The organism is Alistipes sp. i18-0019-D1, from assembly GCF_042852885.1.
In the GTDB taxonomy this organism is placed as follows: domain Bacteria; phylum Bacteroidota; class Bacteroidia; order Bacteroidales; family Rikenellaceae; genus Alistipes.
Map to the genome: position 1 here is coordinate 2,358,153 of NZ_AP031424.1, position 57,671 is coordinate 2,415,823.

47 protein-coding genes, 2 tRNA genes and 1 riboswitch (1 of these 50 only partly in view) are annotated in these 57,671 nt (G+C 60.6%); of the genes, 31 read left to right on the forward strand and 18 right to left on the reverse strand.

All coding sequences use genetic code 11. From position 1 onward, the window contains the following. Positions 1-919: 919 nt before the first annotated feature. Positions 920-994 (forward strand) — tRNA-Val (locus ACGHP5_RS09825). Between the two features lie 38 nt (positions 995-1,032). Beyond that, positions 1,033-1,107: transfer RNA gene (locus tag ACGHP5_RS09830), tRNA-Val, on the forward strand. 120 nt (positions 1,108-1,227) lie between these two features. Here the strand turns inward: ACGHP5_RS09830 and ACGHP5_RS09835 are convergent. From ACGHP5_RS09835 to ACGHP5_RS09860, 6 genes are all read right to left on the reverse strand, one after another. Further along, positions 1,228-2,847, reverse strand: a complete 1,620-nt coding sequence (locus ACGHP5_RS09835; RefSeq protein ID WP_390566421.1) for a putative Ig domain-containing protein — start codon at positions 2,845-2,847, stop codon at positions 1,228-1,230. Between the two features lie 26 nt (positions 2,848-2,873). Then, on the reverse strand, positions 2,874-4,196 hold the full coding sequence (locus tag ACGHP5_RS09840) for a BT_3987 domain-containing protein (RefSeq protein WP_390566423.1): 1,323 nt from the start codon (positions 4,194-4,196) through the stop codon (positions 2,874-2,876). Positions 4,197-4,217: 21 nt separating this feature from the next. Continuing rightward, positions 4,218-6,086 carry a RagB/SusD family nutrient uptake outer membrane protein gene (locus ACGHP5_RS09845; RefSeq protein WP_290533172.1) on the reverse strand — a complete coding sequence of 623 codons (1,869 nt, stop codon included), beginning with the start codon at positions 6,084-6,086 and terminating at the stop codon, positions 4,218-4,220. A 19-nt stretch (positions 6,087-6,105) separates the two neighbouring features. Then, positions 6,106-9,321, reverse strand: coding sequence for a SusC/RagA family TonB-linked outer membrane protein (locus ACGHP5_RS09850; protein WP_390566425.1), 3,216 nt, complete (start codon positions 9,319-9,321; stop codon positions 6,106-6,108). Positions 9,322-9,475: 154 nt separating this feature from the next. Then, positions 9,476-10,441: a FecR domain-containing protein gene (locus tag ACGHP5_RS09855; protein ID WP_337756699.1), complete on the reverse strand. Its 966-nt coding sequence runs from the start codon at positions 10,439-10,441 to the stop codon at positions 9,476-9,478. A gap of 114 nt (positions 10,442-10,555) precedes the next feature. Continuing rightward, positions 10,556-11,152: an RNA polymerase sigma-70 factor gene (locus ACGHP5_RS09860; RefSeq protein ID WP_290533169.1), complete on the reverse strand. Its 597-nt coding sequence runs from the start codon at positions 11,150-11,152 to the stop codon at positions 10,556-10,558. 151 nt (positions 11,153-11,303) lie between these two features. Between ACGHP5_RS09860 and ACGHP5_RS09865 the strand changes: the two genes are divergently transcribed. Continuing rightward, a complete protein-coding gene (locus tag ACGHP5_RS09865; RefSeq protein WP_295905371.1) occupies positions 11,304-12,182 on the forward strand; it encodes a bile acid:sodium symporter family protein in 879 nt (292 codons plus the stop codon). A gap of 17 nt (positions 12,183-12,199) precedes the next feature. Beyond that, positions 12,200-14,581 (forward strand): TonB-dependent receptor domain-containing protein, encoded by a 2,382-nt coding sequence (locus ACGHP5_RS09870; RefSeq protein WP_390566428.1) that lies wholly within the window; start codon positions 12,200-12,202, stop codon positions 14,579-14,581. On the opposite strand, the gene ACGHP5_RS09875 is transcribed toward ACGHP5_RS09870, so the two are convergent. After that, positions 14,578-16,035 (reverse strand): amino acid permease, encoded by a 1,458-nt coding sequence (locus ACGHP5_RS09875; protein WP_337756697.1) that lies wholly within the window; start codon positions 16,033-16,035, stop codon positions 14,578-14,580. The genes ACGHP5_RS09870 and ACGHP5_RS09875 overlap by 4 nt on opposite strands. Positions 16,036-16,527: 492 nt before the next feature. Between ACGHP5_RS09875 and ACGHP5_RS09880 the strand changes: the two genes are divergently transcribed. The 9 genes from ACGHP5_RS09880 (at position 16,528) to ACGHP5_RS09920 (ending at position 33,593) form a co-directional block, all read left to right on the forward strand. Then, positions 16,528-17,058 (forward strand): RNA polymerase sigma-70 factor, encoded by a 531-nt coding sequence (locus ACGHP5_RS09880; RefSeq protein WP_290533165.1) that lies wholly within the window; start codon positions 16,528-16,530, stop codon positions 17,056-17,058. A gap of 127 nt (positions 17,059-17,185) precedes the next feature. Then, positions 17,186-18,184 (forward strand): FecR family protein, encoded by a 999-nt coding sequence (locus ACGHP5_RS09885; protein WP_337756696.1) that lies wholly within the window; start codon positions 17,186-17,188, stop codon positions 18,182-18,184. 336 nt (positions 18,185-18,520) lie between these two features. Further along, positions 18,521-22,021 carry a SusC/RagA family TonB-linked outer membrane protein gene (locus tag ACGHP5_RS09890; protein ID WP_390566431.1) on the forward strand — a complete coding sequence of 1,167 codons (3,501 nt, stop codon included), beginning with the start codon at positions 18,521-18,523 and terminating at the stop codon, positions 22,019-22,021. A 13-nt stretch (positions 22,022-22,034) separates the two neighbouring features. Continuing rightward, entirely contained in the window at positions 22,035-23,540 is a 1,506-nt protein-coding gene (locus ACGHP5_RS09895; RefSeq protein WP_390566433.1) for a SusD/RagB family nutrient-binding outer membrane lipoprotein, read from the forward strand. Positions 23,541-23,558: 18 nt separating this feature from the next. Continuing rightward, a complete protein-coding gene (locus ACGHP5_RS09900; RefSeq protein ID WP_337756692.1) occupies positions 23,559-25,691 on the forward strand; it encodes a DUF5689 domain-containing protein in 2,133 nt (710 codons plus the stop codon). A gap of 19 nt (positions 25,692-25,710) precedes the next feature. Continuing rightward, positions 25,711-27,666 carry a calcineurin-like phosphoesterase family protein gene (locus ACGHP5_RS09905; RefSeq protein ID WP_290533160.1) on the forward strand — a complete coding sequence of 652 codons (1,956 nt, stop codon included), beginning with the start codon at positions 25,711-25,713 and terminating at the stop codon, positions 27,664-27,666. A gap of 17 nt (positions 27,667-27,683) precedes the next feature. Beyond that, positions 27,684-30,443, forward strand: a complete 2,760-nt coding sequence (locus ACGHP5_RS09910; RefSeq protein ID WP_337772067.1) for a BACON domain-containing protein — start codon at positions 27,684-27,686, stop codon at positions 30,441-30,443. Positions 30,444-30,455: 12 nt separating this feature from the next. Beyond that, on the forward strand, positions 30,456-31,217 hold the full coding sequence (locus ACGHP5_RS09915) for a S1/P1 nuclease (RefSeq protein WP_337772069.1): 762 nt from the start codon (positions 30,456-30,458) through the stop codon (positions 31,215-31,217). Between the two features lie 284 nt (positions 31,218-31,501). Then, positions 31,502-31,703: riboswitch (cobalamin riboswitch) on the forward strand. A 252-nt stretch (positions 31,704-31,955) separates the two neighbouring features. Beyond that, positions 31,956-33,593: a PL29 family lyase N-terminal domain-containing protein gene (locus ACGHP5_RS09920; protein ID WP_337772070.1), complete on the forward strand. Its 1,638-nt coding sequence runs from the start codon at positions 31,956-31,958 to the stop codon at positions 33,591-33,593. Positions 33,594-33,663: 70 nt separating this feature from the next. On the opposite strand, the gene purB is transcribed toward ACGHP5_RS09920, so the two are convergent. Further along, entirely contained in the window at positions 33,664-35,010 is a 1,347-nt protein-coding gene (gene purB, locus ACGHP5_RS09925) for an adenylosuccinate lyase (RefSeq protein ID WP_337772072.1), read from the reverse strand. 105 nt (positions 35,011-35,115) lie between these two features. Here purB and ACGHP5_RS09930 point away from each other — a divergent pair, with 105 nt between their 5' ends. From ACGHP5_RS09930 to gap, 4 genes are all read left to right on the forward strand, one after another. Next, positions 35,116-35,526: a DUF4834 family protein gene (locus tag ACGHP5_RS09930; RefSeq protein ID WP_295905391.1), complete on the forward strand. Its 411-nt coding sequence runs from the start codon at positions 35,116-35,118 to the stop codon at positions 35,524-35,526. A 1-nt stretch (position 35,527) separates the two neighbouring features. Further along, on the forward strand, positions 35,528-36,271 hold the full coding sequence (locus ACGHP5_RS09935; protein ID WP_295905392.1) for an ABC transporter permease: 744 nt from the start codon (positions 35,528-35,530) through the stop codon (positions 36,269-36,271). Beyond that, positions 36,268-37,023, forward strand: a complete 756-nt coding sequence (locus tag ACGHP5_RS09940) for an ABC transporter ATP-binding protein (RefSeq protein ID WP_290533153.1) — start codon at positions 36,268-36,270, stop codon at positions 37,021-37,023. The genes ACGHP5_RS09935 and ACGHP5_RS09940 overlap by 4 nt, the downstream gene beginning before the upstream one ends. 187 nt (positions 37,024-37,210) lie before the next feature. Next, positions 37,211-38,227, forward strand: coding sequence for a type I glyceraldehyde-3-phosphate dehydrogenase (gap, locus tag ACGHP5_RS09945; RefSeq protein WP_195285486.1), 1,017 nt, complete (start codon positions 37,211-37,213; stop codon positions 38,225-38,227). Between the two features lie 82 nt (positions 38,228-38,309). Here the strand turns inward: gap and ACGHP5_RS09950 are convergent, their stop codons facing one another. Then, positions 38,310-38,714 (reverse strand): hypothetical protein, encoded by a 405-nt coding sequence (locus ACGHP5_RS09950; RefSeq protein ID WP_337757535.1) that lies wholly within the window; start codon positions 38,712-38,714, stop codon positions 38,310-38,312. 201 nt (positions 38,715-38,915) lie between these two features. On the opposite strand from ACGHP5_RS09950, the gene ACGHP5_RS09955 reads away from it, so the two are divergent. From ACGHP5_RS09955 to ACGHP5_RS10000, 10 genes are all read left to right on the forward strand, one after another. Continuing rightward, entirely contained in the window at positions 38,916-39,512 is a 597-nt protein-coding gene (locus ACGHP5_RS09955; RefSeq protein ID WP_290533151.1) for a DUF177 domain-containing protein, read from the forward strand. A gap of 42 nt (positions 39,513-39,554) precedes the next feature. Further along, positions 39,555-39,740: a 50S ribosomal protein L32 gene (gene rpmF / locus ACGHP5_RS09960; RefSeq protein ID WP_010264557.1), complete on the forward strand. Its 186-nt coding sequence runs from the start codon at positions 39,555-39,557 to the stop codon at positions 39,738-39,740. Between the two features lie 150 nt (positions 39,741-39,890). After that, the gene (gene plsX, locus ACGHP5_RS09965; RefSeq protein ID WP_337656867.1) at positions 39,891-40,838 is read left to right on the forward strand and encodes a phosphate acyltransferase PlsX; all 948 of its coding nucleotides are present in this window, start codon (positions 39,891-39,893) and stop codon (positions 40,836-40,838) included. A gap of 24 nt (positions 40,839-40,862) precedes the next feature. Beyond that, positions 40,863-41,867, forward strand: coding sequence for a beta-ketoacyl-ACP synthase III (locus ACGHP5_RS09970; protein WP_337656869.1), 1,005 nt, complete (start codon positions 40,863-40,865; stop codon positions 41,865-41,867). Positions 41,868-42,054: 187 nt separating this feature from the next. Beyond that, positions 42,055-43,035 carry a glycosyl transferase family 90 gene (locus tag ACGHP5_RS09975; RefSeq protein ID WP_390566439.1) on the forward strand — a complete coding sequence of 327 codons (981 nt, stop codon included), beginning with the start codon at positions 42,055-42,057 and terminating at the stop codon, positions 43,033-43,035. A 135-nt stretch (positions 43,036-43,170) separates the two neighbouring features. Then, complete coding sequence (locus ACGHP5_RS09980) at positions 43,171-43,848, forward strand: response regulator transcription factor (protein WP_295903098.1); 678 nt, start codon at positions 43,171-43,173, stop codon at positions 43,846-43,848. Continuing rightward, positions 43,845-45,125, forward strand: a complete 1,281-nt coding sequence (locus ACGHP5_RS09985; RefSeq protein ID WP_337757532.1) for a HAMP domain-containing sensor histidine kinase — start codon at positions 43,845-43,847, stop codon at positions 45,123-45,125. The genes ACGHP5_RS09980 and ACGHP5_RS09985 overlap by 4 nt, the downstream gene beginning before the upstream one ends. An 89-nt stretch (positions 45,126-45,214) precedes the next feature. Continuing rightward, entirely contained in the window at positions 45,215-45,658 is a 444-nt protein-coding gene (locus ACGHP5_RS09990) for a PepSY-like domain-containing protein (RefSeq protein ID WP_290533145.1), read from the forward strand. A gap of 191 nt (positions 45,659-45,849) precedes the next feature. Continuing rightward, a complete protein-coding gene (locus ACGHP5_RS09995; protein WP_290533144.1) occupies positions 45,850-46,374 on the forward strand; it encodes a ferritin in 525 nt (174 codons plus the stop codon). Between the two features lie 92 nt (positions 46,375-46,466). After that, positions 46,467-46,805 (forward strand): TIGR04076 family protein, encoded by a 339-nt coding sequence (locus tag ACGHP5_RS10000; RefSeq protein ID WP_390566442.1) that lies wholly within the window; start codon positions 46,467-46,469, stop codon positions 46,803-46,805. On the opposite strand, the gene ACGHP5_RS10005 is transcribed toward ACGHP5_RS10000, so the two are convergent. Genes ACGHP5_RS10005 through ACGHP5_RS10020 form a run of 4 tightly spaced genes read right to left on the reverse strand, consistent with a single transcriptional unit; the run spans position 46,802 to position 48,751 of the window. Then, on the reverse strand, positions 46,802-47,524 hold the full coding sequence (locus ACGHP5_RS10005) for a DUF5131 family protein (RefSeq protein WP_390566444.1): 723 nt from the start codon (positions 47,522-47,524) through the stop codon (positions 46,802-46,804). The two genes, ACGHP5_RS10000 and ACGHP5_RS10005, sit on opposite strands and share 4 nt — an antisense overlap. Positions 47,525-47,526: 2 nt before the next feature. Continuing rightward, entirely contained in the window at positions 47,527-47,973 is a 447-nt protein-coding gene (locus tag ACGHP5_RS10010; protein ID WP_278433140.1) for an N-acetyltransferase, read from the reverse strand. A 1-nt stretch (position 47,974) separates the two neighbouring features. Beyond that, the gene (locus tag ACGHP5_RS10015) at positions 47,975-48,433 is read right to left on the reverse strand and encodes a DedA family protein (RefSeq protein WP_337772085.1); all 459 of its coding nucleotides are present in this window, start codon (positions 48,431-48,433) and stop codon (positions 47,975-47,977) included. 60 nt (positions 48,434-48,493) lie between these two features. Continuing rightward, positions 48,494-48,751 carry a DUF6582 domain-containing protein gene (locus ACGHP5_RS10020; RefSeq protein ID WP_290533139.1) on the reverse strand — a complete coding sequence of 86 codons (258 nt, stop codon included), beginning with the start codon at positions 48,749-48,751 and terminating at the stop codon, positions 48,494-48,496. 311 nt (positions 48,752-49,062) lie between these two features. On the opposite strand from ACGHP5_RS10020, the gene ACGHP5_RS10025 reads away from it, so the two are divergent. After that, a complete protein-coding gene (locus ACGHP5_RS10025; protein ID WP_337772087.1) occupies positions 49,063-50,385 on the forward strand; it encodes a DUF4842 domain-containing protein in 1,323 nt (440 codons plus the stop codon). Between the two features lie 76 nt (positions 50,386-50,461). Here ACGHP5_RS10025 and ACGHP5_RS10030 read toward each other — a convergent pair whose 3' ends face one another. Both ACGHP5_RS10030 and ACGHP5_RS10035 read right to left on the reverse strand, forming a co-directional pair. Beyond that, a complete protein-coding gene (locus ACGHP5_RS10030; protein ID WP_337772088.1) occupies positions 50,462-50,872 on the reverse strand; it encodes a secondary thiamine-phosphate synthase enzyme YjbQ in 411 nt (136 codons plus the stop codon). A gap of 10 nt (positions 50,873-50,882) precedes the next feature. After that, the gene (locus tag ACGHP5_RS10035; protein ID WP_337772090.1) at positions 50,883-51,314 is read right to left on the reverse strand and encodes a DoxX family protein; all 432 of its coding nucleotides are present in this window, start codon (positions 51,312-51,314) and stop codon (positions 50,883-50,885) included. Positions 51,315-51,396: 82 nt separating this feature from the next. Between ACGHP5_RS10035 and ACGHP5_RS10040 the strand changes: the two genes are divergently transcribed. From ACGHP5_RS10040 to ACGHP5_RS10050, 3 genes are read left to right on the forward strand one after another with little or no spacing between them, the layout of a single operon-like run. Continuing rightward, entirely contained in the window at positions 51,397-51,957 is a 561-nt protein-coding gene (locus ACGHP5_RS10040; protein ID WP_290533135.1) for a Crp/Fnr family transcriptional regulator, read from the forward strand. Positions 51,958-52,010: 53 nt separating this feature from the next. Further along, a complete protein-coding gene (locus ACGHP5_RS10045; RefSeq protein ID WP_390566449.1) occupies positions 52,011-52,730 on the forward strand; it encodes an SDR family NAD(P)-dependent oxidoreductase in 720 nt (239 codons plus the stop codon). Between the two features lie 2 nt (positions 52,731-52,732). After that, positions 52,733-53,128, forward strand: a complete 396-nt coding sequence (locus ACGHP5_RS10050; protein ID WP_290533133.1) for a hypothetical protein — start codon at positions 52,733-52,735, stop codon at positions 53,126-53,128. A gap of 2 nt (positions 53,129-53,130) precedes the next feature. Here ACGHP5_RS10050 and ACGHP5_RS10055 read toward each other — a convergent pair whose 3' ends face one another. From ACGHP5_RS10055 to ACGHP5_RS10065, 3 genes are all read right to left on the reverse strand, one after another. After that, positions 53,131-54,171 carry a nucleoid-associated protein gene (locus tag ACGHP5_RS10055; RefSeq protein WP_295903065.1) on the reverse strand — a complete coding sequence of 347 codons (1,041 nt, stop codon included), beginning with the start codon at positions 54,169-54,171 and terminating at the stop codon, positions 53,131-53,133. Positions 54,172-54,291: 120 nt separating this feature from the next. Continuing rightward, entirely contained in the window at positions 54,292-57,399 is a 3,108-nt protein-coding gene (locus tag ACGHP5_RS10060; protein WP_390566452.1) for a glycoside hydrolase family 2 TIM barrel-domain containing protein, read from the reverse strand. 254 nt (positions 57,400-57,653) lie between these two features. Beyond that, on the reverse strand, positions 57,654-57,671 hold the final stretch of the coding sequence (locus tag ACGHP5_RS10065; protein ID WP_390566454.1) for a metallophosphoesterase. 1,170 nt of this gene lie beyond the right edge of the window; the window shows 18 of its 1,188 coding nt (coding positions 1,171-1,188); its start codon lies beyond the right edge, outside the window; the stop codon is at positions 57,654-57,656.

Consider the following 57,671-nt stretch of genomic DNA (forward strand, 5'->3'; position numbering starts at 1 on the left):
TTAGTAAGTTTGTCCTTTCTTTTTTACTTGCACAAGTCACAGATTTTTCGTATATTTATATCATAATCAGAGATTTATTTAACAACATAAATTTTAGCTAAAATGAACAAAACACCAAAAACAGAATGAAAAATTGGCAAGCAGAAACAGGATGATTTACAAATATCCTACATTGCCAAATCCGTAGCCTATAATGATTATGACGGAGTTTGCCTATTTGTCGGGAGAAAAGAAGATGAAACCGTCCCGTTTACCTTTTACTATTTCTTTGCATTGGACATCGACCAGCAGCAACCCGTAAAAATGACATTTCAAAGACGAGGGAAGCCGATAGTTTCAATGTCTTGTCCGTTAGAAGATATAAAAGGAGATATAACGCTAATCATGCCTAACGTTATTGAGTTTTCAAATTCCGCAGAGAGCGTAAACCTGTTTGCCGTTCACAACAAGAGCGACGCCGTTAGCTTTACATATACAGCAACAGACGGAACACTGAAAGATTTCAAATTCCCGTTAGCGGGGTTCAATGAAAAGTATTTAGAGCAATTTATATAAAGATAATCCTCGGCCATGCGGTCGGGGATTTTTTATTTATAGAAATCAAAGCTACTGAAAATTGCTGAAAACGGGAAAGCGGCGTGAGGGGAAAATTTTGCGCCGATTTTCTATTAGCAGAGCAAGGACAGACTTTGCGAAAGGGGTATATTTATAGTCCCCTTTGCAAAGTTTGTCCTCGCTTATTCAAATATAAGATTATCAACTAATTCACTATTGTTTAACCAGCATTGAGTTTATGTAAATGTGTCAACCAATGTGTCAACCGAACGAACAGCCAGCGAAAAAAGATTCCCTAAAAAGAATTGAAGACTTGCAGGAATGATTTATTTATCATACATTTGCACTCGCAATTCAGCGAAAGGGGAGCTTAGCTCAGTTGGTTCAGAGCGTCTGCCTTACAAGCAGAGGGTCGGGGGTTCGAATCCCTCAGCTCCCACGACCGAAACCATCCAGGACAGGATGGTTTTTTATACCGGGAGCATAGCTCAGTTGGTTTAGAGCGCCTGCTCGACAAGCAGGAGGTCAGCGGTTCAAATCCGCTTGTTCCCACAAGCGGAAAAGCCTTTCGGATTCGTTCCGGAAGGCTTTTCTGTCGGATTGCGGCAATGCCGCTCAAGGAAAAGACGGATACCTGCGTATCCGTCTTTTGTTATGGGAACAGGGCATTTACTATTTGCCGGTCGCCTGTTCGCGGCTGTTGCCCGGGCAGACCTTCACCAGAACGACGCCGTGGGGTGCAACGGCGGTCTCGAACTTGTCGGTGCACTCCGTGAGGTCTTTCTGCCGCCACAGGTCGCGCACGGTCTGTTTGCCGCGCAGTCCCAGCATGCGGAGCGTGAAATTCATCTTCACGGTCTGCCAGCCCCGGTTGAAAAGCCCGACGGCCATCGAACCGTCTTCGAGGTGTTTGACGTAGATCACCTGGTCGCCTTGCTGCCAGACGGCTACGGCCTGAAGGCCCAGCGGGTCCTGGTTGACGTCGATCACCTCGTCGTTGGTCAGTAGGCTCCGTGTGAAGTCGTCCATCTGCGCCATGTCGCAGCCGATCAGCAGTGGCGCCGCCAGCAGCGACCAGAGGCTGATGTGGGTATACTGCTCGTCGGCCGTGAGCTGCGTGTAGTGGAGTTTCGGACCCCAGCCCACCATGCCCACGACCAGCATGTCGGGGTCGGCCCAATGGCCCGGGCGGTTGAAGGGCAGCCAGCGGTCCTGGCTGAACCCGATGCTGCTGATGCTCTCCCACGTGTCGCGGATGTCGCCCGTCGTGCGCCAGCAGTTGGAGTACTGCATCCACTGGGGTGCGTCGCCGTAGGGTGCGCTGTTCGAGAGGCTGTAAACGACGTCGCGGTCGAGGGTCCGAAGGGCGTCGTGCATCTCCTTGACATGGTAGTAGTCGAGCGGATTCCAGTCGTACTTGAGGTAGTCGATGCCCCATTCACCCCATTGCTTCACGTCGGCTTCCACGAAGGAGTAAGGGCCGAGGTGCCAGACTTCGGTCCGGTCCTTCCAGTAGTTACCGCCCTCTTTCTGATAGCGGTAATGTTCGTTGTGCCGGCCTTTTTTGATCCACTCGTTGACGCCGTCGGGGTTGTCCGAGTAGCTGCCGATGTGCGCGGCATAGGTCCCGATCCACGGCGTGGAGTAGATGCCCACCCGAAGGCCCAAGTCATGAATGGCGCGCGTGAGGCCCTTCATGTCGGGGAATTTCGCGTTCGGCTGGATCGCGTTGTCCTTGCCGCCGCGTTTGCCCTGCCAGCCGTCGTCGATGTTGATGTAGGACCAGCCGTGGTCGGCGAGTCCGCTTTCGACCATCGCGCGTGCCGACGAGAGCACCTGTTCCTGCGTGACGTCGCGCGCCCAGCAGTTCCAGCTGTTCCAGCCCATCGGCGGGGTGAGTGCGATTTCGCTCCCCACGACGATCTTCAGGCTGCGCTCGCTGCTGCCCAGTGCATTCGTGGCTTTCAGGTGCACGGTATATTCGCCCGGAGCGGTTACGCGTCCCGTGATCCGTCCGGTCTTGGGGTCGAGTTTCAGCCCTTTGGGAAGCCCTTCGGCCGAGAAGGTCATCGGACGGATGCCCGTCGCGGCGATCGTGTAGAGGAATTCCGAACCCGGACGGACGCCGAAGACGCGCGCGCCGTTGATGCGCGGGGTGTCGGCGGGTTTCGGGGTCAGGATGTATTTCGACATGTCGGGCGCACTCTGCGCCGTGGCCTGCCCGGCCGCCGCCCCGCCGCAGAGTGCGGCCAGGGCGAGGGTCGTCAGGTAAAGCAGAATCGGTTTTTTCATCGGGGCGAAAAAGTTGGGGGTTGAGTTCATTCCGTCTTTTCTGCCAGTACCGGAATGAATTCCGATACGGAGTACAGTTTGTTGCGGTTGCTCGCGTTTACGGCCAGCCGTACGTAGCGGCCCGAAACGGTCCACTGCTCGGCGGCGTAGGTTCCGGTCGTCGACGTATTGGTCTTGTCGCCGAAATCGAAGTCCTGGGCTTTCGTCCAGTTCTCGCCGTCGTCCGAAAGTTCGACGTAGCCGGCACGGAGGTCGGTCACGTAGGAGTCGCTGCGGCGGACGAGCGTCATGCCGCACCAGTAGTATGTCTTGCCCATATCCCATACGGTCGATGCCTCGTCGGGGTTGATGTCGCCCTCTCCGATGGTGTTGTAACGGCTTTCCCAGCGGGTGACCAGATCGCCGTCGATCATCAGCTCGGGTCCGCGGCCGGTGTAGTAGGAGCTGCACGAAACGAGACTCCATTTATTGCGGCTGTCGTAGATCGGGAGCAGCGAGATGTGGTAAAGCACCGTGTTCTTCTCGCCGATCTTGAATTTCGAATTGTCCTTGAGTCTTACGGCCAGCGTGTAGTAGCGGTCTGCCGTCAGGTTCGATTTGTCGACTTTGATGGTCGAAACCGCTTTGTTCGAGCCGGCTTCCAGGTTGGCCGCCGTGAAGGCGTAGGCGCTTTCGGGCAGCGGGATGTATTGCGTGCCGTGCTCGGCGTTATAAGCCGCGAGCACCGCATCGCCGTGTTCGTATTCCATCTCGGAATCCCACTTGTTGTCGAATTCGGTGTAGGCCGTGAATTCGAGTGTGTTGGCGTCGGCGGCGCTCAGGTCGCTTTCTACGACACCGGCGTTCTCGGCCAGCACCTCGGTCTCCTGCATCCGGGGATTGATCAGGATGGTGTTCAGCTCCTCGTTGACCTCGGTTCCCGCGGCCGTGAGCCGCAGCGGAAGGACGTAGTCGTTCATGTAGGGCAGCGCCATGATCTCCTTGCAGTCGAGGCGGATGGAGAGGGTTGCGCGCCGGCCTTCGGCCGAGATCGAACCTGTGCTTTTGACGATCTGATAGTACTCCTCGCCGAGCAGCGTGTAGGAGGAGCCGTTCGCAGCGTTGAAGGTCTCGACGGCATCGGGATCGAGGACGACCTTCACCTCCGACGGCTGTCCGAAGTAGCCGCTGCTGTAAGCGTAAATGTCGTAGTCGAGCGTCTCCTCGACGTCGTAGTAGGTGGCGGTCTGCACCCCGTTGTTGACGATGTAGACGCGCGGGTCCACCAGGTTGTCGTTGCGGTGGTCCTTTTCGCAGGCGGTCAGCAGCAGCACGCCGGCGAAGGGTATCAATATGTTTTTCAGTTTCATAATTATCCGGATTAGTGGGGTTTACCAGCCGTAGTTCTGCGTGCATTTTACACGGTCGAGTTCTTCCTGGGAAATCGGGAAAAGATAGCAGCGTTTGGTGAAAACGCGGTTGCCGTCGCGTCCGCCGTCGTGGGCGCAGAGCGTCCGCTGCCAGAATTGACCGGTCGTCTTGTGGTCTTTCGCGTCGATGTTCATGCCGTAGACGGGCATGTTGTTCTCCGTTTCGGCGGTCATCCAGGTGCGTGTGTCGAAATAGCGCAGGTTCTCGAAGCACAGCTCGACCTGACGTTCGCGGCGGATCAGTTCGCGCATCCTGGTCTGGTCGCCGACGGCGTCGGGATAGGCCTCCTCGATGTCGGGGACGCCGGCGCGCTTGCGGATCATGTTCAGGTAGAGCGTGATGTCCGCATTCGACGGATCGTACTCGTTAAGCGCCTCGACGTAGTTGAGCAGAATTTCCGCATAGCGGAATACGGGGAAATCCAGGTAGCCCCAGTTGCCGGTGGAGGTGTCGATCGACGGGTTGGTGAACTTATGCGCCAGGTAACCCGTCGGCGGATAGTTGTGCGATTTGCCCGGACCCGAGTTGCCGTTGAAATAGAACTGGACATTGGCTGTTTTCTTGTTGGCGCCGTGCCAGGTCATGCCGCTCCAGAACACGTTGACGTAGAAGCGCGGTTCGCGGTTCTGGTACATTTTGAACGTCTCCAGTTCGTCGCCGTAGATCGGGTGCTTGAACTTCGAGAATCCGCTTTCGCTGTAACCTGCGTCGGGATCGATGATCGGCCGCGTCTGGTCGCCGTCGGTGTAGCCCGTGATGGGGTAGCGGCCGTTGGCCATGGCGAACGCGTCGACCTGTTTCTGGGTTACGCCGTAGCCGCCGTAGGCCGTTCCGCCGACACTCGGAGGCGTGGTGACCACACGCCACTGGTAGCCGCTGGCGATGCGCGTGTAGATTTTCTCCGTAGCGCCGGTCCCGGAACCTACCGACGTGAAGAGCGTGTTGAAGCTGGCGTAGGGGTCCGTGCCGTCGGCGCCGACCAGCGAGTAGAGGTTCAGGTTCATGACGTCTTTGGCGGCCTGGGCTGCCAGCTCCCATTTCTTTTCGTCGTACTGGGTCGGGAACAGGTGGTCGCCGTTTCTGTTGACGATACCCTTGTAGAGGTCGTTGCCGTTGAAGAGCTTGCGGGCCGAGTAGAGCAGCAGACGTGCGCGGGCGGCCAGGGCGGCGCCTTTCGTGGCACGGCCGTAGTAGATGTCGGGCCAGCTGTCGGGCAGCCCTTTCGACGCCTCCCACAGCTCGTTCGCTACGTAATCGACGCACTCGTTCCAGGTGTTGCGCTCGCGTTGGTCGAGTGTGCCCTGCGTGAAATCCACCGGATCGTCGCCGATGAGGAAGACGGGACCGTAGACGGGCAGCATCATGGCGTAGAAATGCGCGCGCAGGAAGCGGGCCTCGTTGTAGTAGTAGCCTTTGTCGACATCGTTCAGTTCCTCCGGAGGACACTTGTGGACGTTCTGCATGAAGTAGTTGGCTTCGCGGATGCCCTTGTAGAGCGTGTTGTACGTGTCGTCGCGGTAGTTGGGGAGCGACGGGTTCCACGAGTTGTAATTGATCTGGGTGTAGGCCCGGTCCAGATAGGAGAACGAGGTCTCGTCCGAGCAGGCCTCCCAGGGGATGTCGTTGTAGCTCGACACGCAGGCGGGAGCTTCGTAATCCGGCTGGTAGGAGTAGATGTTGGTCAGGTATTGGAGCGTGGTCTTCTGTTTTTTGAAGATGTTGTCCGAAGTCAGCGGCTCGTCGGGCTGGCGGTCGAGGTAGGAGTCGCAGGAAGCGAGCATGGCTCCGGCCGTCAGGGACAGGGCGAATATTTTAATAGTGTTTTTCATGGTTGTTGCCGGTTAGGGGTTAGAAACCGATCGTGAGACCGATGTTGATGATCCGGTTGTTCGGGTAGTTGGTGGCTCCGGTTTGCAGGTCGGGGTCCCACAGCTTGAAGGGGCTGAAGGTGAATAGGTTCACCCCCGAGAGGTAGACGCGCAGGTTCTGCATGGCGATCTTGTTGGCGATGCGCTTGGGCAGCGTGTAGCCGAGTTCGAGGTTCTTCAGGCGCAGGTAACGTCCGTCGGCCATCCAGAAGGTCGACAACTGGTTGTTGTTGTCGACGGCGCCGGTCGTCATGCGCGGGTATTTGGCGCCGGGGTTCTCCGGTGTCCAGGTGTTGCCGTAGAGGTCGGCGAATACGCTCGACTCCTTGAGGTTGCGGCCGACGAACGCCTGCGTCTGGTCGGTGAGGGTCGAGAAGTTGACATGTGCCACGCCCTGGAAGAATGCCGACAGGTCGAATGCCTTCCATTGCAGCGAGAAGCCGAATCCGTAAACGATCTCGGGAATGTCCGAGTAGCCGATGGGCTTCGTGTCGTAGCTGTCGACGATGCCGTCGCCGTTGAGGTCGAGGTATTTGATGTCGCCCGGTTTCACCTCCCCGAAACTCTGCTTGGTCCACGAGTCGATGTCTTCCTGATCCTGGAAGAGTCCGACGGCCACCAGACCGAATTTCTGGTACTGCATCTGGCCGCTGCGGTTCATGTAGGTATAGGCGTAATCAGGCTCGTCCTGGTCCATGATCCGGTTGCGTGCGTAGGTGAAATTGCCGCGCACGGTGAGGTGGAAGTCCTTGCCGAGCGGTTGGTGGTATTCGAGCGAGGCGTCGATGCCGCTGTTGCGCATCTTGCCGATGTTCACCCAGGGTTTGGTGCTCAGACCCACGTACATGGGGATGGATTTGCGCTGGAGGAAGATGCCCTCGCGGTTTTCCTTGAAATAATCTACCGATATGTTCAACTGGTTGAAGAACGAGAGGTCGGCGCCGAGATTGAGCTTCTTGGCCTTTTCCCAGCCTACGTTGGGGTTCGGGAATTCGCCGAGGCGGACCGAGGTGTACTGGCTGGGCGTCGTGCCGAAATAGTATTTGCCGCCGCTGACCACGGTTTCGTTGTAGATGAAACGGCGGTCGCCGCCGATCTGGTCGTTGCCCACCAGACCGTAGGAGGCCTTGAGCTTGACCATGCTGACCACGTCGCGGATCGGCTCGAAGAATTTTTCGTTCGAGACGACATAACCCACGGCGATCGACGGGAAGAACCCGAAGCGGTGGTTGGGCGAGAAGTTCTCCGAGCCGTTGTAGCCGAAGTTGCCCTCGACGAAGTAGCGGTTGTCGTAGTTGTAGGTGATACGGCCCGCAATGCCCTGATGGCGGTAGGGCAGCGCTTTTTCCGAGTTGTTGGCGTTTTCGCCCACGTAGTTCTTCTGCGACTGCTGGAAGAGGAACATGGCCGAGAGGTCGTGCTTGCCGAAGGTGCGTGCCCAGTTGGCCACGGCTTCGAAGTAGACCGAACGATAACCCTTGTTGGTCTGCTTGTAGGTGAGGTTTTCCTCGCCGATCTTCGTCTGGTTGAATTCGAGTTCGCCCGCCTCGTTGCGGCCGGTGGCCAGCCATTGGGGCGAGGTTTTCGTGCGGCCCAGGTTGTTCTCGTTCTGGGCGTCGAACGAACCCTTGATAGAAACGGTAAGGCCCTTGGTCACCCAGTCGCCCAGATCCTGCGTCAGCACGAACAGCGACTGCGCCGTGTTGTAGAATATTTCGCGGTATCCGGTCTGCGTCAGCAGCGCATAGGGGTTCTCGCCCTGTCCCGATGCCGGGCCGGCCAGGTAGCCGTTCGAATAGACGTCCGGGAAGGCGTTGGCTGCGGTCTTGAGCGCATAGCCCCAGATGCCGTTGGCGCCGGTGGCGCTCGACCCCGGTTCGTTCTTGCGTTCGAACGTGGTGGCCAGGTTGACGTTGAGTTTGGTGTATTTGTGGAGCTGGACCTCGACGTTCGACCGGAAGTTGAACCGGCGGTAGAAGACCGACGTGTTGTACTCCTTCATGTTGTCGGCCTTGAACAGGCCGTCCTCGTTGTAAAAGCCGCCCGAGATGTAGTATTTGGCCGTCGAGCCGCCGCCCGAGATGTTGACGTTGACGCGCTGGTTGAACGAGTAGTCCTTGTAGAGCCGCTTCACCCAGTCGATGTTCGGGTGAAGGTCGGGGTCCGAGCCGTCGCGGAACATCTGGATGTCCTTCCTCGAGTAGAAGTCGTATCCGGCCGCCGCGTTGTACATCTCGGCGAACTGGACGGCGTCGATCATGTCGGGAATCTTGGTCGGCTGTACCATGCCGGCCTCGAACTTGATGTTGATCTGCGGCTTGCCGATGGTTCCCTCGCGGGTCGTGATCAGTACGACGCCGTTGGCGCCGCGCACACCGTAGACGGCGGTCGCCGCGGCGTCCTTGAGGATCGAGAACTCCTTGATGTCCTCGATGTCCACCAGGTCGAGGTCGCGCTCGATGCCGTCGACGAGTATCAGCGGCGTTTTGTTGGAGCCGAAGGTGCTGATACCGCGGATCCAGAAGGTCGACGAGGCGCCCGGTTCGCCCGAACGCTGCACGGAGATGACGCCCGCGAGCTGTCCGGCCAGGTTGTTCGAGATCTTGCCCGTGGGCATCTTGATGTCGTTGACCGGAACGGAGGCTATCGAACCGATGACGCTGGCCTTCTTCTGGGCGCCGTAACCGACGACGACGACCTCTTCGAGGTTGTTGTCCGGCGAAAGGGAGATCACTTTGGGAATGCGGTCGATGGGGAACTCCTGCGTCTGATAACCGACGTAGGAAATGGTCACGAAGCCGAAGTTGCCGGTGAACGAATAGTCGAACGAACCGTCCGATGCGGTGCTTGTGCCGAGTGCCGAATCTTTGATCCAGACCGTGCCACCGATGATCGGCTGCCGCGTCGCGGCGTCGAGCACCTGTCCCGCGATGTGGTGTTTCTGCGGGGCGGCCGGAGCCGTGGCCGGGGCTGCGGGCGCGGGGTTTTGTGCCGCCGTGCGGGTCAGGATGATGTTGTTCTGACGGATGATGTAGGTGATGCCGGTTCCGCGCAGGGCTTCGTCGAGCAGCTGGGAAACCGATTTCGTCGATTTGGCGATTTTCACGGGGACGTTGTCCGCCAGGTTGCCCTGGTAGGAGATCCGGTAGGAGGTCTGCGATTCGATCTCCTGGATCAGCCCTTTCAGGCTGGTCACGTTTTCAACGCGGACCGAAGTCTGCTGGGGCGACGGTGCCGCCTGCGTTTCCCCCCCCCCACGGAATAAGGAGTGTCAGGCATGCTGCCAGAAGGTACCGGGCACGCCGCATACGGAGTAGCTTTTGTTTCATAGAGGTTTGGTTAAGATTGGATTATTTGTGAATGGTGATTTTTTCGCCGTTGCGGTTGAAACGGGTGTTCGTCGAAAGCGTCAGCACTTCGAGGATATGGTCGATCGGCATGTTGAAATCGAGCGTTCCGGTGAACTGGATGCTTTTGAGCGCGTCGTTGCGGAAAGCGATGCCGATGCCGTAGAAATCCTCGATCACCCCGGCGATCTGCTCCAGGTCGACGTGGCGGAACGTGCGCAGCCGGGCGGCCAGTTCCGCCTCCACGTTGACCGTTTGCAGCGTCAGATCGTTGTCCGTGGGATTGTAGGAGACTTTCTGTCCCGGGTGCAGGGCCACGACATGTTCGGCGGCGCGGAAATCGACGGCTCCCTCGACCAGTACGGTTTCGACGTCGGAACTGTCGTCGTAGGCTTTCAGGTTGAATTTGGTTCCGCGGACCACGACCTCGGCGTCGTGGACCGTGGTGACGGTGAACGGCGCGCCGTTGCGCTTGCTGACCTCGAAAAAGGCTTCGCCGGTAAGGTGCACCGTGCGGTTCCCGTCGTCGAACGAGACCGGATAGTTCAGTTGCGAGCTGCGGGTGAGCCGGATGACGGAGCCGTCGGGCAGCGTCACCGAGCAGTCGCTGTGCTCGGCGCTGACCGTGCAGATGCGGTCGTCCGGACGGTTCTGGTAGAGATACATGCCCGCGACGATCACGCCGGCGACGAGTATGGCGGCGTAACGCGAGACGATCTGCCGCCATTGGGGCCGTGTCTTTGTGCGGCGCAGTTCGATGCGCCGTTGCAGGGATCGGAATGCCTGGTCGGTGTTGACCGACGCGGCGGCCCGGAGCCGGTCTCCGGCGAAGAGCACGAAATAGAGCGTTTCGAGCCGGCGGCGGTTCTCTTCGGAAGCGTCGTACCAGTTTTCGATCTCGCGGTTGGTGGGTTCGTCGAGTTTTCCTTCGAGGAACTCGGTCAGCAGGTTGTCGTCGATCTCTTTCATAAGGGCGGTTTCTGTATGTAATACGATTCAGGGAAAATAGATACTAAACGAAAACCCGAATTTTTTTCGGGCTTTCGTTTTTATTGCATATAATCGGTTTCAGGGACAGGGGTTTCAGTTGCTCCCGGGCATTTCGAAAAACAGCGCTATCAGCGGCAGGTAATCCTTCAGGGCGACGCCGAGGACTTTGAGCGCCTGGCCGATATGGTAGTTGACGGTCTGGGGCGATACCTCCATTTCGGCGGCGATCTGCTGGTGGGTCATGCACTGGAAGCGGCTCATCTCGAAGATACGGCGGGTCTGCTCGGGGAGTTGCGCGAGCGCCTCGTGGTAGAGCCGCGCGAGTTCCGTGCCGAGGTAGAAGTCCGGGGAGTCGAACTGGTCGGCGAATCTCTTTTCCAGCTGCTGGTGGACGCGTGAATGGACGCTCTGGCGGGTTACGCGGTCCAGCGACTTGTTGCGGACGATCATGAACAGAAGTCCCTTCAGCGAAAGTTCCTCCATCAGGCGGTCGCGGTTTTCCCAGATGTACAGCATCGTGTCCTGTACGATGTCTTCCGCCGCGGGGAGGGATACCCAGCGCGAAGCGAAGCTGCACAACCCTTTGTAATAGAATCGGTAGCATGCTTCGAAACACTGCCGGTCCCCGGCGTTGAGCCGTCGGATGACCAGCCGGTTGTCGAGGATGTCGTATTTGGTGTTCAGGGACATAAACTGTCGGATCTCGCGTAATTTGAAAAGTTAAAATTACAACTTTTTCCGGAAAACGGTCCTGATTCCCGAAAAAAGGCTCACCTTTGCAGAAAAATAGAACCGGGCTTCCGGGGAGTCTGCGCCCCGGGGCCGCCGCATTGCATCGCTTATGAATACCGTCTGGATCGTATTACCTATATTGATCGTGCTGATGTTTCAGCTCGGCATCGAACTCGACCGGCAGGCCTTCGCCGGTGTGGCCCGCCGTCCGGCGGCCGTCGTCGCGGGACTGCTGGGCCAGTTGGTGCTGCTGCCGCTCATCGCCTTCGGCGTGGGGCTGGCGTTCCGCCTGCCGTCCGTTTACTTCCTGGGACTGCTGCTGATCGCCTGCTGTCCGGGAGGCAGTTCGTCGAATGTCTTTTCGATGCTGGCCAAGGGCGACGTGGCCCTTTCGGTGACGCTGACCGCTTTGAGCAGTCTCATCACGCTGTTCACGATTCCGCTGGTGATGGGTTTCGCCGCGCGTTTCGTCGCGGTGCACGCCGGTGCGGCTATCGAACTGCCGGTCGGGAAGCTGTTGGTGCAGAATATCGTCCTGCTGTTCCTGCCGATGCTGTGCGGGGCGTTTTTCCGCTATTGGCGGCCCCGGGCGGCACGGCATGTGCATGATCTGTTGGGGCGTGTGGCCTTCCCGGCCCTGATGCTGCTGGCGGCGGTGTTCTTCGTGCAGTATGCTTCGACGATCCTCGAAAACCTCGGCGTGCTGGGACTGGCCGCAGGAACGCTGATCCTGCTGGCGATGGCGGGCGGGTCGCTGCTGGCCCGCCTGTTCCGGCTCCGGCGGGCGGTGCGCCGCACGATCGTCATCGAGGTCGGGATGCAGAACGCTGCGCAGGCCATCGCCGTCGCCACCTCGCCGCTGATCTTCGACAGCGGCGAAATGGCTGTTCCGGCCATCGTCTACGCCCTCGTGATGAACGTGGTCCTGCTCTCGTACCTGAAATTGCTGCCGAAATATACCGGCGAAACAGCGTCGGGAGGTGTTTAACCGAGTATCTTTGCCGTATGAAATTCCTGAAAGTCGCAATTTTGTTTTTCGGCCTGGCCGCAGCGTTTGCCGTGCGGGCGCAGGAGGGAACCTATCCCGTCAGCGGACGGGTGATCGACCGTTTGAGCCGCAGGCCCGTGGCCTATGCCGCCGTGGTGCTGGCCGGGCAGGAGCGGAAGGGTGCCTCGACCGATTCGCTGGGGAGGTTCCGCATCGAGCGCGTGAAGCCGGGTATCTGGCGGCTGGCGGTCTCGTCGGTGGGCTACAAGAGCGCGACGACGCCCGAATACCTGGTTTCGGCCGCCACGCCCTTCATCGAGATCGAGATGGAAGAGGACGCCGCGCAGCTCGAAGCCGTGACGGTCCGCCCGTCGCCGTTCCGCGTCACGGCGGAGAGTCCCGTAAGTTTGAAGGTGATCGGTTTGCAGGAGATCGAGAAAAGCCCCGGCTCGAACCGTGACGTGTCGCGCATCGTGCGCTCCTATCCCGGCGTGGCTTTCTCGCCCGTGGGTTACCGCAACGACCTGATCGTGCGCGGCGGCGGCCCTTCGGAGAACAAGTTCTACATGGACGGGATCGAGATTCCGAACATCAACCATTTTGCCACGCAGGGTGCGACGGGCGGTCCGGTGAGCATCGTCAACGCCGACCTCGTGCGCGAGATCAGCTTCTACACCGGCGCTTTTCCCGCCGACCGGGCCGGGGCGTTGAGTTCCGTGCTGGATTTCAAACTGCGCGACGGCAATGCCGAAAGGCAGACCTTCAAAGCGACGCTGGGGGCCTCGGAAGTGGGGTTGAGCGGCAGCGGGCACATCGGCGGCAAGACGACTTATCTGTTTTCCATCCGCCAGTCCTATCTGCAACTGCTGTTCAAGATGCTGGGGCTGCCCTTCCTGCCCAACTACATCGACGGGCAGGCGAAGGTCAGGACGCGCCTTTCGGAGCGCGACGAACTGACGGTGCTGGCCCTGGCCGGATTCGACAATATGCGGCTCAACGTCGACGAGAAGGGCGAGGACGCCGAATATCTGTTGAGCTACCTGCCCCGCATCCGGCAGGAGACCTTCACGGCGGGGGCCTCGTGGCGCCACTATGCGGGCCGCCACGTACAGACCGTGACGTTGAGCCACAACTACCTGAACAACCGCAACCTGAAATACCTGCGCAACGACTCTTCGTCGGAGGACAACCTCACCCTGCGGCTGCGCTCCGTGGAGCAGAAGACCACGCTCCGGGCCGAGAACCGCACCTACCTGGGCCGCTGGACCGTCCGCGAGGGCGTCGAGGTGAACTATTCCGATTACACGAACCGCACGCTGCAACGGCTCTATACCGACAGAACGCAGCTGTCGGATTACAATACCCGGCTGGGAATCGTCGGCTGGGGGTTGTTCGCCGGGGCCGAATACGCCTCGGCCGACAAGCGGTTCACCGCTTCGGCGGGACTGCGGGCCGACGGGTGCGACTACTCGGGGCGCATGGCGCGGGTGTGGCGTCAGCTTTCGCCCCGGGCTTCGGTCTCCTATGCGGTAAGTCCCGGCTGGTCGGTGAGCGGCAGCGCGGGGCTGTACTATCAGTTGCCGCCCTACACGGCGCTGGGGTTCAAGGAGGACGGCGCGCTGGTCAACCGATCGCTCGATTACATGCGTGTCGGGGTCTTCAGCGCGGGCGTCGACTGGCGGCTGCGCGACCGGCTGATCGTCTCGGTTGAGGGATTTTACAAACGCTACGGCGACGTGCCGCTGTCGGTCACGGATGGGATTCCGCTCTCGTGCAAGGGCAACGACTACGGCGTGGTGGGCAACGAGGAGCTGGTCTCCTCGGCGCAGGGGCGCGCCTACGGCGTCGAGGCGATGGCCCGCTGGCAGATTCCGGGACGGGTGAATGTCGTGGGGTCGGTGACCGTGTTCCGCTCGGAGTACCGCAACGACCGGTCGGCCCCGTGGATCGCATCGGCCTGGGACAACCGTTTCGTGGTCAACGTCAGCGGAACCTACGACCTGCCGCGCCACTGGAGCTTCGGCGCGAAGCTGAGCGCCGTGGGCGGGGCGCCCTATACGCCCTACGACGTGGAGAAATCGTCGCTCGTCGAGGCGTGGGATGCGCAGGGACGGCCCTATTACGACTATTCGAAGTACAACGCCGGACGGCTCGACGCTTTCGCACAGCTGGACGTGCGTGTCGACAAGGTGTTCTACTTCCGCCGCTGCATGCTGGGCATCTACATCGACCTGCAGAACGTTGCGGGCGGCCGTTTGCGCCAGCCCGACGTGCTGATGTCCACGGGGGAGATCGAGAACCCTTCGGCCCCGGCGTCGGAACAGCGTTACCGGATGAAATACCTCGAACAGGTGAGCGGCACGCTCCTGCCGACGCTGGGCCTGACGGTCGAGTTTTAAGCCTTCGGCGTCCGCCGGGCGTTCCGTTTGTCCATTGCGAAGCTGATGATGAAGGGGATCGCGAGGAAGACCGCCGTGCCGGCCACCACCAGCCACGTGTACATCGCCGGACTGCCCACGGGCAGCTGCGAAGGCGGGAAGAAGGTGACGGCGAACGAGAACACTACGGCGAGGAACCCCACGCCCCCGATCAGCCACATGCCCATGTTTCCGCCCGGCACGCGGTAGCTGCGGACGAGTTCGGGCTGCGTGTAGCGCAGACGGATTCCCGCGGCGTACATCATCATGTACATGATCAGGTACAGCCCCACGGTCAGGGCGCTCAACAGGAAGAACGCCACGCTGACGTCGTCCATCACGATGTAAAGCGACGAAAGGAGCGTCACGATGCAGCCCTGGATAATCAGGATGTTGATCTGTACGCCGTTCTTGTTGGTCTTCTGGAGGAAGCAGGGCAGAGCGCCGTCCTTGGCCGTCCACAGCAGGCCGCGGCTGGGGCCCGAGATCCACGACATCACGCCCGCCAGTGCGCCGAAAGCCACCAACAATCCCATGACGTTCGTCAGCCAGCCCACATGGTAGCGTTCGAAAGCGATCTGAAAGGTGGTGAACAGTCCCGACTGGAGGTTGATCTGGTCGTAGGGGGTGATGATGGCCACGGCCAGCGCGCCCAGCGTGAACAGTCCGAACGAAATCAGCGCCGCGAGGAACATTGCCCGCGGGAACTGCGTCTGGGGTTTGGTCAGCTCCGGGGCGTGCACGGCGTGCACTTCCACGCCGGCGAACAGTAGCAGGATGCCCGCCAGGAACGCGATGTCGCTCATACCGGTGATGTGGGGGAAGAGCCGCGGGTGGACGTGCTGCGCGGCGTCGACATTGACGACCTGCGAAACGGTGGCCGGAATCTCCTTCAGGGCGATTTCGTTGCCGCCCGCCATCCAGATGACGGCCATCACGATCACGACGACGCCCGGGAGCACCGTGCCGATCAGAAATCCCTTCGAGGTGATGCCCGAGATGGCCGACGTGCCGCGCAGGGTGACCAGCGTCGCGCACCAGTACATCGCAATCGAGAACAACCCGACGTAGAGTCCGTTCTGCGCCAGTGCCGGAACGCCGATCATGTAGGCGATCGATGCGGCGGCGAATCCCAGTACGGTGGGATACCAGACGACGTTCTGGATCCATTGCAGGAAGATCGCCGAGAAGCCCAGGTGGCGGTTGAAAGCTTCCTTGACCCAGGTGTAGACGCCGCCGCCCTTGTCGGCGAAGGCGCTGCCCAGTTCGGCGCCCACGAGGGCCGCGGGAATCAGGAAAAGAAACGTCGCGAAGAAAATGTAGAAGAACATCGTCAGTTCCTCCTGGGCCATCATCGGGAGTCCGCGCAGACTGATGACGGCCGCAGCGGTCATCAGCGCCAGCTGCGTCGTGGTGATATTTTTACGTTTTGCCATGATGAATAGGTTGGATTTTGCCGTTTTTCGTCATCGTCCGCCGCACAGTTTTCGTGCCGGAGCGCATTGGCGGCCCGTGAAATCTGCGGCCGGAGCGCCGCAAAGGACCGATCGGAACACCGGGCGGCTTTTTCGGACCCTGCGCACGCGGAAACGGCGGGGCCGTCCCCGTCCGCCCCGCATGCGGACACAAAAACAGCAGGGAATCTCGCGATTGCCTGCTGCCCCCGGAGGTTGCCCTCCTAAAACTACTAACCCAAACTTAAATAAATGAAGAAACCTCACTGCGGTTGCTGTGCCGCAGTTGACTTTTACAGTTGCAAAGTGCGTGCCGAACCTGCAATCGCCGCCCGCCGTGGACCGTTTGGCGGAATATCGGGCCTTGTCATGGAATTTTAATCCGAATAATTTTGTTTTTATATCTTTTATTGTTTTATTTGTGGTGTATATTTAATAATAGTGTTTCTAAAAGAAAATTTGAGGCATTGTAACATGGAAGAGGAAAAAGATATTTTGCGGCGGGTGAGCGGCGGGGACAGCGATGCCTTCCGGCTGATCTTCCTGAAATATGCTCCGCGTGTGGAGGCCTTCGCCATGAAGATGCTGAAGAATATCCACGAGGCGCAGGATGTTTCGCAGAATATCTTCACCAAACTGTGGATGCAGCGTAGCGAACTGGCCGGGGTCCGGTCGCTCAACGCCTATCTGTTCCGCATGACCCGCAACGCCGTGCTGGACATCTGCAAGCACAGCCGTATCCGGATGCAGTTCGAGAGCAGCGCCCGGGTCGACGGGCAGATACTCTGCGACGACGTTGCGGAACGTGTCGATACGGCCGAACTGTCGCGCCTGATCGCGGCCGCCGTCAGTAAGATGCCAGCCCGGAGGTATGAGATTTTCCGTCTTTCGCGCGAGTGCGGCAAGAATAACCGTGAAATTGCCGAGGAACTGAATATCAGCCCGAAAAGCGTCGAGAACCAGATCACGAAGGCGCTGGGCAGCATCAAAAAGGAAATTTCCTGAATTTTATTTTCATTCCGGCGTAGGGGTGTTGCCCCGCTGAATCGTCTTGTATGTGTAAAAGGATGACAGCGGACCGCGGCGCCTTTCCGGCGTTTTTGCCGCGCGGCGCTTCTCCCCGGAAAAGACCATGACGAAGAAGACCAGAGACATCGTTTCCGATTTCGCGAACAACGACATGCCCGCCGAGGTGCAGGAGCAGTTCCGCTGCTGGCTGGACGAACATGCGGGCGACGGGGTCGCGGAGGAACAGCTGCTTGAGGAGTGGAACTCCGCGAAGCTCGGCCCGGTGAACGGAGCCGCGTATGAGCAGTCGTTCGAATGGCTGATGCGGTCGATGCCCGAAGTTTCTCCGGTCCCGGCCCCGAAAACGGGCCGTCTCGCGCGCCTGGCCGCTTCGTGGCGGCGCATGGCGGCCGTCGCCGCCGTCTGCTGTGCGGCGCTGGGATTCGGCGCACTCGGCGCAAGAATGCTTCTGAAGCCCGAGAACGGGGTCTTTGTGGTTACGGGCGAGGACAGCAAGGGGCGTTTCGTGCTGCCCGACGGCACGCAGGTCTGGCTCAACTACGACAGCCGCCTCTATTATCCCGAATCGTTCGACGGCGACCTGCGCGGCGTACGGCTCGAAGGCGAGGCGCTCTTCAACGTCGTGCACGACGCTTCGAAACCGTTCCGCGTCCGGACTTCGCTGATGGAGGTCGAGGTGCTGGGGACGGTTTTCGACCTGAAATGCTACGAGCATCTGGATTATGCCGAGGTAGTGCTCGTTTCCGGTTCGGTCAAGGCTACCTGCGCCGGACAACTGCCCGTTACGCTCTGTCCCGACGAACGGCTGGTCGCCTACCGCAATTCGAAGAAGATCGACTACCAGACCGTCGATGCCGATAATTACAACAAATGGATGTTCGAGACACAGAAACTCGATGAGATGCGCCTCGACGATATTTTCGTCAATCTCGAACACCGATACAACGTCGAGTTCGACATCGCAGACGATGTCGGACTCGGGGCGAGGCTGACGCTTTCGCTGCGCAGCGAGCCGATCGAGGAGATTTTGGACGCCATCGCGCTGGTGGTTCCGATCCGTTACGAATCTTCCGGAGGAACGATTTTCATAACACGCAAATAGACCGTTTCGAGCGATGCCTCCATCGGGGCACCGAGGGGATAACTTTTTTGTCATTGAAATGTAATATATTGATATTCAATATAATATGTAAATCAACCTCAAAACTTCAATTCCTATGGTGAAACCTTTACGCATTCCGATTCCCGATTATTAGGGCTTTTTTGCGGCCGCAACCTACGGTTGCCCGGCCCGTGTGAATCCTTTTTTTCGTGCATCCCAAAAAACTTATTGCCTTGAAACTTCAAACTTCCTTTCAGAAACGGGCGTATTGCGCCCGTTGCGGTCTGCGACGCATCCTATCGGTTCTGCTGGCTCTGGCCGTCGCTACCGCCGCCCTTGCAGTACCCCCCCCCCTCGCGCGACGGGAAACTGACCCTTAACGTAAAGAATATCACGGTCAAAGAGCTGCTGCAAACGATCGAGAAACAGAGCCGATACACGTTCGTGTACAACAATTCGGACTTCGACACCTCCCGCCGGGTCTCGCTCGACGTCACCGATGCTTCCGTCGAAACGGTCATCGCGCAGGCGATTCCCGAGGTGGCGGTCTCGGTGCGGGGCGCACAGGTCGTGCTGGTGCGCAGGGCAGCCGGCAAGTCGCGGCCCGACGTGAAAATAACCGGTACGGTGCGCGACACCGACGGCGTGCCGCTGATCGGCGCGACACTGATCGTCGAGGGCACGACCCTCGGGACGAGCACGGGTGTCAACGGCGAATATGCGCTGAACGTTCCGGCGAACGGTCGGATCGTCTGCTCCTACCTGGGCTACGATGCGGTGACCGAGGCGGTGAACGCCCGTACGCGCATCGACTTCCGGCTCCGGGCCGCGGCCAACAGCATCGAGGATGTGGTGGTAACGGCCCTCGGCATCACCCGCAAGGAGAAGAGCCTCGGCTATGCCGTTTCGAAGATCGGTTCCGACGACATCACCAACAATGCCAGCGGCAACTGGCTGAGCGGCATGGCCGGCAAGGTCGCGGGCCTGAACCTCGATCAGTCGTCGGCCGGTCCCGGCGGTTCGGTCCGCGTGACGCTGCGCGGCGAAGGCTCGCTCTCGTATAACAACAACACGGCCCTGTTCGTGGTCGACGGCGTGCCCATCGGCAGCGGCATGGACTCCAACTCATCGTCGGGTTCCTACGAGTCTAACGACGCCCCGATCGACTACGGCAACGGCGCCGGAGACATCAACCCCGACGACGTGGAGTCGATCTCTGTGCTCAAAGGTCCTGCGGCCACGGCTCTCTACGGATCGCGCGCGGCCAACGGCGCCGTCATCATCACCACCAAGTCGGGCCGCAAGCAGAAGGGGCTGGGCGTGACGTTCACGACCTCGGTGACCTTCGACAAGGCGGGTTACTGGCCCGATTTCCAGTATGAGTACGGTGCGGGCGACTACCGCAAAACCACGATCAACAACGGCCACATGACCAACGGCCTGAATCCCGACGAATATTCGTTCTACACGGTCGACGCCGATCATTCCGACACGGGAAAGAAGGTCAACGCCTTCGCTTCGCGTTACCAGTTCGGCGAAAAGATTCAGGGGCAGATGCGCTACATGTATGCTTCGTACGATCCGGCCACGGATACCTACACGCGCATGCCCTACAAGGTCTACGACTGGTACAAGGGCTTTTTCCAGACCGGCGTGACCTACACCAACAGCCTGGCCGTGGATGCCAGCGACGGCCACGGATCGTCGTTGCGCGTCTCGATCAAGGACACGCGCAACGACTGGATCGTGCCCAATACGGGCTTCACGACGCAGAATTTCGGCGTCTCGGCCGTCAGCAAGCGTAACAAGTACATCGAGGCGGGCGTGAAGCTCAACTACTACCGCAAGAATTCGGACAATCTGCCGGTAGGCGGATACAGCAACTCGTCGCCCCTGAAGACCCTGCTGTGGCAGCCCGTGAGCGCCTCGGCCCGCGACGCCTACAACGAGTGGAAGAGCGGCCGCCTGATCGATTACTATTCGGGAGTCGATACCTCCGTAAAGCTGATCAACGGCTCGATGGACAACCCCTATTTCATCGTCTACGACTGCCTGAACACCCAGTCCCGCGACCGGGTCTACGGCAACGCCAGCGTGACGGGGCACATCATTCCCGGCAGGCTCTCGGTGACGCTGCGTTCGGGACTCGATTTCAGCAGCGATTTCCGCACTCAATGCAAACCGCAGTACACTCACGCCTATCTCGACGGCATGTACCGCGAGCAGACGATCCGCAGCATGGAACTCAACAATGATTTTCTGGTGAGCTACCACGACACTTTCGGTCAACTGTCGCTCAACGCCTCGCTTGGCGGCAACAACATGCTCTACAAGTACCACAACTCCCGTCAGACGGCCAACATGCTCGAAGAACCGAACGTCTTTATCCTGCAGAACGTCAACGGCACGCTCGACTTTGCCAATACGCGCAAGACCAAGTCGATCAATTCGTTTTACGGGCTTGTCTCGCTCGGCTGGCGCGACATGCTCTTTCTCGACGTGACGGGCCGCAACGACTGGTCGTCGACGCTGGCTCCGGGCTACAACTCTTACTTCTACCCATCGGTGAGCGCCAGCGTGCTGCTCGACGAGGTGTTCAAACTGCATGACAAGGCCAAGTGGATCGACATGCTCAAGGTCCGCGGGTCGTGGGCCAACGTGGGTAACGACACCGAGCCTTACCAGCTGTGGGGAGCCTATGCCAATTCGTCGGTGTTCACCGGGGCCTACGGGCTGCCCGGCTCGACGAAGAACTACACGCTCAAACCCGAGAACGTCGAGAGCTGGGAGCTGGGTTTCGAAGGCCACTTCCTTCAGAACCGCGTATCGTTCGACTTCGCCTACTACGATTCGGAGACCACCAACCAGATCATCAACGTGCCCTCCGACTGGGCCACCGGAGCCTCGTCGATGGTCATTAACGCGGGCTGCGTGCGCAACCGGGGTATCGAACTCGCCGCGCGTTTCCGGCCCGTGTCGGCCAAGAACTGGCGCTGGGACATCGACGTCAACTGGTCGAAGAACTGGAACGAACTGGTCGAACTGGCCCCGGGCGTCAACGTCTGGCAGCTCAACGCCAGCAACACCATCGGCAGCAAAGTTTTCATCTACGCCTATCCGGGCGGCGAGCTGGGCCGCATCTATGGCTACGGACTCCAGACGGCTCCCGAAGGGGCCTTCTATTACGACGCCGACGGCAGGAAGGTCGATTGCTCGGGACAGCACATCGTCGACGCCGCGACCGGAAACCCGGTGCTCGACGCCACGAACCTGAAGGATCTGGGCAGCATCTATCCCCAGTGGAAGGCCGGACTGACGACCTCGCTGCGTTACAAGGGGCTGACTCTCACGGCGTCGTTCGCCGCGTCGTACGGCGGCAGGGCTTATTCGCTGACCAACTCGATCCTCTCCTACATGGGCAAGCTGACCAACTCGCTCGAAGGCCGTTACGACGGTCTGGTCCATCCGGGTGTCAACGTCTCCGCCGACGGCGTCTACTCCCCGAACAGTACCATCACCACCGATGCGGTCGACTATTACAACACGGTCATCTACCCGCGCGGCAATACCGAATCGAACGTCTTCGACACCTCGTACCTGAAACTCAAGGAGCTGCGGGTCGAATACCTGCTGCCCCGGAGCCTGTGCGCCAAGACAAAGGTGTTCCAGAACGTTTCGCTGTCGTTTTTCGTGACCAATGTGTTCTGCATCACCAATTTCCCGCAGTTCGACCCCGAGGTGGCCTCGCTCTCCGGCTCGTCGCTCTACCGCGGCGTGGAGACGGGCGCCTATCCGATGACCCGTTCCTACGGATTCAGCCTGAAACTCGGATTCTAAAACAGACCCAACCATGAAAAAGCTGAAACATATCCTTATCGCAGCCCTCCTGCTCGCCGGGGCGGGCGCCTGCACGGCCAACTTCGACGAATACAACACCAATCCCAATGAGATGGACCTGTGGAAGATCGCGCCTGCGGGCATGATTCAGGAACTGCTCTACTCGGGGACCGAGGTGTTCCTCTACCGTACGTGGCAGCTCAACGGCGAGCTGATCCAGTACACCATCGCCGGGTCGGGCAACAACACCTACCATCGCTATGTGGTTGAAAACTCGGTTGGCGCCTCGGCGTGGAGCAACCTCTACAAGCAGGCGGCCAACGCCGACCACATGCGCCAGCTGGCCATCCGCAAGGAAGACCCCAATTACGAGGCGATCGCCCTGACGCTGCGTACGCTCTTTCTGCAGAACATCGCCGACCTGTTCGGCGACGTGCCCTGTTCGGAGGCCTTCAAAGGTCCGTCGGAGAATGTCAAGCAGCCCGTTTTCGATACGCAGGAGCAGGTCTACCGGTCGTTGCTCGCCGATCTGGAACGAGCCAATTCGCTCTACGACAATTCGGTGGCGTTGTCCAGCGCGACGCGCGACCTGCTTTACAAGGGCGACCTCACGAAGTGGCGCAAGTTCAACAATTCGCTCTACCTGCGACTGCTGATGCGCCTGAGTAATCGCAACGCCGCAGTGGGCGTGGCCGCGAAGATCGCCGAGGTGTTCGACAACCCCGACAAATACCCCGTCTTCACGGGCAATGAGGACAATGCCGAGATGCGTTACGACGAGGTGGAGCCTTTCGTCAACTACTGGGGCACGAAACTCAACACGCAGTTCACCACCTCGACGGGCCGCCGGCCGGCCGAGCAGATTATCGGCATGATGGACAAGTCGGGCGACCCGCGTATCGGCATCTGGTTCCTCCAGCCGTCGGGCGCCGAGGGCTGGAAGGGCGGACAGAGCGGCATCGAGGCGCAGGACGCCGATTTCACGGGCATCGCCAACCTCAACAAGGCCACGCTCGGGGAGTACGGTTCGCCCTATGCGCTGATGAAATACGACGAGGTGCTGTTCATTTTCGCCGAGGCGATGCAGCGCGGATGGATTGCGGGCGATGCCGGGACCTACTACCGCAACGCCATCCGCGCTTCGGTCAAATATTGGGACGGGGTTGCCGAGTCGCTGACCATTCCCGACGTGGTGATCGAGAATTTCCTGGCGAACGTGCCCTACGACGGGACGCTCGAAACGATCATCGACCAGAAATACGTGGCCTTGTTCTGGGTCGGCTACGAGGCGTGGGCCGAGTACCGGCGTACGGGCTATCCCACGCTCGAGATCGGCAGCGGCACGTTCAACGACCACATCCTGCCCACCCGGCTGGTCTATCCGACCAACACCGTGGAAACCAACAAGAACAACTACAATGCGGCCGTGGAGCGGTTGAGGAGCTACTACGGCGGTGCCGACGACATGAAAACCCCCGTCTGGTGGAGCAAGGCGGCCGTCGACAAAGGAATCAGATAACCGAAAAAAGACAGGACTATGAAAACGATGATAGCGCGTCTCTGCGCCTTTGCTGCTGCCGCGGCCGCCGTGGTTTCGGCGGCGCTCGGCACGTCGTGCGAGAAGGACGAGACGCAGGAAAAATATGTCTGCATTCTCGATAACGACCGGAACGGCATCCGGGAGGTGTCGTTCGATACGGCGGGCGGCACGCAGGATTTCCTGATGTATTCCAACTACGGCAGCTGGAAACTCGTCCCGACCTACGAAGAGGACCTCGAATGGCTCTCCTTCTGGCCGACGGAGGGTGTCGGCGACGCCCGCTTCTCGGCGATGGTCGCCAAGAACAAGACGGCCTACCAGCGTCACGGAACGCTGAACGTCGTGGTCGACGGGGAGCCGGTGGCGACGATCCGTTTCAGCCAGACGGGCGCCGAGCCGACGCTGACGGTCAACGTCAAGGAGTCGGGTAGGACCGTCTCGGCCAAGGGTGAGACCTTCACCGTGGGGGTCGAGGCGAATATCGACTGGGTGGCCGAACTGGTCGATCCGGCCGATGCCTCGTGGATCACCGTCGGGGAGTTCACGCCTACGAGTCAGACCTTCGTCTGCGCCGCGAACCCGGGTTCCGAACCGCGGGAGGCCCGGGTGCGTATCGCGGCTTACGGGACTTCGGTGTCGTGCGTGTTTACCGTCACGCAGCCCGACATGTCGAGCGCCTTCGAGGAGGCCGAAAAGGTCACGATCGCCGAACTGCTGGCGATGGGCGAGGGCAAGATCGCGCGCAACGTCTACGTGGAGGGCAGCGTGATCAGCGACCGCGCGACGCGCAACTATCCCGTGGCCTATTCGCCGGGCGGCGGCACGCATGTGAACAACACGATGTTCATTCAGGACGAGACCGCGGGCCTGTGGATTGAGTTCGACGACGAGGCGGACAACCTCTACGACCTGAATCAGGTTGTGACGGTCCACATGTACGGACAGCATATCGAGCGCGACGTCTATACCAACGGACTGAAGATCGCTGGCCTTTCGTCGACGGCCGTGCAGAGCGCCGCGGCGGGAACGCCCGTCGAACCGGTCGTGATCGACGATCTGACCCGGCTGCCGGAGTACGAGAACCGCCTCGTGACGCTGCGAAACGTGGAATTCGCGCTGCCCTACGGCACGCTGGTCAACATCAACGAGGGGGTCACTTACCTGGGTATCAGGCAGGGTGCCGCCTACCAGGCGTCGGCGGACTACAACGACCTGACGATCGAGTACGGTCACTACCTGCGCGACGCGAAGGGCCATACGGCCAAGCTCTATACCACGTGGTCGTTCACCGAGCGGGCGCTTTCGATGATTCCCGAAGGAGCGGGCGACGTCACGGGCATCGTCAATAAACGCTACAAGTGCGACATGTACGACGGCCGCGACGAGATGCGCCGTCCCGTCGAGAGCTGGTGCGTGCGCATCCGCCGCGAGTCGGACGTCACGAACTTCGAGACCCCCGCCGCGAGCCGCCTTTCGAAGACCGTCATGCAGATCGGCCCGTGGACCGACAACAAGGGCGCCATGCAGACCGTCACGGCCTCCGTCGGACGGGGACAGCTGAAGCATTCGGTCGGCGTCGAAGTGCTCGGGTCGACCTCGGGCAACACGCAGCAGATGTATCTGGCGTGGGCCCACGCCCGCTGCGCCCCGGCGACGTGGGATGCGGAGAAGAGCCTCTGGCTTCCGGCCTACGGCAACACCAAGGGCGTGCAGTACATCGCCCTGATGGCCCAGGGGTGGTGGAAAAACACCGCGGCCGTCCACAGCGATACGGAGGGCTGTTGCTGGATTCTCTCGGACCTCACGACGAAGGGCTTCACGGGGCAGATTTCGCTCCAGTTCACGGCGTCGAGCAACACCTCCGGCCCGATGTACTTCCAGATGGAGTGGGCCGAGACGGACGATGCGAAGACGTGGACGCCGATCGGCAACGAATACGTGGCCTCGAACTGGCACAGCTGCATCGCGGCGCCCGAATACCTCTTCGTACTGCCCGACGAGCTGAAGGACCGCGAGGGTTTCTCGATCCGTCTGCGGGCGACGCGCCCGCGCAACGCCAGCGACACGGAGAACTCCGCTTCGGGAACCAGCCGCATAGGTGTCGTACGCATGTCGTGCCTCGATTTATAAACCGTAAAAATTCCGAACGATGAAAATATGGCAATATAAACTGAAAACGCTCTTCGTCCTGCTCGCGGGCTTCCTGCTCGCGGCAGGGTGCTCGGAGAGCGATCCCCGGGAGTTCGTGCAGCCCGAGCGGCTGGTGCGCAACCTCTACCTCGCGCCCGTGATGAGCGTGTACGCCGGGCAGAAGCTGACTCTGCAGGGCGCGGGGTTCGAGGCGGGCGACGTGGTTTCGTTCCGCTCCGCTGCCGCTGCGCTCGATATGCCTGTGAGCGACGTCACGGTCAAGACGGCCCGTGTGGTGATACCTGCGGGGATCGCCCGGGAAAGCTACGAGGTCTACGTGGTCCGCGGTGCGCAGGAACAATACGTCGCCTCGGTGAAGGTCTACCTTACCACCGATCAGGAGGTTCCCGACAAGGAGGGGATGAACCTCAAGGGTATCGTCTACTGCGGCGGCAAAGGCGTGCCGGGAGTCCGTGTGTCGGACGGTCTGCAAACGGTCGTCACCGATGCCGACGGCTACTACTGGATGCCGTCGCTCAAGACGCTGGGCTACGTCTTCATCACCATTCCGTCGGGTTACCTGCCCGCCGCGCTGGACAACGACATGATGGGCTTCTGGGCCGGGCTGACGGCCGGAGCGGAGACGTGCGAGACGCACAACTTCGAACTGGTGCGCGCCGATACCGAAAATCACGTCATGCTGTTGGGCGCCGACCTGCACCTGGCCGACAAGCAGAACGACCTGCGTAATTTCCGGAACGGCTTCCTCGCCGAGACGCAGGCTTTCGCCGACGCCAGTTCCGTGCCGGTCTTCTGCCTGATGGCGGGAGACATGACCTGGGACCGCTACTGGTACGACCGGAATTTCGGGCTTACGCATTACCGGCAGCTGCTCTCGCAGAGCGGCTATACCGTCCCCGTGTTCCACGCCATGGGCAACCACGACAACGATCCCTACGTGCAGGGCGACGCCCCGGGACAGCTTCCCTATTGCAAAACGCTGGGCCCGAACTACTATTCGTTCAATCTCGGGCAGGTGCACTACGTGGTGCTCGACGACATCGACTGGATCAACACGGGCGGCAAGGACGGCGTCCTGGGCAACCGCGACTACAACCGTGTCGTGTCGCTGGCGCAGATGGAGTGGCTGGCCGAGGACCTGGCCGCCGTCGCGGACAAGACGGCGCCGCTGGTGATCTGCCTGCACGTCCAGCTCCACGAGAATTACAACGCTTCGTTTGCCAATACGGTCAAGATGTCGAGCGCCACGGGCGGGACCGCGGCGCTGCTGAACGCCGTGAAGGAGTTCTCCGAGGTCCATTTCATGACAGGGCACACGCACCACAACGCCACGATGGTCATCAACGACCGGGTGATCGAGCACAACACGGCCGCCGTGTGCGAAACGTGGTGGTGGAGTTCCTACTTCTCCGACCGGGCCGTCTGTGTCGACGGGTCGCCCGCCGGCTACGGAATCTATACCGTCAACGCGACCGACGTGAAGTGGAGTTACAAGGGTATCGGCGAACCGGCCGGCTATCAGTTCCGCACCTACGACATGAACACCGTGAAGAAGCACCTCGACAACAACGTCTACAAATCCTACCTCAAGCAGTACTCCAGCCGCAGGAACGACGGCGACGATTACGGAACGGTGGGCGAGAACGTAGTGTATGTCAACGTCTGGAACTACGATCCCGCGTGGACGGTCGAGGTGAAGGAGAACGGCGTGCCGCTGCCGGTGACGCGCGTCTTCGACCGCGACCCGCTGCACACGATCACCTTCGACATCCCCCGCGTGGAGGCGAAATACGAGGCCAACTCCGACTGGGCGTCGTGCTGTTCGTCGCACATGTTCAGCGCGACCGCCTCGTCAGCCTCGTCGGAACTCGAAATCACCGTCACCGATCGTTTCGGCAACGTCTACTCCGAGCGGATGCAGCGTCCGAAAGCCTATGTGAAGAGCATGAAATAACCTGAAAAACGAAGACCATGAAAAAATACGGATTATGGCTGCCGGTACTCGCGGCATTAGTCGCGGGGGCCTGCAGTACGGACGAAACCCGGGAGGGGACCCTCGCGCTCAATGCCACCTCGGTCAGCGCCAACAAGCGCGGAATGACCTACGAGGGCGGCGACGTTACGTTCGAGGTCATGTCGAACGTCTACTGGGTGATCAACCTCGACGAGCAGACCGACTGGCTGACCGTCACGCCCCGTGCGGCTTACGGCAACCAGACGGTGAAGGTCACCGCAGCCCTCAATGCGGGGGCGCGGCGCTCGGCGACGCTGCATTTCGACTCGCTGGACGGCGTTACCGCACAGATCGAGGTAACGCAGGGGGCGTATGACGAACTGATCCGCTACGTCCGCACCGGGGCCGGGAACTCGGCTGTTGCGGAGCCGGTCGCCGTGGGCGGCTATGCGGCCTGGGAGGCCGACGGCGTCGGAACCACGGCCGTCGGGTTCTCCGGGGTGAACGCCTTCGTGTCGGCCGACAGCCCTTCGTCGGGCTACGACGGGGCCTCGGGCGGCAACAATGTCCTGCTGGACGTTCCGGCGGCTCCTGAAGCGGGGGGTGTGGCTGTCGTGCCGTCGTTTTCGGTCGATGGCGTGGCCACAAAAGGAGACGCCTATTTCCGGCTGAAGATCGGCGTGCTGGCTCCCGACGGCGACCTTCAGCCCGAACGGTTCCGGGTGCTGATCGGCAACGGCGGTGACGAACGGGTTCCTCTGCAATACGAAGTGACCGACGGCACGGGTGCGTGGCGGGAGGTGCAGGCGCGTTTCCGGGTCGGCGAAGATACCCCCACGCTCGATTTTCGGATCGAGGCTCCGGCGGGCGGCTGCCGGATCGACGATTTCCGGCTTTATGAGGGCAATGTCGGCGAAGGCGAGGAGGTCGTTTTCCAGGTCGGCGGCGACGACGGCGAGGAGCCTGGCCACCTCTATTTCGGCGACGATTTCTCGTGGGTGACCGACGTGTACGGCGGAACCGACTACATCGGGACCTATCCCACGCCGCTGACGGCCGAAACCTACTGGAACGGCATAACCGTAGCCAGCCACGGGCAGGAGGCCTACGACGCTCTCGTCGGCTCGGGCTGGAAAACCGATGACAACAAGCTCAAGGAGCGCGTTTACCTGCGCATCGGCTATGTGAAGATGGGCCGCGGTTCCAATGCGGCGGGCTGCGGCGGAGGCTTGGTGACGCCCGCGCTGGACATCAAGAAGAATTGCGCCTCGACGCTCAAGGTCTCCTTCAAGTGCTGCATCTATGTAGCCGCCAACGGTAAGTGGGACCCCTCGACCATGCAGGTCCGCGTGATCGGTCCGGGCACGATCAACGACGACGTGTCGACCGGGAAAGTCTTTGTCATGCAGACCGAACGGCCGGTCGAGTGGGAGGAGAAAACGCTGCTCGTCTACGGCGCGACCAATGCCACGCAGCTGGTCTTCGAATCGGTCGAGGAGACCAAGGCCAACCGCTGGTTCCTGGACGACGTGCAGATCGTCAAGGCCGGTCCTGACGACCAGCCTTCCGTCGAACTGATGCCGCTGCCGGCCCCCGTGGTGACGTTCGACCGGGCTGCCGCCACCGAGAGTTCCGTGCGGTTTACGTGGACCGGAGTCGCCGACGCCGCGGAGTACGAATATTCCTACACCTGCCTCAACTGCGGCGAGGTGGTCGCTTCGCGCAGCGGCAGGACCCCCGATACGTCGGTCGGGTTCTCCGGACTGGAGGCCGGGACCTCCGCACGCCTCATGGTGCGTGCCCTGCCGGCCGAGGGCGACAAGACCTACAAGGAGTCGCCCTGGAGCGAACCCGCCGAGGGCGAGGTGGAGTCGTCGGGAGGCGGTCTGCCCCGGCTGGCGACGCCCTCCGGCGTGACGGTCTCGGCCAACAGCGCCTACGGGTTCGAGGCCGCGTGGAACGGAGTGCCCGATGCCACGGACTACACTTATTTCGTGGAACTGCCCAACGGACGAACCGTCGCCACGGGCAAGACGTGGGAGCCTCATGTGCATGTCGGCGGACTGGCCGGAAAGAGCCTGGGGAATTACCCCTATTTCAACTTCCGCGTGGTGGCCAACCACATGAACTACAACAGTTCGAAGGAGGAGATTCCGCAGACCTTCCTTTCGTCGGAGTCCTCCGAAGCCGTCCGGGCCGACGTCGTGCCGTCGTCGTCCACGGTCTATTTCCAGGACGATTTCTCCTGGGCCGACCCCTGGAGCGGCAGCGAACTGCTGGCGACCAACACCGACTGGATCAATACCTATTGCACGGTCGACAAAATGATCCGCTTCGACCTGCTGAAAAACGAGGGGACCGTGTCCCTCAACGGCTGGGATTACGACACCGCCAACAAGAGCGTCTACACCCGTCCGGGTTATATCCACCTCAATTCGTCGTCGGCATTGGGCCGGCTGATCTCTCCGGCGCTCACGGACATCGCCGGTACGGACGACGTGAAGGTCAGCTTCGACGCCACCTATTTCTTTCAGTATTTCTCCGGTGCTGCCGATACGAACAGAACGCTGACGGTCAGCATCCAGGGGGCGGGAAGCATCGAGGGCGCCCAAAACGGGGTCCTCTCGTTCCCGCTGTCGCGCGGCAACGCCTGGGAGGGATTCTCCTTCACCGTCACGGGGGCCGACGCCACGACCCGCTTCGTGTTCGCCCCGGCAACCAAAAGCAAAAACCGCGTGCAGTTCGATAACTTCCGCGCTGAATCGTTAACCCGTTAACCGTTAGAACCGATGAAAAAAATGAAACTGTTCCTGCTGGTCCTCATGTTCTGCGCGGCGCTGCCGTCGCAGGCGTGGGACCGCACGCGCCACGATGCCATCGCCTACATCGCCGAATGCAACCTGACGCCCCGGGCGAAAAAGAACATCGCCCGCTACCTCGAACATTCGATCGTCTACTACGCTTCGTGGATGGACAAGTACCGCAGCACGCCAGAATTCCGCGACGTCGAGCACGTGAGCTACGTGGATGCCGACATGCAGCTGGTCGACACGCTGCGCAAGGGAAAGACCAACTGTGTCGTGGAGCTGATGCGCGCCGTCGAGCGGCTGAAGGACTACCGGAACATGAGCGACTCGCTCGTGCGGCTGAACCTGATGTATGTCATTCACATCGTGGGCGACATGCACTGCCCCTCGCACGTCAAGTATCCCGGTTGCAAGAGCGGCCGTGCGGACCTCAACGGGAAAAAGATGTCCTACCACGCGATGTGGGACTGGGGCGTGCTGGACGGCGCACACGGCTGGAGTTACAGCGAGTACCGACTGCTGCTGGATACCTTCTCCAAACGTGAAAAGGCTGCGATGGCCAAGGGTACGCCCCGCGAGTGGCTGCACGAAACGGCCGTCGCCTGCCGGGTGATCTACGACTGGCAGCGGGCCGACGAGACCTACGACAAGCAGTTCGTGATGGACACCTACCTGCTGCCCGAACGCCAGCTGATCCTGGCGTCGTACCGTCTGGCCGCCGTGCTCAACGATCTGTTCGGTTAGTGAGAGCCTCCGGGGATAAAAAAACAGCAGGGAATCTCACGATTGCCTGCTGCCCCCAGGAGGTTGCCCTCCTAAAACTACTAACCCAAACTTAAATAAATGAAGAAACCTCACTGCGGTTGCTGTGCCGCAGTTGACTGAAATAAGTACAAAGCGCGTGCCAAAGTCGCGCGCCGTCCGCCGGAAAAGGGCGCATCGTGGCCGGAACGCCCCGCGGCGCTGAACCGCGGGGCGCGTTCGGCGGAAATATTCCGCCGAATCGCTTGCTTCCTGCCGATAAAAGCGTACCTTTGCCGTGCAATGGTTTCCCCGTGGAGGGGAATTAAAAGGGAATGCCGTGTGAATCGGCAACAGTTCCCGCTGCTGTGAGTCCCGCCCGAAAGGGCTTTTTCGTTGCGGCATTCTTGAGCCACTGGTCCTCCTGGACCGGGAAGGCGCCGCCCCGGGGGACAAGTCAGAAGACCTGCCTTGCGCGATAGGGTGTTTGCTCCTGCGGAGAAAGGGAGTGCCTGAAGTCGCCGCCGGCGGTTTTTCCGTGCGTCCTTATTTGCTTCGGCCCTCTTTTTCCTGTTGCTGCGAACCTCTTCGGACAGACTTTTTTACGGTCGGATGAGGAAGTCGTCGCCATGCTTTGCCGGGTGGTCATGCCTGTTTTTGCCTGTGCGGTATTCTCCGTGAAGTCTGTCCGTTACGGACGGGACAGAACAGATGGAACCATTAACTAAAAAACGAAGCATGATGAAAAAATTACTTGTGATCTGCACCTGGGCGCTGCTACTCGGCGGCTGCAAGAGCGAATCCGGGGCCTCGGACCCGGACGGAGACAAACCCGTTCCCCCTCCTTCGGCCGAACTGTTGCAAAAGATCGAGGACCTGAATGCGGGTCTGGTCTCGCTGAAAGCGCTGGCCGGAGCCGTGTCGCAGTCGGAAGTGCGGTCGCTGGCCGAGACCGAAAAGGGCGTACGGCTCACGTTCCGCGACGGGACCGAAGTGACGGTAGCCTGCCGTGCGGAGGCTGCGGAAGCGCCGCTGATCGGCATTGCGGCCGAAGGGGACGCGTATTACTGGACGCTCGCCGCGGAAAAGGATGCACCGTGGCTGAAAGACGCTTCCGGCGAAAAGATGCCCGTCTCGGGACCTGTTCCCGTCATGGGACGCGATGACAAGGGCCTCTGGACCGTGACGACGGACGCCGCCGTGACGCCGTGGCAGATCGGGGACGCCTCCGGAAATCCGGTCGAGGCCACCGGTGACGAGTGCGTGGAGTTGTTCCGGTCGGTAAAGGCTGAAAACGGCCGGGTGGAAATCGCGCTGACGGACGGCGGGACGCTTTCGGCGGCGCAGATCAATGACCTGAGCGCTGCGGGGACGGCCAACTGCTATGTGGTTTCGGCTCCCGGGAGTTACGTTTTCAATGCCCGGGTGCGCGGAAACGGCGCCGGCGAAGGAGTCGGTTTCGAGCCGGCGATCGAACTGGCGGATGACATGACGGCCGACTGGCTGTGGACCGATTCCGAAGGACTTGTTTCGGGAATCGCCCTCGACAAGGTCTCCGGTGACATCTCCTTCACGGTCGGCGAAGGCAAGGGCAATGCGCTGGTCGCGCTGATGCAGGACGGCAGGGTCGTCTGGAGCTGGCATATCTGGGTGACCGACGCTCCGCAGACGATGGCCTACGGGAACGGGACGGTCTTCATGGACCGCAACCTGGGCGCCGTAGGTGCGACCGCAGGCGGCACGGACGCTTACGGCATGTATTACCAGTGGGGGCGTAAGGACCCGTTCTACGGGGGCGAGAAAACGGAAACTTCGGCCAATGCGTTTCTCGAGGCGAAGAACGGCACGGCGGTGAATCCCGCTTATCCGGCGCTGGGGTGGAATTTCAGCAAGAGTGCGACGACGACCGACGGGGCTGCCGCCAATCCCATGACGTTCTACAACAATAAGGTCGGAAACGGCTACAACTGGCTCGCGTCGCCGAACGCGACATTGTGGGGTGAGACCAAAACGCTCAACGACCCCTGCCCTCCGGGGTACAGGGTTCCTGAAACCGGTGCATGGGAGGATCTGATTGCAGGCCGCCAGTATATCGACGGCGTTTCGGTATGGGACGGAACGAATTGCGGTATGACCTACGCCCACGGGGGACGGACGGCCTGGTATCCGGCGCAGGGCTATCGCAATTACAGTTCGGGCGCCATCGTGGGCCTGCGCAGTTCGACCGGCGGTTCGGGGGCTTACTGGTCGGTGGAAGCCTCTTCGGCCAAATCCTATTACCTCTTCTTCCGCAGCAAACTGTCGAGCAGCGGTTCGATCAATAATGAGCTGGACAAGGAGCGTTCCTATGGCTATACGGTGCGTTGCTGCAAGGAGTAACGATCCGTTTGGAATGAATAAAGGCAGGACACTTTCGGGTCCTGCCTTTGTTTCCGATGCCGGTTCCGGTCTACCGGAACACGCCCGTGTAGGTCGAGGGCGAGAGGGCGCGCAACTCCTCCTTGACCGATTCGGCGACGTCGAGCGTTTCGATGAATGCCGCGATCGACTCGCGGGTGATGTGGGCGTTGGTTCGCGTCAGGGCCTTCAAAGCCTCGTAGGGCTTCGGGAAGCCTTCGCGGCGCAGGATGGTCTGGATGCCCTCGGCCACCACGGCCCAGTTGTTCTCCAGGTCGCGCGCCAGCGCCTCGGGATTGAGGATCACCTTGTTCAGTCCCTTGAGCAGCGATTTGAGGGCGATCACCGCATGGGCCATCGGCACGCCGATGTTACGCAGCACGGTCGAGTCCGTCAGGTCGCGCTGGAGGCGCGAAACGGGCAGCTTCGAGGCGAGGTGCTCGAAAACGGCGTTGGCGATGCCGAAATTGCCCTCGGCGTTTTCGAAGTCGATGGGGTTGACCTTGTGGGGCATGGCGCTCGACCCGACCTCCCCGGCCTTGATCTGCTGTTTGAAGTACTCCATCGAAATATAGGTCCACATGTCCCGCGAGAGGTCGATGAGGATGGTGTCGATGCGCTTCATGTTGTCGAAGATGGCGGCCAGGTTGTCGTAGTGTTCGATCTGCGTGGTGTACTGCGAGCGGCAAAGCCCCAGCGTCTCGTTCACGAACCGGTTGGCGAAAACCACCCAGTCGATGGCGGGGTAGGCTGCCCGGTGGGCGTTGAAGTTGCCCGTGGCGCCGCCGAACTTGGCCGGAACGGCGATGTCGTGGAGCATGACCGACTGCTTTTCGAGCCGCTCGACGAATACCGAAAACTCTTTGCCCAGCGAGGTCGGCGAGGCGGGCTGCCCGTGCGTGCGCGCCAGCATCGGAACCTCGCGCCACTGCTCGGCGAACGACGCCAAGGTATCGCGGACCTCCTCGACGGCGGGGTAGTAGACCCCCGTCATGGCCTCTTTCAGCGAGAGCGGAATGGCCGTGTTGTTGATGTCCTGCGACGTGAGGCCGAAGTGCACGAACTCTTTGTAGGCTTCGAGCCCCAGGGTGTCCATTTTCTCCTTGATGATGTATTCGACGGCCTTTACGTCGTGGTTGGTCACCGACTCGATCTCCTTCACGCGCTGGGCGTCGGCGGCCGAGAAATCGAGGTACAGGGCGCGCAGGGCGGCGAATTTCGAGCGGTCGATGCCGGCCAGCTGCGGCAGCGGCAGCTCCGCGAGGGCGATGAAGTACTCCACTTCGACGCGGATGCGGTAGCGGATGAGGGCCTGCTCCGAAAAATAATCGGCTAATTTCTCCGTTTTATTACGGTAACGCCCGTCGACGGGCGAGATGGCGGTGAGGGGAGTTAACATGTGGGATTGTGATTTGTTTTTCGTTTCCAGACGCCAAATTTACGACATTTAATTGAAATACGCATAATTTTCCATACCTTTGTGGAGATGTAAACCGAAATCGGAATGAATTTCATATTGGCAATCATCGACTCCCTGGCGGGCTTCGTGCAGCGCAACCCGCTGACGACGCTCCTCATCGTCATACTGGCGCTCGGCGCCCCCGCACTGCTCAAGGGCATCGCGCTGTTTATCTTGTATTTTCTTATGGGACTTATTATTTTGGTCGTCGTGCTGATGCTGGCTTTCCGCTGGCGGATCTACAAGGTCCGCAAGCAGATGGAGCAGCAGTTCGGCGAAGGCTTCGGACAGCAGTCCGGACCGAAGGGCTTCGGCGGTTTCGGCTCGCCCTTTGCAGAGCAGCCGCGCAAGGCGCGCGAAGGCGAAGTGAAGGTGCACAAAACCCCGGCAACGCCCGAGAAGCGCGTGTCGAAGGACGTGGGCGACTACGTCGATTTCGAAGAGGAGAAGCAGTAGCATGTTGAAGATTTTCGAACTCATAGGGCGCTATTTCATGCTGATGGGAAAGGTCTTTTCCCGTCCGGAGAAGGCTGCCATCTACCGCCGGCGGATCATCTTCGAAATGGAGTCGCTCGGCATCAACTCGATCGGCCTGACGGCCATCATCTCGGTCTTCATCGGCGCGGTCATCACGCTGCAGATGTGCATCAACCTCGATTCGCCGTTCATCCCCCGTTCGCTGGTGGGCTATGCCACGCGCGAGACGATGATCCTGGAATTCTCGTCGGCGGTCGTGGCGCTGATTCTCGCCGGAAAGGTCGGCTCGTCGATCGCCTCGGAGATCGGGACCATGCGCATCACCGAACAGATCGACGCGCTCGAAATCATGGGCGTCAACTCCGCCTCGTATCTCATCCTCCCGAAGATCGTCGCCGCGATGGTCTTCTTCCCCTTCCTGACGATCCTCTCGATCCTGATCGGCATTCTGGGCGGATACCTCATCGCCGCCGCGACGGGCATCATGATCCCTGCCGACTACGTCGACGGCCTGCTGATGGATTTCAAGCCCTATTCGATCACCTACACGCTGATCAAGACCGTCTTCTTCGCCTACATCATCACCTCGATCTCGGCCTTCTACGGCTACAACGCCCGGGGCAACTCGCTGGAGGTCGGCACGGCCTCGACGCGCGCCGTGGTGGCCAGCTGCGTGGTGATTCTGCTTTTCGACCTGATCCTGACACAAGTCCTGCTCATATGATACGCGCCGAACATATCGTCAAGTCGTTCGACGGCCGGGTGGTGCTCGACGACATCTCGGTCGAATTCGAGACCGGAAAAACGAACCTCATCATCGGCCGCAGCGGCTCGGGGAAGACCGTGCTGCTCAAGACGCTGGTGGGGCTGCACGAACCCGATTCGGGCGACGTGTGGTACGACGAGGTGAACTTTTCGAAACTCGGTTTCCGGGAACGCAAGAGTATCCGCAAGGACATCGGCATGATTTTCCAGGGCGGGGCGCTGCTGGACTCCTCGACCGTCGTGGAGAACGTCAAGCTGCCGCTCGACCTCTTCACCTCGCAGAGCGAGCGGGAGAAGATGGAGCGCGTGAATTTCTGTCTCCAGCGCGTGCGGCTCGACGGGGCCAGCGAACTCTATCCGGCCGAACTGTCGGGCGGCATGATCAAGCGCGTGGCCATCGCCCGGGCCATCGTGATGAATCCCCGTTACCTGTTCTGCGACGAACCCAACTCGGGGCTCGATCCGCAGACCTCGATCGTCATCGACAACCTGATCCACGAGATCACCCAGGAGTACGGCATCACGACGATCATCAACACCCACGACATGAACTCCGTGATGGAGATCGGCGAGAAAATTGTATACATCCACGACGGCCGTAAATGGTGGGAGGGAACGAAGGACGACATCCTGCATGCGGACAACCGTGAACTGAACGATTTCGTCTTCGCTTCGGCCATGGCCAAACGCGCAAAAAAGGCTGCGCAGTAGACTTCCGCAGGGTTGTGCACCGGAAGACGGCGGCGGCTTCCGGCGAGAGGGGATGCGCCGGGAAACGGGTGCGTCCGCGGTTCGTAAAAAAATTTAATTTTTTATTTGCGTAAATTGTATAAAGTATGTACTTTTGTGCTGTTAAAAAAATAACGCAATTTTTTACTAACAAATAATTCAAATTATTATGGCAACTATTAAAATCGGTATCAACGGCTTCGGTCGTATCGGCCGTCTGGTGTTCCGTGCCGCTTGCACGAACGACAACATCGAAGTGGTGGGCATCAACGACCTGGTTCCCGTGGACTACATGGCTTACATGCTGAAGTACGACACGATGCACGGCCGCTTCGACGGTACGGTGGATTTCAACGTGGAGAAGAGCCAGCTGATCGTGAACGGCAAGGCTATCCGCGTAACCGCCGAGAAGGACCCCGCAAACCTGAAGTGGAACGAGGTGAACGCCGAGTACGTGGTAGAGTCGACGGGTCTGTTCCTCACCAAGGAGAAGGCCGAGGCTCATATCGCAGCCGGCGCCAAGTACGTCGTTATGTCGGCTCCCTCGAAGGACGACACCCCGATGTTCGTATGCGGCGTGAACACCGATACCTACAAGGGCCAGACGATCGTTTCGAACGCATCGTGCACCACCAACTGCCTTGCCCCCATCGCCAAGGTCCTGCACGACAAGTTCGGCATCACCGACGGTCTGATGACCACCGTTCACTCGACCACCGCAACGCAGAAGACCGTCGACGGTCCCTCGATGAAGGACTGGCGCGGCGGCCGTGCCGCTTCGGGCAACATCATCCCCTCGTCGACCGGTGCTGCAAAGGCCGTAGGCAAGGTGATTCCCGAGCTGAACGGTAAGCTGACCGGTATGTCGATGCGTGTTCCGACCCTCGACGTTTCGGTTGTCGACCTGACCGTAAACCTGGCCAAGCCCGCCAAGTACGACGAGATCTGCGCTGCCATGAAGGAGGCTTCGGAAGGCGAACTGAAGGGTATCCTGGGTTACACCGAGGAGGCTGTCGTTTCGTCGGACTTCCTGGGCGACGCCCGCACGTCGATCTTCGACAAGGCTGCCGGTATCGCACTGACGGATACCTTCGTGAAGGTCGTTTCGTGGTACGACAACGAGTGGGGCTATTCGAACAAGGTCCTCATGCTGATCGAGAAGATGGCCGCTTTCAACAACAAATAGTCGAAAGCCGTCCGATAGAGAAAGAGGGAGCCAGCGATGGTTCCCTCTTTTCGTTATATCGGTTTCCGGATTGGCCGGAAGGCTATTTTTTCGAATCGACCCGCATTTCGACCGAGGCGCCCGACCATTGGTTGATCGCCCGCTTTTCGGTGCGCAGACGGCGTCCGGCATAGGAAATCCTCACCTCGATTCCGAAGGGCTTGTTCGCGTCGATTTCGTTGCCCGCGGGCAGCGTGTGGGGAATTATATATAGGTAGAGCACGAGGTGGTCGCACGGCATGGTTTGCAGCGTGGCCGTGCGGTCCGCCGCGACGCCTGCGGGGCGTTCGGGGAGGTTCGAGCCGGCGTCGGCCACGGTTGATGCCGACGAGGCGAATCCGATGCGCCGGCCGGCGTCGTCGAAGCAGCCGCACATCAGCGCTACGTTGTACCGCCACCACCCTTCGTAGCGGCTCGTGACTTCGATTGTAAATCCTTTTTCGTCCATGTTCTGCCGGGGCCGCGCGGGCCGGATGCGGCGCCGGATCGGTTCGGCAGGCTGCGCGCGGACTATTTTTCCGTAAAAATAATACAACTGTCGTGCAACGCCAAATTTATTTGCACCCCGCCGGTCCGGGAGTGCTAAAACTCGTGGTTTTCTTTGCAAATGTCTTATTTTTTCGTAACTTTGCGCACTAAATGTGCTTAAATGGAGGTAGCTCAACGATATTCGATTGCCTGGAAAGGGTTGAAAAACGGTCGTCACGACTTCCGTTTCGAGGTCGACGGGTCGTTGTTCGAAGCCTTCGAAAGCACGGAGATCAAGGACGGACGGTGTGAGGTCTCGGTCGGTATGGACCGCTCGGAGAAGCAGCTCACGCTCGATGTCGGGATCACGGGCTATGTCGTCGTCGAATGCGACCGCTGCCTGGAGGATTGCCGCGTGCCCATTGATTTCGAGGGGCAGCTGGTGGTGAAATTCTCCGACGAGGTGCACGAATACGACGGCGAAGTGATGTGGATGCTGCCGGGCGAGGACCGCGTGGAACTCGCGCAGTACATCTACGAAAGCATCGTGCTGTCGCTGCCCTACCAGCGGGTGCATCCCGAGGGGGAGTGCAACCCCGAGATGCTCGAACGCTTCCGGATCGTTTCCGACCGGGAGTTCGCGTCGATCGAGGCTGCGGCCGAAGGCGCCGGGGAGCACAACGACGGCGAATGGGCCAAGCTGGCCGCTCTGCGTGAGCGGATGGAGGCCGAAGGCGCGGACGGTGAAGACGGTGAAGAACCCGGCGGCGCGAAATAAACACGGAAAAGATACGTTTAAACTTATAAATTATATTTTAAAATGGCACATCCTAAACACAAAGTCTCGTCGACGCGACGCGATAAGCGCAGAACCAACTACAAGGCTACCGTTCCGACGGTGGTTACCTGCTCGAACTGCGGCGCAGCGGTGCTTTATCACCGAGTATGCCCCGAGTGCGGCTTCTATCGCGGAAAGCTCGCTATCGAGAAGAAAGCTGCCGAATAATTCCGGCGCTCAAAAGAGTGCATCCCCGCGGGGAGTGCCTCTTTTTTAATTTATGAAGGTTCCCTTCCGGGCGCCTGACCCCCCGGTTGCGCATGTTCTCCGGGGCCGGGGCGGGAGCGGGACAAGATAACAACCAACACTCGTACGAGTATGATAAAGATTGGTGTAGATGCCATGGGCGGCGATTACGCACCCGAAGCGGCTGTCAAGGGAGCCGTCATGGCGCTCGATGCGATCGGGTCGGACAGCCGTATCGTGCTGTTCGGCGATGAAGAGAAAATTAAGTCCGTGCTCGCTTCGGAGGGATGTCCCGCCGAGCGGTTCGGAATCGTTGCGACCACCGAGGTGATCGAGATGGGCGACCACCCGGCCAAGGCCTTCCAGGCCAAGGCGGATTCGAGCATCACGGTCGGGTTCGGCCATCTGGCCAAAGGTGCCATCGACGGATTTGCGAGCGCGGGTTCGACCGGCGCCATGATGGTCGGTTCAATGTATGCCGTCAAACCGATCGAGGGCGTGGTGCGTCCCACGATTTCGTCCATCGTTCCCACCGTCGCAGGGCGTCCTGCGCTGCTGCTGGACGTGGGCCTGAATGTGGACTGCAAGCCCGAGGTGCTGGCGCAGTACGGCTTGATCGGCTCGATTTACGCCGAGGCGGTGCTGGGCATCGAGCGTCCGCGTGTGGCGGTGCTCAACATCGGCGAGGAGGAGACCAAGGGCAACGCCCAGACCAAGGCTGCCTATGAACTGCTCCGGGAGGACGGGCGGATCAATTTCGTGGGCAACGTCGAGGCTTCGTACCTCTTCTCGGCCAAGGTCGCCGATGTGATCGTCTGCGACGGATTCGTCGGCAATACGGTTCTGAAAATGGCCGAGGGCCTCTACCGCATCAACATGGCCATGGGCTGCCGCAATGCCTTCTGGGACGCCATGAACTACGAAAACGTGGGCGGTACGCCCGTCCTGGGCGTCAACGCGCCCGTCATCATCGGTCACGGATGCTCTTCGCCCCAGGCGATCCGGAGCATGATCCTTTCGACCGAACAGGTCATCAAGGCCGATCTGACAGCGAAACTGCAACGTGCGTTTCAAAATTAACCAAAACACGAAAAGTCAAAGCTAATGGGTAAGATAACAGCAGCTATTACGGGTGTGGGACAGTACCTTCCGGAATATATCCTCACCAACGAAGAATTAAGCCGGATGGTCGACACCAACGACGAGTGGATCATGTCGCATACGGGTATCAAAACGCGGCATATCCTCAAGGGCGAAGGCGTCGGCAGTTCCTACATGGGCGCCCGCGCGGTCATCAATTTGTTGGATAAGACAGGGGTCGACCCCATGGAGATCGACGTGGTGATCTGCGCCACGGTGACCCCCGACATGTTCTTCCCCTCGACGGGTAACCTGATCGCCGACCAGGCGGGCTGCAAGAACGCCTTCGCGTTCGACGTTTCGGCAGCTTGCAGCGGCTTCCTGTTCGCCCTGACCACCGGTGCGAAGTTCATCGAGGCCGGCACGAGCAAGAAGGTCATCGTCGTGGGCGCCGACAAGATGTCGTCGATCGTCGACTATACCGACCGTTCTACCTGCCCGCTCTTCGGCGACGCCGCCGCCGCCGTGCTGCTGGAAGCCAATACCGAAGGTTTCGGAGTCGTGGATTCGATCCTGCGCTCCGACGGCTCGGGCGAGATGCAGCTCTACATGAAGGCGGGCGGTTCGCGCTTCCCGGCTTCGATCGAGACGGTGCAGAACAACTGGCATACGATCATGTGGGACGGTCACGCCGTGTTCAAGGCTGCCGTGTCGAAGATGTCCGACGTTTCGGTGGAGATGATGGAGCGTCACAACCTCAAGGGCGAGGACATCCGTTTCCTGGTTCCCCATCAGGCCAACCTGCGCATCATCGACGCCACGGCGCGCCGTATGGGCATCACGCAGGACAAGTGCATGATCAACATCGACCGCAACGGTAATACCACGGCCGCCACGATTCCTTCGTGTCTTTGCGACTACGAGAGCCAGTTGCGCAAGGGCGACAACCTCATTCTGTCGGCTTTCGGCGGCGGATATACCTGGGGTGCGACCTATGTGAAGTGGGCCTACGACGGCCTGAAGGCATAAGCGGGGCGATCCTCGGCGAAAGGCGGAAACGGATGTTTCCGCTTTTTTGTTCGTTTCCGCAGATTTTTTTTATCTTTGGAGCCGTAACGCCCCTTTTATCAGTCGGAGGGTTTTCCCGAGTCGGTCGTAATCCGGTTTTGCATCCATCCGACTTTTTGCTACCTTTGTCTGTCTAAACCGATTGCCGATGAACCGTCTGAACCGTATTTTCCACAACAAACAGATCAAGCTGTTTTGGTTCCTGCGGAGTTTCGGACGTTACCTTACGCCGAAACGGTTGTTGCAGTCCCGTCTGGACCGGGTACTCGCCGAGGCGGAACGCCGCCCCGACTGGGAGTACATCTGCCGGCGGGCGGATTATTACAACAAACTGTCGCCTGCGCCTGCGACCCCCCCCCTCCGCGAAGGGCTGCGTCCGTTAGGCGACCACAAGTTCCGCCGGGGCGTCAAGACGGCCTATTTCTTCGATACCTACGAGTTCACCCGCTGGTTCAGCGACCGCCTGCTGTGGAATACCGTTCCCGGGGACGTGACGACGGTTCCCGACGTGCCGTCGATCGTCAAGAGCAGGCCGATCTGCGGCGACAACGCCAATTCGGTGCTGCTGAACCTCGACAAGGTCCGCCATTTCATCTTCCTGCGGGACGACATTCCGTTCCGGAAGAAGTCGGACAAGGCGATTTTCCGGCTGGCGATCACGCGGCGTCCCCACCGCGAGCGTTTCATGCGCATGTATTTCGGTTCGGAGTGCTGCGATGCAGGCATCTCGACGCCCCGTCCCGAATATCCCGCGGAGTGGACCAAACCCCATATTTCGATGTACGACCACCTGAACTACAAGTTCATCCTGGCGATCGAGGGCTACGATGTGGCGACGAACCTCAAGTGGATCATGTCGTCCAACTCGCTGGCCGTGATGCCCCGCCCGACCTACGAGACGTGGTTCATGGAGGGCACGCTCATCCCCGATTACCATTACGTCGAGATCCGGCCCGACTATTCCGACCTCGAAGAGCGGATGCGCTACTATATCGAGCATCCGGCCGAGGCCGAGGCGATCATCGCGCATGCGCACGAATACATCGCGCAGTTCCGCGACCGCCGGCGCGAGAAGATTATTTCACTGCTGGTGCTGCGCAACTATTTCCGGCGGACCGGGCAGTGCTGATCCCGCGTATTTCAGTTTCCTTTCGGATTCGGACTGTAATTTCGCCCCGTCTAAAAGCCGGGTTTTGAGGGGCGACGGCGGATCGTCGGGTTTCAGACCTGATTTTCGCCCCTCCCCGAGAAAAAGGAATATATTATGAAGATACTTATTGTCGAAGACGAACCCTCCCTGCGGGAGATCATGGTCCGGACACTGACCCGGGAGCACTACGTCGTCGAGCAGGCCGCCGATTACGCTGCGGCGCTCGACAAGATCGCCGCATACGATTACGACTGCATCCTGCTGGACATCATGCTGCCCGGCGGGAGCGGATTGCGGCTGCTCGAAGAGCTGAAGAAGCGTCGCAGCCCGGCTGCGGTGATCATTATTTCGGCCCGCGATTCCCTCGACGACAAGATCGAGGGACTGGAACTCGGGGCCGACGACTACCTCCCCAAGCCGTTCCACCTGGCGGAATTGAGCGCCCGCATCCGCAGCGTCCTGCGCCGACACCAGCGCGACGGGAACGAGAGCCTCGATGCGGGCAACGTGCGCCTGTGGCCCGACAGCCGCCGGGTCGAGGTGGCGGGCCGCGGGGTCGAACTGCTGCGCAAGGAGTACGATATCCTCCACTACTTCATGTCCCGCCCCAACCACACGGTCGACAAGACGGCGCTGGCCGAAGGGGTCTGGGGCGACCATATCGACCAGGCCGACAACTTCGATTTCGTCTATGCGCAGATGAAGAACCTGCGCCGCAAGCTCCACGACGCGGGCGCCGACATCGAGATCCGCGCCGTCTACGGCTTCGGCTATAAACTCGTACAGCCGTGAAACTGGTCTACCGCATCCTGCTGCACCTGTCGTGGGCGCTGTCGCTGCTTCTGGCGGCGTGGGCCGTGTTGTTTTACTTCACGCTGATCGACGAGATCAACGACGAGGTGGACGACGCGCTCGAAGCTCGTGCCGAAGTGATCGTCAAGCGGGTCCTGGCCGGGCGCGAACTTCCCGTCCCGGCGGACGAGGGCAACAACGGCTACTTTCTGCACGAGGTGTCGCCCCAATATGCTGCCGCACAGCACCACGAACGCTATTCCGACGAGGAGATTTTCATTCCCGAGCGCGACGACAAGGAGCCGGCCCGCGTGCTGCGCAAGGTGTTCCGTGACGGTGCGGGGCAATGGCGCGAACTGACGGTGATGACCCCGACCATCGAGAAGGACGACCTTCGCGAGGCGATCCTCGGCTGGATGGTCTGCCTCTATCTGTTCCTGCTGCTGATGATCCTGCTGGTTACGGTCGTCGTGCTCTACCGCACGATGCGGCCGTTGTACGCCCTGCTGCGGTGGCTCGACGGTTACACCGTGGGGGCGCGGAATGCGCCGCTTGCGGTCGAGACCTCCGTCACGGAGTTCCGGAAACTCAACGATGCCGCGCGCCGCTATGCCGAGCGTGCCGAGTCGTCGTTCGAGCGGCAGAAACAGTTCATCGGCAACGCCTCGCACGAGATGCAGACCCCGCTGGCGGTCTGCCGCAACCGGTTGGAAATGCTGGTCGACGACGCGCATGCGCTCACCGGGGAGCAGCTGGGCGAGATCGCCAAGGTGCAGCGGACGCTGGACTACCTCGTGCGGCTCAACCGTTCGCTGCTGTTGCTGTCGAAGATCGACAACGGCCAGTTTCCCGAGGCCGAAGAGGTCGACGTGAACGCGCTGGTGCGCCGCACGGCCGAGGACATGGAGGAGATTTACGCCTACCGCAGCATGCGCTTTGCGCTTGCGGACGAAGGGCCGCTCACGGCGCGGATGAATCCGTCGCTGGCCGGGAGCGTGGTCGCCAACCTCCTGAAAAACGCCTTTGTCCACGGCGACGAGGGCGGCGAGGTGACGGTGTGCGTCGCTCCGCGGCGCCTCACGGTCTGCAACAGCGGCGCGGGCGGTCCGCTCGACGCCGGGCGCATCTTCGACCGGTTCTACCAGGGTGCGAAGAAGGAGGGTTCGACGGGGTTGGGCCTTGCCGTGGTCGATGCAGTCTGCCGTCTCTACGGGTTGAAGGTCTCCTATTCTTATAAGGAGGGGCGGCATTGCTTCACAGTCGATTTCCCGGCGTGAAAAAAATGCGGGAAATCTGATTTTTTCAGATTCGTTTCAGTTTCGGGCCGCAACTTTGTACCATGAAACTTAATTAAAACACTACGATTATGAAAAAGTTCACGATTCTGCTCGCTTCGCTGGCCGTCATGGCCTCTTCGGTTCCCGCTTTCGCCGGTAAAGACCGGATCATCGCCGTCGGCGAACTTCCCGCCGTTTCGCAGCAGTTCGTCCAGACCCACTTCAAGGGAGTCGAGGTCTCCTACGCCAAGGTCGACGAGGAGTTGTTCGACAAGGACTACAAGGTGGTCTTCGTCAACGGCTCGAAGGTCGAGTTCGCCAAGGACGGACAGTGGAAAGAGGTCGACTGCAAGTACGGCGAAGTCCCCGCAGCGGTCGTTCCGCAGCAGATCCGCGACTATGTCGCCAAGAACTTCGCAGGCCGCAAGATCGTCTCGATCGACCGCGACAAGCGCGACTGGGAGGTGAAACTCGACAACGGTCTCGACCTGAAGTTCGACCTTCAGTTCCGCCTGATCGAGATCGACGACTGATCCCCATCCGCCCGACGGATAACCGCGGCGCACGACCCACCCGGTCGTGCGCCGTTGTTTGGGCGGGTATAATGCCATGCTATCCGGCTATAAAATAATATGATGGCTATTTTGATACAAATCACCGGAAACTATTGTATATTTGTATCACACATACGATCACAAACCGCAAACTTAAAAACAATACCGTTATGTTGAGCAAGAAATTACACGAAGCGATGAACGCGCAGATCAATGCCGAACTCTGGTCGGCCTATCTCTATCTTTCGATGTCGATGGACGCCGAGGCCAAGGGGCTGAAGGGTGTCGCGAACTGGTTCTACGTTCAGTTCCAGGAGGAGCAGGACCATGCGCGCATCTTCATGAACTACATTCTTTCGCGCGACGCCGAGGTGAAGCTGCTTCCCATCGAGGAGGTGCGCACTGCGTGGGCTTCGCCGCTGGAGATGTTCCAGGACACGCTGGCCCATGAGAAGGAGGTCACGGCCATGATCAACAACCTGGCCGCCATCGCCGCCGAGGACAAGGATTACGCTTCGTCGAACATGCTCGTCTGGTTCGTCGACGAGCAGGTCGAGGAGGAGGAGTCGGCACGCGACATGATCACCGCCTGCGAGGCCGTCGAAGGCAACAAGTTCGGGCTCTACATGCTCGACAAGGAGCTGGCCGCCCGCACTTACACGCAGGCTTCGCCCCTGGCGAACGCAAACGCTTAAATCGAAGTTTTTGTCATAGTTTTTATTTTTAGTGGGTCCGGCTTCCGAAAGGGGGCCGGATTTTTCGTATATTTACCGAAAACCAGTTCGCTATGAAACGCTGTAAGATCACGATCCTCAAGACCATGCTCAACGATGAGCTCGCCAAAGAGTATGCCGCTCCCGGATTCGACCGCTGCCCGATGATGCGCGAGGGGCAGGTTTTCTATGCCGACTACGCCAAGCCCGAAGGGTTCTGCGACGAGGCGTGGAAGGCCGTTTACCAATATGTCTTCGCCCTCTCGCACGGGGCCGGGAAGTTCTATTACGGGGACTGGATCGACAAGGAGGGAGTGGCCATCTGCTCGTGCAACGACGGGCTGCGGCCCGTGATTATGAAGATCGAACGCACCGACGAAGAGTCGACGATCTCCTACGACCCGGTCCGTTAACGGGTTTTGTAGTTTACTCCTGCCTTCCGGGCTTGGGAGTGCTGGTATCTGCGGGGGATGCGGTAAAGGCGCCCGTCCTTCAGGAGTCGCGCCCCGGTCTGGTGGAAGCAGAAAGGGATGTCCGCCGACACGCACTGTTCGCGCAGAGCAAGTACCCATGCATAGTCGCAGGGCCGGGCCTCGTTGCCTGATTCGCCGCCGGCCGAGACCTCCTCGATCCCGGACGTCAGGTATTGCGTGATGTCGAGCTGTCCCAGCAGCGGGGCGCAGACGATGATTCGGTGGCGGACCGGCGTCGCGAGGAACAGCGGCAGCCGGTAGTCGGCCATCGCCTGATTCTCGACCGTGCAGCCGATGATGACGTTTTCGTATCCCTCGCCCCAGTCCGGCGGCAGTGCGGCCGCCAGCCGGTCGATGCGTTTGGTGAAAAACATGAACCGCAGGTCGTGGCGGATGCGTATCATCTCCCACGCCTCGGCGCGCCAGTCGTCGGCCTCCTCCAGCAGAAAATCCGATGTGAAACAGGTGTAGACCATCTCGCCCGCGGGGACTTTGAAACGTCCGTCGCGGCTGCGGCGTATCGGGCGGTCGAACATCGCCGTCTGGCGCACCTCACGGCTGTCCTTGTCGTGCCGGCTGTCCTGCCGGTAGACGTAGCAGTTGCGGCAGCCTTCGCTGATTTTGCAGCAGCCGTGCCAAGGGTTCCACGATATGGACATGGCTATCGGAGTTCCATGCGCAGGCGCACCATGTGGCGGCACTCCAGGCCGTTTTCGAAGATGGGAGCGGGATAGTGTTTGCGGAAATAATCTTCGTCGATGCCGCAGCGGACGAATCCGCAGCGTTCGTAGAGGGCGATCTGTCCCAAGCCGCAGTCGCCCGTGCCGATTTCGAGGAGACGGAATCCCGCCCGGCGGGCTGTATCGACGGCGTGGGCCAAAAGGGCCGTGGCGATGCCCTGACGCTGGCGGTCGGGCGTCACGGCGATGTTCACGACCTCGGCCGTGAAGGGCCGCGTGTGGATCAGCACGTACTGACCGACGATCCGTCTGTCGTCATAGGTGGCGTAGCAGGTTCCGCGGCCGATGTAGTCGGCCACCGAGGCTTCCGACTCGTCGGCCAGCAGCAGGAGTTCCCGCGACGGCGTGTCTGTCTTGTGAATTTCCATATCAGAAAAGGGATAGGGCGCCCTGAAAGGTCGCCAGTATGACGATGTAACGTGCGGTCTTGCCCGCGAGCATTGCTCCGCCCGTCAGCCAGACGTTGCTGCGCATCAGCCCCAGCACGATGGCGATGGCTTCGCCGATGGTGGGCAGGAAGGCGAAGAAGGCCATCAGCGCCCCGCGTCCGGAGAGGAATTTCCGCGCCCGGGCCAGCTGGCGCGTCGAGACCCCCAGCCGGGTGATCCACTCGGTTTTGCCGAGCGTGCCGATCCAGTAGCAAGTCATGCCGCCGAGCGTGTTGCCCAGCGATGCCGCGACGACACATCCCACGGGATCGAGTCCCATGCGCACCAGGACGACCATCACAGCCTCGGAGCTGAACGGCAGGACGCTCCCGGCGATGAGCGCCGAGAGAAAAAGGCCCCAATAGCCCCAGTCGATGAGAAATTCGGTGATCGCTTCCATACGTATCCGCGCGGACCTTTCGGCGGCCCGTGCAGACAAAGATAGCGATTTTTTCGGTTGTTACATCTCCCCGCCCCAGCCGCGGACGGTGCGGCTCTGCACGTCGACGCCCAGTTCGCGGGCCCGGGCGAGGATGCGCCGGGCAAGAGACGCCTTCCTGTCGTCGGGCGCGTAACGGAAATAGGCTTCCGCCGCGCGTACGTGCGCTGCGTCGACGAGCGGAAATTCGCGGGTTTCGGGGATTCCGAACGCCGATGCGGGAAGTTTGCGGCGTTCTTCGGCGGTGAGTCGGTCGGAAGTGTCGGTTTTTGCGGCCATGACGGTTCGGTTTTTTCTTTTCGGGGCGGCAAAATCCGGGCCAGGTGCCGGATGCGCCGTCCTCCCGGTTGGCCGTTCCGGGACCCTGTTCGCGCATAAACGGCCTCCGGACGCATGTCGCAGCCATTCTGACAGATAATTGGAAAAAGTGCCTGCTATTTTTGGAATGTAGCAAAATATTTGCGTATCTTTGTGCGGGCTGAAAAGTTTTCATTTTGGACGAAAACAGATAGCTGCAACGAGCTGTTTGCAGGTGTAGTAGGGCAAAACCGGCTTTTTAAGTGAATTATTAATGCCTAATTAGACGCATTATGAAAAAAATCTTCTCGATCTGTGCTATGTTTTCGGTGATCCTGTTTGGCGCCTGTACCGACGTCGACACCGCCGGGGAAACTCCCGAAGTCCCCGGAACACCGGAAGAACCCGTTGTGGCACCCGAAATTCCGGTCGTGCCGGCCGGTTTCGACTGGTCCACCGAAACGGGTGTGAACCTGACGCTCGAGTCGGGCGTCACGACCAATGTCTCGGTCTATTCGGAGGAGGACTGCCAGGATAATTCGCTGCTCCTCGAAGATGTGCTCCTCGAATCGGACGTGGCCCGCACCTTCCGCATGGCTGTACCCGCCGGTGCGGAGAAACTCTATGTGAAATATCCCGCCGCGTCGGGTGCCGACGATGTCGTTGCGCTCGCCGTGAACGGTGCGGATGTGAATTATAAATTCCCGGTCGACGCCGTGAAATCCCGCTACGAAAAGGTTCCCGATTACCAGTACTACTACAACTCGGGCGTTATCATGGTCGAGGACATGTGGCCCGACTTCGCCGCTTCGGATGCCGACTTCAACGACCTCGTGGTGGAGTATGACCTCAAGACGGTCGAGTGCACCTCCCCGTCGCTGCTGCCGGCACACGGCTACAAGGAGGGTGTGATCGTCACCCTCGACATCCGCGGCGTGGGCAGCGGCCGCACCAGGAAGGCCGGTCTGCAACTGGATTTCGACACCTCGATCCTCCAGCCCGAGCACATCGAAAAGATCGTTTACGAAAAAGCGGGACAGGGTGTGATGACCGAGATCCGGGACAACCGTTTCACCATCGACGTGGACCTGACCCAGCCGGACAAGGTGCTGATCCTGTTCGACGGACTGGACAACCTGGTCCAGGGCAAGCATTATCAGACCGCCGAAGGCGACATCGAGGTCGGCAAGCCGATGATTCGCGCCTATGTCAAACTGTCGGGTGTTCCCGACCGTTCGAAACTCACCGGCGAGGCGAGCCGCGCGCAGGCCGAGGCTTTCCGCGACGTGGTCTCCTATCCCGAGAAGCACGATTTCTTCATGGTGCTCAAATCGGCTTACGGTTCGGCGGAGATTCACCAGAAAGGTTTCGCCCCGAGCTACCGTTACAAGAATTACGAGACCGACAGCAAGGGTCTGATGTCGAGTGTACCTTATTGCAGCAAGGACAACGACGTCTGGGTGCTGCGCCTTCCCGTCGGCACGCCCCACGTCTACGACCGCGTGAGCATCTTCTCGGCCTATCCCGACCTGAAGGAGTGGATCGAGAGCAACGGCCAGCGGAAACGCGGCTGGTACAAGAATTACGACCATTCGCTGGTTCCGCGCTACTGGTAGCGGACGGTAACGAACAGAAAAGCCTGCATCTTTCGGTGCAGGCTTTTTTTGCGGCCGGGCGGCGGCTATCCGGCGGCTATCCGACGACGGTCGCCACGATTCGGCGGCCTGCGGCGCGGTTGCGGAACTCGCAGAGGTAGATGCCCTGCCAGGTTCCCAGCCCCGGCCGTCCGCCGACGATCGGGATGGTGAGGCCGACACCCGTGAGGGCCGATTTGGCGTGCGCCGGCATGTCGTCGTCGCCCTCGGCGTTGTGCGTATAGTAACTTTCGCGTTCGCGGACCAGCCGGTCGAAGATCGCCGCGAGGTCCTGCTGTACGTCGGGATCGGCGTTTTCGTTGATCGAAAGTCCCGCCGAGGTGTGGCGGATGAAGAGGTGCAGCAGCCCCGCTTCGGGCAGCGGCGGCAGGTTGCGCACGATCTCGTCGGTGACGAGGTGGAAGCCCCGGCTGCGCGGGCGGAGCGTGAATTCGCGTTGGAGTACCATGTCGTCGGTTTTATCGGTTCAGCCGCCGGGCGATCAGGTTGTCGGCAGCATACCGCCCGGGACCGGCGATCCAGAGCAGCACGAAGACCGAGAGGTAGAGCATGGCCGGTTCGCGCGCGGCGAACGGGTCGCCCCCGTGGACCGAGAAGAAGGCGACGCACATGGTGAAAATCATCGGGACGAGCGCCAGCCGGTAGAGCGTTCCGGTGATGAATCCCAGCGCGCAGACCACCTCGGCGAAGATCGCCAGCACGAGCGACGTGCGGCTTCCGAGGCCCAGCGGGTCGGGGAACGTCGCCGAGAGCGTTGCGAAATGCTGCCATTTGGCGATGCCGTGGGTCATCATCAGCGTGCCGAAGACGATGCGTGCCGCCAGCAGCAGCCGCGAAGTCCCGGCGCCGGAGGGCGTTGCGGGAAAGATCAGTCGGAGGATTGCGTTCATGTTTTTGTTCTGTTCGTAACGGATGCTGCAAATTTAATACCTTCGTTTGGTTCTCCCAAATCGATGGATTATCTTTACGTCCGTGAATTTCAACCGGTACATAACGGAGGCCGAATTTTCGGAACTCGCCGCCTTTATCCGCCGCGAGGGCGTCGTACGCCGTTTCGCCCGCGGCGAACGGCTCTCCGGGCAGGGTCTCCGCAACCACCGCTGCGGGCTGGTCGTGCAGGGGGCTTTCCGTTACGTGCATGCCGATGCCGCGGGAGAGGAGCATGTCGTGGGTTACGCCTTCGCCGGGGAGTTCGTCGGCGACTATATCTCGATGCGCAACGATGTGCCGTCGCAGGTGACCATCGGGGCGATGTGCGGTGCCGAGACCCTGCTTGTTCCCGGCGAACGGCTCGAAGCCTTCTACCGCACCGATGCCGCCAGCGAACGGCTGGGCCGCACGCTGGCCGAACACATGCTGGCCGAGGTCTACGAACGCCTGCTGGACCGCTATGCCGCCTCGCCGCAGCAACGCTACGAGGCCCTGACGGAGCGTTGTCCCGACGTGTTGCAACTCGTTCCCCTGCGGGAGCTGGCCTCCTATCTGGGTGTGCGTCCCGAGACGCTGAGCCGCATCCGCCGCCGTGTCCGCTGATTTCTTGATCTGTGTCAACGCTTTTTCCGGGCGGAACCGTTAACTTTGTTTCCATGAAACGAGCGATTGTCATCGGGGCCACTTCCGGTATCGGCCGGGCGTTGGCCGAACGCCTTGCGGCCGAAGGATACCGGGTCGGCGTGACCGGGCGGCGCGAGGCGCTGCTGGAGGAACTGGCGGCCACCCGTCCGGACAGTTTTTGTTACGCCGCGGCCGACATTATGGATCCTGCCGCCGCCTGTGCGGCGCTGGAACGCCTCGCCGGAGAGCTGGGCGGCCTGGATTTGTGCGTGGTCAGCGCCGGAACCGGCGACCTGAATCCCGGACTGGACTATGCGCTGGAAGAACCGGCCATCCGAACCAACGTCGTGGGCTGGACCGCGGCGGTCGACTGGGCCTACGGCCGTTTCGAAGGGCAGGGCGGCGGCCATCTGGTCGTCATCACGTCGGTCGGGGGCCTGCGCGGCGGCGGTGCTGCTCCGGCTTACAACGCCTCGAAAGCCTATCAGATCAACTATGCCGAGGGCCTGCGGCAGCGGGCTGCGAAATCCGGACTGCCCCTCCCGGTGACCGACATCCGTCCGGGATTCGTCGCGACGGAGATGGCCAAGGGCGAGGGGCTGTTCTGGGTGATGCCCGTCGACCGGGCCGTGGAGGGGATCGTGCGGGCCATACGCCGCCGCAGCCGCGTGGCGGTCGTCACGCGCCGCTGGCGGATCGTCGCGTGGCTGATCCGGCACATGCCGGAGTGTATTTACCGTAAAATGGGATGATGATGAACGGATGGTTTCTGGCGGCCGGAGCGCTGCTCGCCGCCGCATTCTTCGTACATGTGTTTTCGGGCAACCGCTTCTACTCGGAGGCGCGCCCCGACGCGGCGACGGCCCCTTCACGGGCTTACGAGGCGTGGCTGATGGGCCGCTGCGGCTTTCAGATGATCTCCGTGGACCTGGCGCTGGCCGCGACGTTCGTGCTCCTGCTGGGAACGGGCGCCCTGCCGCGCAACTTCGCGCTCGAACTTCTGTTGCTGTTGGTGTTCGGCGGCTGGTGCGTCTTCTGGCTGGTGGCGCTGCTGTGTGAAAAAGCCGGGGGACGCCGTTACCTCCGGCTGTGCCACTGGGCGCTGTTTCTCGTGCTGTTCGGTCTGGTGCTGGGCGGCATGCTCGGGTAAGCCTACTCCTCCTCTTCGTAATAGACTTTGTAGAATTTGCCCTTCTCGTCCTCGCCCTGCTCCAGCAGGTTGCGGTTGCCGTGGACGTAGATGTGGAAATTGCGGTCGAGCTTGATGACGCTCTTGTACGACCGCGCCTGCTTCCTGACGGCCGAATCCGAGATGCCGAATTCGTCTTCGATGCGGATGTCGCGGTCCTGCTCGTACTCCTGACGGAAGCGCGAGAAACTCTCCACGACCTCCGGCTGGCGGATCACCTTCTCCGAAAAATCGTCCATCGAAAAGCTCTCCTGCTCCTGGAAATACTTCATCGTCTCGTTGAGCATCTCGGCCTGGTCGGCCTTCGACACCTCGAACTCCTTCGAGAGGTGCTTCGTGACGTATTTCTTGCACATCGCCAGCGTGTTGTGCGTATTGTGGTAGTTGTCCTGCCGCTGGCGCACGCGCAGGAAATCGTCGATCCAGTAGCGAGCCTCGGTGCGGTTGGTGTTGTCGACGACGAAGACCGCGAATCCCTGTTCGCGTTCCGTGTTGAAAATGACGGCTCCCTTGTCCAGCCGTTTGATGTCGATGCCTTCGCGGGCTGCGATGTGCACGCCCCCGGTCTGCTGTTCGACGTCGAGGAACGTGTCGCGCGTCTCGGACTTGAACAATCCCAGCGCGTCGCAGCGTTCGCCGCCGAAACTGCAATCCGAAAAGTAGGCCGCATAAAATTCGCCGCTTTTGATCTGCGGGTGCATGCCGCTCTCGTAGAGGTGCTTGGCGAGGCTCACCGAATGTTCGAGGAGCGCCTCCGGGTCGTCGAAGATCCTGCATGCGAAGTTCCAGACCTCGTTGCACCCGAGGTCGGTCTCGTGGTAGAGGTTGTAGCACTCCTCGCTCTTGAAGCCGCCGAGGAAATAGGCCGTGAGCGTGCGCATCAGCCCTTCGTCGGCCACCTGCGCCGAGAGTTCGGGCGAGACCGTCAGGGGTTCGTCCTTCGATTTGTTGCCGACGACGTGTACGGCCAGCGCTTCGATGCGCGTATCTTCGGTGTATAGCATGTTCGGGATCGTTTAACGGACGGCAAAGATGCGCATTTTTTGCCTTCCGGGCAAGTCCTGCGGCCGATAAAAAGGCCGGAACCCCGTTGCGGAGTCCCGGCCTCGGCCGTGTGGCGCGGCTTATAGGCGGGTCGCGGGCGCGATCTTCAGGCGGAACGTGTAGTCGGCGTAGGGAACCCGGTATTCGGGCAGCGGCAGCGCGCCCCACGAGTTGACGCACGCCAGTCCGTACTGCACCTTGTCGAGGCATACCGACACGCACTTCTGCTTTTCGACCTCGGGCGAATGCCCCTGCCGTTTTGCCGGGCCTTCGTCGAGCGACTCCTGCGAGTAGTGGAGCGCCGAGGCGGAGAACGGAGCGTCGGAGGTCACCGTGAGGCCCCGTCCGCCGATGTCCGCGAGGTGCCACCAGCGCAGGTCGCTCTTCGTGCCGGTCTCCTGCGGGCGGATGTAGGGGTAGAACTGCTCGTCGACGCTCTGGCGGTAGAGTCCCACGAAGGCCGACGATTTGCGGTCGGCGTAGTTCTCGCCCGGGCCGCGGCCGTAGTATTGCAGGCGGTCGAACGCCTCGGGCATTTCGAAGCGCATGCCGAAGCGGAACATGTCGGGAACTTCGGCCCCCGGTGTGGCGTGCAGCGACTGTGCGATCGTGACGGCACCCGTGTTGTCGACGGCGTATTCGATCTCCAGCGCGGCCTGCACCCCGGGCATCTCATAGCCGGCCTTCACCGTGACGATGCCGTCGGCCTCCGCGTGGGTGAGGGCCTTGAGTTTCATTTCCGGTTGTTTCCAGACGGCCATTTTGTGTTGCAGGCCGGCGCCGAAGTCGTTGTCGGTCGGCGCGCGCCAGAAGTTGGGACGCAGCGTGGAGCCGTCGGCCAGCAGGTCGAGTCCGCGGGCCTCGTAGCGGGTGATGAAGCCCGTCTTGCGGCTGAAGTCGAGCCGTACGCCGTTGCCCGCGACGATCAGGTAGTCGGCATGGTTGTCGGCAACGGCGAGCCGCTCCCCTTCGGCTGCGGATTTCGCCGCGGGGGCTGCGAAGGCGTATTCGCGGATCGGCAGTTGGGCGCGCGCCGCGGTGTGGCCCGCGGGCAGGATGCCTTCGGCCGTCTTGAGCTTGTAGGCCACGTCGAGCAGCAGTTCGCCCGCGGCGGGCAGCGTGGCCGGATCGTAGGGGAGCGCGATGCGCACGCGCTGCTGCGGCGCGGCTTTCAGTCCGTCGACGACGCCCCGGCGGAGGGGCGTCCCGTCGCAGAGCACTTCCCAATGGAGGTCGTAGTTTTCGAGGCCGCGGAAGAAGTTTTCGTTGAGGACCTCGACCGTATTCTTCGCATCGCCGGCCCACGTCGTCCAGACCGACTGGTAGTGGTAGCGCACCTCCTCCATGTGGGGGTTCGGAATGCGGTCGGGACCGATCAGGCCGTTGTCGCAGAAGTTCTGGTCCGAGGGGTCGTAGGGGTTCCAGTCGCCTCCGTAGCCGTAGACCGTCACGCCGCCGCGGCCCTTCTTGCGCAGCGACTGGTCCACGAAATCCCAGATGAATCCGCCCTGGTATCCGGGTTCGCGGCGGATCAGCTCCCAGTACTCCCTGAATCCGCCCATCGAGTTGCCCATGGCATGGGCGTATTCGCACTGGATCAGCGGTTTGGCGGGATTCTCGGCGAGGTATTTCTCACACCGCTCGTAGCCCCAGTACATCGGGCAGATGATGTCCGTGTTGCGGCTGCCGGGCGAATAGACGGCCCGTTCGTGGTGAATCGGCCGCGAGGGGTCGTAAGCCTTGATCCAGTCGTAGCAGGCACTGAAATTAGGTCCGTCGCCCGCCTCGTTGCCCAGCGACCAGATGATGACCGACGGATGGTTGATGCTGCGTCGCACGTTGCGTTCGTTGCGTTCCAGGTGCGCCTTGGCGTAGAGCGGGTTCTTGGCCAGCGTCTTTTCGCCGTAACCCATGCCGTGCGACTCGATGTTGGCCTCGGCCACGACGTAGAGTCCGTATTGGTCGCAGAGCGAGTACCAGCGGGCGTCGTCGGGGTAGTGGCACGTGCGCACGGCGTTGATGTTGTTCTCCTTCATGATGCGGATGTCCTCCAGCATGCGCCCCTCGGAGACGTAATAGCCGTAGTCGGGGTCCATTTCGTGCCGGTTGGCGCCCTTGATCAGCACCGGCCGGCCGTTGACCAGCAGCTGTCCGCCCTCGATCTTCACGTCGCGGAATCCGATCCGGAGCGGAATGACCTCGATCACTTCGCCCGCCGGCGAACGGAGCGTCGCCGTCAGGCCGTACAGCGCGGGTGTCTCGGCGCTCCACAGCGTGACTTTCCCGGCGTCGAGCGTGCAACGCTCCTCGTCCTTCGTGACGCGCAGCTGCTGCGATGCCACGCTGCGGCCCTCCGCATCAGTGAGCGCCAGTTCGACGCTGCATCCCCGCGCCTGCCTGGGGAAGAAGGCTTTGACGGCTGCCGTTCCCGAGGTGTAGTCGGCCGAAGGCGCGGCGTCGACCTGAATGTCCGTAATTTGTCGTTTGTCGCGCGCGTAGAGGTAGCAGTCGCGGCCCACGCCCGAAAGGCGGAAGAAATCCTGGTCTTCGAGGTACGTGCCGTCGCACCAGCGGAAGACCTGGAACGCGATGAGGTTGCGCCCGGGTTTCACGTAGGGCGTCAGGTCGAACTCGGCCTCCAGCTTGCTGTCCTCGCTGTAACCCACATAGCGGCCGTTGACCCAGAGGTAGATGTTCGACGTCACCGATCCGAAATGCGCGACGATCTGCCTGCCGTTCCATGCCGCGGGGATGTCGATCGTACGGCGGTAGGAACCCACGTGGTTCTGCTCGACGGGAACATGCGGCGGATCGTTCTTGAACCAGCCCCGCCAGGCATAGCCGACGTTGAGGTAGACCGGATCGCCGTATCCGTTCAGCTCCCAGAGTCCCGGCACGGGCATGTCGCCCCAGCCTTTGTCGTTGAATCCGACGCGGAAAAAGTCCGTCGGACGCTGGTCGGCGTCGCACACCCAGTTGAATTTCCAGTTTCCGTTCAGCGTGACGAACCGCTCCGAGAGGGTCTTGTCGCCCGCCTGTGCGGCTTCCGGCGACTCGTACGCGAACCAGGAGCCGTGCATCGGCATCCGGTTCACGGCATTCACGCCGGCGTCCTGCCATTCGTCGTTCTGCGCGCCGGCCGTCAGCGCGGTCGCCGCGGCCAGCCAGCATAAGAGGATTTTTTTCATCGGTTATTCTGTTTTTAAGGTTTAGGCATAGTCTGCCGGGGCGGTTTTCGCTGCCGGACGTCCGGCGCGGCCCGATTGGGTAAATTTCGGAAAAATGCCGGGAAACTCCAAATATAGTGGCTGAAAAACAGCGGTATTCGATCGGTTCCGCACATTTTTGCCGGAAGGGCCGCAGAGGGCGTGTTTTTCCGGGGTGAAGAAAAGCGTGATCCCGCCCGGAACCGGACGGGATCGCGCAGCATACCGGGCGACCGCTAAAGGTCGCGGTCGAG

Bases quoted from the DNA above. Each gene is read 5' to 3' on its own strand.
- ACGHP5_RS09835 (WP_390566421.1), bottom strand. From the start codon at position 2,847: ATGAAAAAACCGATTCTGCTTTACCTGACGACCCTCGCCCTGGCCGCA.
- ACGHP5_RS09840 (WP_390566423.1), bottom strand. From the start codon at position 4,196: ATGAAACTGAAAAACATATTGATACCCTTCGCCGGCGTGCTGCTGCTG.
- ACGHP5_RS09845 (WP_290533172.1), bottom strand. From the start codon at position 6,086: ATGAAAAACACTATTAAAATATTCGCCCTGTCCCTGACGGCCGGAGCC.
- ACGHP5_RS09855 (WP_337756699.1), bottom strand. From the start codon at position 10,441: ATGAAAGAGATCGACGACAACCTGCTGACCGAGTTCCTCGAAGGAAAA.
- ACGHP5_RS09860 (WP_290533169.1), bottom strand. From the start codon at position 11,152: ATGTCCCTGAACACCAAATACGACATCCTCGACAACCGGCTGGTCATC.
- ACGHP5_RS09865 (WP_295905371.1), top strand. From the start codon at position 11,304: ATGAATACCGTCTGGATCGTATTACCTATATTGATCGTGCTGATGTTT.
- ACGHP5_RS09870 (WP_390566428.1), top strand. From the start codon at position 12,200: ATGAAATTCCTGAAAGTCGCAATTTTGTTTTTCGGCCTGGCCGCAGCG.
- ACGHP5_RS09875 (WP_337756697.1), bottom strand. From the start codon at position 16,035: ATGGCAAAACGTAAAAATATCACCACGACGCAGCTGGCGCTGATGACC.
- ACGHP5_RS09880 (WP_290533165.1), top strand. From the start codon at position 16,528: ATGGAAGAGGAAAAAGATATTTTGCGGCGGGTGAGCGGCGGGGACAGC.
- ACGHP5_RS09885 (WP_337756696.1), top strand. From the start codon at position 17,186: ATGACGAAGAAGACCAGAGACATCGTTTCCGATTTCGCGAACAACGAC.
- ACGHP5_RS09895 (WP_390566433.1), top strand. From the start codon at position 22,035: ATGAAAAAGCTGAAACATATCCTTATCGCAGCCCTCCTGCTCGCCGGG.
- ACGHP5_RS09900 (WP_337756692.1), top strand. From the start codon at position 23,559: ATGAAAACGATGATAGCGCGTCTCTGCGCCTTTGCTGCTGCCGCGGCC.
- ACGHP5_RS09905 (WP_290533160.1), top strand. From the start codon at position 25,711: ATGAAAATATGGCAATATAAACTGAAAACGCTCTTCGTCCTGCTCGCG.
- ACGHP5_RS09910 (WP_337772067.1), top strand. From the start codon at position 27,684: ATGAAAAAATACGGATTATGGCTGCCGGTACTCGCGGCATTAGTCGCG.
- ACGHP5_RS09915 (WP_337772069.1), top strand. From the start codon at position 30,456: ATGAAAAAAATGAAACTGTTCCTGCTGGTCCTCATGTTCTGCGCGGCG.
- ACGHP5_RS09920 (WP_337772070.1), top strand. From the start codon at position 31,956: ATGAAAAAATTACTTGTGATCTGCACCTGGGCGCTGCTACTCGGCGGC.
- purB (WP_337772072.1), bottom strand. From the start codon at position 35,010: ATGTTAACTCCCCTCACCGCCATCTCGCCCGTCGACGGGCGTTACCGT.
- ACGHP5_RS09930 (WP_295905391.1), top strand. From the start codon at position 35,116: ATGAATTTCATATTGGCAATCATCGACTCCCTGGCGGGCTTCGTGCAG.
- ACGHP5_RS09935 (WP_295905392.1), top strand. From the start codon at position 35,528: ATGTTGAAGATTTTCGAACTCATAGGGCGCTATTTCATGCTGATGGGA.
- ACGHP5_RS09940 (WP_290533153.1), top strand. From the start codon at position 36,268: ATGATACGCGCCGAACATATCGTCAAGTCGTTCGACGGCCGGGTGGTG.
- gap (WP_195285486.1), top strand. From the start codon at position 37,211: ATGGCAACTATTAAAATCGGTATCAACGGCTTCGGTCGTATCGGCCGT.
- ACGHP5_RS09950 (WP_337757535.1), bottom strand. From the start codon at position 38,714: ATGGACGAAAAAGGATTTACAATCGAAGTCACGAGCCGCTACGAAGGG.
- ACGHP5_RS09955 (WP_290533151.1), top strand. From the start codon at position 38,916: ATGGAGGTAGCTCAACGATATTCGATTGCCTGGAAAGGGTTGAAAAAC.
- rpmF (WP_010264557.1), top strand. From the start codon at position 39,555: ATGGCACATCCTAAACACAAAGTCTCGTCGACGCGACGCGATAAGCGC.
- plsX (WP_337656867.1), top strand. From the start codon at position 39,891: ATGATAAAGATTGGTGTAGATGCCATGGGCGGCGATTACGCACCCGAA.
- ACGHP5_RS09970 (WP_337656869.1), top strand. From the start codon at position 40,863: ATGGGTAAGATAACAGCAGCTATTACGGGTGTGGGACAGTACCTTCCG.
- ACGHP5_RS09975 (WP_390566439.1), top strand. From the start codon at position 42,055: ATGAACCGTCTGAACCGTATTTTCCACAACAAACAGATCAAGCTGTTT.
- ACGHP5_RS09980 (WP_295903098.1), top strand. From the start codon at position 43,171: ATGAAGATACTTATTGTCGAAGACGAACCCTCCCTGCGGGAGATCATG.
- ACGHP5_RS09990 (WP_290533145.1), top strand. From the start codon at position 45,215: ATGAAAAAGTTCACGATTCTGCTCGCTTCGCTGGCCGTCATGGCCTCT.
- ACGHP5_RS09995 (WP_290533144.1), top strand. From the start codon at position 45,850: ATGTTGAGCAAGAAATTACACGAAGCGATGAACGCGCAGATCAATGCC.
- ACGHP5_RS10000 (WP_390566442.1), top strand. From the start codon at position 46,467: ATGAAACGCTGTAAGATCACGATCCTCAAGACCATGCTCAACGATGAG.
- ACGHP5_RS10005 (WP_390566444.1), bottom strand. From the start codon at position 47,524: ATGTCCATATCGTGGAACCCTTGGCACGGCTGCTGCAAAATCAGCGAA.
- ACGHP5_RS10010 (WP_278433140.1), bottom strand. From the start codon at position 47,973: ATGGAAATTCACAAGACAGACACGCCGTCGCGGGAACTCCTGCTGCTG.
- ACGHP5_RS10015 (WP_337772085.1), bottom strand. From the start codon at position 48,433: ATGGAAGCGATCACCGAATTTCTCATCGACTGGGGCTATTGGGGCCTT.
- ACGHP5_RS10020 (WP_290533139.1), bottom strand. From the start codon at position 48,751: ATGGCCGCAAAAACCGACACTTCCGACCGACTCACCGCCGAAGAACGC.
- ACGHP5_RS10025 (WP_337772087.1), top strand. From the start codon at position 49,063: ATGAAAAAAATCTTCTCGATCTGTGCTATGTTTTCGGTGATCCTGTTT.
- ACGHP5_RS10030 (WP_337772088.1), bottom strand. From the start codon at position 50,872: ATGGTACTCCAACGCGAATTCACGCTCCGCCCGCGCAGCCGGGGCTTC.
- ACGHP5_RS10035 (WP_337772090.1), bottom strand. From the start codon at position 51,314: ATGAACGCAATCCTCCGACTGATCTTTCCCGCAACGCCCTCCGGCGCC.
- ACGHP5_RS10045 (WP_390566449.1), top strand. From the start codon at position 52,011: ATGAAACGAGCGATTGTCATCGGGGCCACTTCCGGTATCGGCCGGGCG.
- ACGHP5_RS10050 (WP_290533133.1), top strand. From the start codon at position 52,733: ATGAACGGATGGTTTCTGGCGGCCGGAGCGCTGCTCGCCGCCGCATTC.
- ACGHP5_RS10055 (WP_295903065.1), bottom strand. From the start codon at position 54,171: ATGCTATACACCGAAGATACGCGCATCGAAGCGCTGGCCGTACACGTC.
- ACGHP5_RS10060 (WP_390566452.1), bottom strand. From the start codon at position 57,399: ATGAAAAAAATCCTCTTATGCTGGCTGGCCGCGGCGACCGCGCTGACG.